Annotated in this window: 46 protein-coding genes, 8 tRNA genes and 2 pseudogenes; 31 read left to right on the top strand and 25 right to left on the bottom strand. The window is 69.6% G+C overall.

Annotation, left to right across the window (positions count from 1 at the left end):
• Positions 1-594: 594 nt before the first annotated feature.
• Together J7E89_RS15130 and J7E89_RS15125 are read left to right on the top strand one after the other, a co-directional pair.
• A complete protein-coding gene (locus J7E89_RS15130) occupies positions 595-2,103 on the top strand; it encodes a N,N-dimethylformamidase beta subunit family domain-containing protein (protein ID WP_214973767.1) in 1,509 nt (502 codons plus the stop codon).
• A gap of 85 nt (positions 2,104-2,188) precedes the next feature.
• On the top strand, positions 2,189-3,088 hold the full coding sequence (locus J7E89_RS15125) for a phosphoribosylaminoimidazolesuccinocarboxamide synthase (RefSeq protein ID WP_214973765.1): 900 nt from the start codon (positions 2,189-2,191) through the stop codon (positions 3,086-3,088).
• A gap of 147 nt (positions 3,089-3,235) precedes the next feature.
• On the opposite strand, the gene J7E89_RS15120 is transcribed toward J7E89_RS15125, so the two are convergent.
• The 8 genes from J7E89_RS15120 to J7E89_RS15085 all read right to left on the bottom strand — a co-directional run bounded on the left by J7E89_RS15120 (position 3,236) and on the right by J7E89_RS15085 (position 7,740).
• Positions 3,236-3,308 (bottom strand) — tRNA-Gly (locus tag J7E89_RS15120).
• 22 nt (positions 3,309-3,330) lie between these two features.
• On the bottom strand, positions 3,331-3,960 hold the full coding sequence (locus J7E89_RS15115) for a response regulator transcription factor (protein ID WP_308315484.1): 630 nt from the start codon (positions 3,958-3,960) through the stop codon (positions 3,331-3,333).
• Entirely contained in the window at positions 3,957-5,222 is a 1,266-nt protein-coding gene (locus J7E89_RS15110; protein ID WP_214973763.1) for a sensor histidine kinase, read from the bottom strand. Before J7E89_RS15110 ends, J7E89_RS15115 begins: the two co-directional genes overlap by 4 nt.
• 33 nt (positions 5,223-5,255) lie before the next feature.
• Complete coding sequence (locus J7E89_RS15105; RefSeq protein ID WP_214973761.1) at positions 5,256-6,023, bottom strand: ABC transporter permease; 768 nt, start codon at positions 6,021-6,023, stop codon at positions 5,256-5,258.
• Positions 6,020-6,976, bottom strand: coding sequence for an ABC transporter ATP-binding protein (locus J7E89_RS15100; protein ID WP_214973759.1), 957 nt, complete (start codon positions 6,974-6,976; stop codon positions 6,020-6,022). Before J7E89_RS15100 ends, J7E89_RS15105 begins: the two co-directional genes overlap by 4 nt.
• 134 nt (positions 6,977-7,110) lie before the next feature.
• Positions 7,111-7,186: transfer RNA gene (locus J7E89_RS15095), tRNA-Gly, on the bottom strand.
• A 53-nt stretch (positions 7,187-7,239) separates the two neighbouring features.
• Positions 7,240-7,311: transfer RNA gene (locus J7E89_RS15090), tRNA-Gly, on the bottom strand.
• 111 nt (positions 7,312-7,422) lie between these two features.
• The gene (locus tag J7E89_RS15085) at positions 7,423-7,740 is read right to left on the bottom strand and encodes an Lsr2 family protein (protein WP_214973757.1); all 318 of its coding nucleotides are present in this window, start codon (positions 7,738-7,740) and stop codon (positions 7,423-7,425) included.
• 336 nt (positions 7,741-8,076) lie between these two features.
• On the opposite strand from J7E89_RS15085, the gene purS reads away from it, so the two are divergent.
• The 6 genes from purS (at position 8,077) to J7E89_RS15055 (ending at position 14,187) form a co-directional block, all read left to right on the top strand.
• Positions 8,077-8,328, top strand: coding sequence for a phosphoribosylformylglycinamidine synthase subunit PurS (purS, locus tag J7E89_RS15080; protein ID WP_214973755.1), 252 nt, complete (start codon positions 8,077-8,079; stop codon positions 8,326-8,328).
• Positions 8,325-9,005 carry a phosphoribosylformylglycinamidine synthase subunit PurQ gene (gene purQ, locus J7E89_RS15075; protein WP_214973753.1) on the top strand — a complete coding sequence of 227 codons (681 nt, stop codon included), beginning with the start codon at positions 8,325-8,327 and terminating at the stop codon, positions 9,003-9,005. Before purS ends, purQ begins: the two co-directional genes overlap by 4 nt.
• On the top strand, positions 9,002-11,251 hold the full coding sequence (gene purL / locus J7E89_RS15070) for a phosphoribosylformylglycinamidine synthase subunit PurL (protein ID WP_214973751.1): 2,250 nt from the start codon (positions 9,002-9,004) through the stop codon (positions 11,249-11,251). The genes purQ and purL overlap by 4 nt, the downstream gene beginning before the upstream one ends.
• Positions 11,252-11,511: 260 nt before the next feature.
• Entirely contained in the window at positions 11,512-12,321 is an 810-nt protein-coding gene (locus tag J7E89_RS15065; protein WP_214973749.1) for a maleylpyruvate isomerase family mycothiol-dependent enzyme, read from the top strand.
• Positions 12,322-12,490: 169 nt separating this feature from the next.
• Complete coding sequence (locus J7E89_RS15060; protein ID WP_214973747.1) at positions 12,491-13,288, top strand: putative protein N(5)-glutamine methyltransferase; 798 nt, start codon at positions 12,491-12,493, stop codon at positions 13,286-13,288.
• A gap of 59 nt (positions 13,289-13,347) precedes the next feature.
• The gene (locus J7E89_RS15055) at positions 13,348-14,187 is read left to right on the top strand and encodes an META domain-containing protein (RefSeq protein ID WP_214973745.1); all 840 of its coding nucleotides are present in this window, start codon (positions 13,348-13,350) and stop codon (positions 14,185-14,187) included.
• Positions 14,188-14,221: 34 nt separating this feature from the next.
• Here the strand turns inward: J7E89_RS15055 and J7E89_RS41815 are convergent, their stop codons facing one another.
• Positions 14,222-15,562, bottom strand: coding sequence for an LPXTG cell wall anchor domain-containing protein (locus tag J7E89_RS41815; protein WP_285439240.1), 1,341 nt, complete (start codon positions 15,560-15,562; stop codon positions 14,222-14,224).
• Between the two features lie 284 nt (positions 15,563-15,846).
• On the opposite strand from J7E89_RS41815, the gene purF reads away from it, so the two are divergent.
• A complete protein-coding gene (gene purF / locus J7E89_RS15045; protein ID WP_214973743.1) occupies positions 15,847-17,370 on the top strand; it encodes an amidophosphoribosyltransferase in 1,524 nt (507 codons plus the stop codon).
• Positions 17,371-17,403: 33 nt separating this feature from the next.
• Positions 17,404-18,504 carry a phosphoribosylformylglycinamidine cyclo-ligase gene (gene purM / locus J7E89_RS15040; protein ID WP_214973741.1) on the top strand — a complete coding sequence of 367 codons (1,101 nt, stop codon included), beginning with the start codon at positions 17,404-17,406 and terminating at the stop codon, positions 18,502-18,504.
• Positions 18,505-18,589: 85 nt separating this feature from the next.
• Here purM and J7E89_RS15035 read toward each other — a convergent pair whose 3' ends face one another.
• Together J7E89_RS15035 and J7E89_RS15030 are read right to left on the bottom strand one after the other, a co-directional pair.
• Positions 18,590-18,850 carry a DUF3073 domain-containing protein gene (locus J7E89_RS15035; protein ID WP_069928096.1) on the bottom strand — a complete coding sequence of 87 codons (261 nt, stop codon included), beginning with the start codon at positions 18,848-18,850 and terminating at the stop codon, positions 18,590-18,592.
• Between the two features lie 299 nt (positions 18,851-19,149).
• On the bottom strand, positions 19,150-20,232 hold the full coding sequence (locus J7E89_RS15030) for a Glu/Leu/Phe/Val dehydrogenase dimerization domain-containing protein (protein WP_214973739.1): 1,083 nt from the start codon (positions 20,230-20,232) through the stop codon (positions 19,150-19,152).
• A gap of 199 nt (positions 20,233-20,431) precedes the next feature.
• On the opposite strand from J7E89_RS15030, the gene J7E89_RS15025 reads away from it, so the two are divergent.
• Both J7E89_RS15025 and bldC read left to right on the top strand, forming a co-directional pair.
• Entirely contained in the window at positions 20,432-21,283 is an 852-nt protein-coding gene (locus J7E89_RS15025) for a hypothetical protein (protein ID WP_214973737.1), read from the top strand.
• A gap of 480 nt (positions 21,284-21,763) precedes the next feature.
• On the top strand, positions 21,764-21,970 hold the full coding sequence (gene bldC, locus J7E89_RS15020; RefSeq protein WP_003949541.1) for a developmental transcriptional regulator BldC: 207 nt from the start codon (positions 21,764-21,766) through the stop codon (positions 21,968-21,970).
• A 379-nt stretch (positions 21,971-22,349) separates the two neighbouring features.
• Here bldC and J7E89_RS15015 read toward each other — a convergent pair whose 3' ends face one another.
• The 3 genes from J7E89_RS15015 to hrpA form a co-directional block, all read right to left on the bottom strand.
• Positions 22,350-22,574, bottom strand: a complete 225-nt coding sequence (locus J7E89_RS15015; RefSeq protein WP_214973735.1) for a DUF6274 family protein — start codon at positions 22,572-22,574, stop codon at positions 22,350-22,352.
• Between the two features lie 259 nt (positions 22,575-22,833).
• A tRNA-Asp gene (locus J7E89_RS15010) sits at positions 22,834-22,908 on the bottom strand.
• Between the two features lie 93 nt (positions 22,909-23,001).
• On the bottom strand, positions 23,002-26,922 hold the full coding sequence (hrpA, locus tag J7E89_RS15005; protein ID WP_214973733.1) for an ATP-dependent RNA helicase HrpA: 3,921 nt from the start codon (positions 26,920-26,922) through the stop codon (positions 23,002-23,004).
• A 189-nt stretch (positions 26,923-27,111) separates the two neighbouring features.
• Between hrpA and J7E89_RS15000 the strand changes: the two genes are divergently transcribed.
• The 3 genes from J7E89_RS15000 (at position 27,112) to J7E89_RS14990 (ending at position 29,257) form a co-directional block, all read left to right on the top strand.
• Entirely contained in the window at positions 27,112-27,480 is a 369-nt protein-coding gene (locus J7E89_RS15000; RefSeq protein ID WP_214973731.1) for a hypothetical protein, read from the top strand.
• A 200-nt stretch (positions 27,481-27,680) separates the two neighbouring features.
• Positions 27,681-28,421 (top strand): thioredoxin domain-containing protein, encoded by a 741-nt coding sequence (locus J7E89_RS14995; RefSeq protein WP_214973729.1) that lies wholly within the window; start codon positions 27,681-27,683, stop codon positions 28,419-28,421.
• Positions 28,418-29,257: a cytochrome c biogenesis CcdA family protein gene (locus J7E89_RS14990; protein WP_214973727.1), complete on the top strand. Its 840-nt coding sequence runs from the start codon at positions 28,418-28,420 to the stop codon at positions 29,255-29,257. Before J7E89_RS14995 ends, J7E89_RS14990 begins: the two co-directional genes overlap by 4 nt.
• A gap of 39 nt (positions 29,258-29,296) precedes the next feature.
• Here J7E89_RS14990 and J7E89_RS14985 read toward each other — a convergent pair.
• From J7E89_RS14985 to J7E89_RS14970, 4 genes are all read right to left on the bottom strand, one after another.
• Positions 29,297-29,373: transfer RNA gene (locus J7E89_RS14985), tRNA-Phe, on the bottom strand.
• 22 nt (positions 29,374-29,395) lie between these two features.
• Positions 29,396-29,470 (bottom strand) — tRNA-Asp (locus tag J7E89_RS14980).
• A gap of 38 nt (positions 29,471-29,508) precedes the next feature.
• A tRNA-Glu gene (locus J7E89_RS14975) sits at positions 29,509-29,581 on the bottom strand.
• A gap of 181 nt (positions 29,582-29,762) precedes the next feature.
• Positions 29,763-31,313 carry a metallophosphoesterase gene (locus J7E89_RS14970; RefSeq protein WP_214973725.1) on the bottom strand — a complete coding sequence of 517 codons (1,551 nt, stop codon included), beginning with the start codon at positions 31,311-31,313 and terminating at the stop codon, positions 29,763-29,765.
• Between the two features lie 86 nt (positions 31,314-31,399).
• On the opposite strand from J7E89_RS14970, the gene J7E89_RS14965 reads away from it, so the two are divergent.
• The 7 genes from J7E89_RS14965 to J7E89_RS14935 all read left to right on the top strand — a co-directional run bounded on the left by J7E89_RS14965 (position 31,400) and on the right by J7E89_RS14935 (position 39,334).
• Positions 31,400-31,762 (top strand): metallopeptidase family protein, encoded by a 363-nt coding sequence (locus tag J7E89_RS14965; protein ID WP_028815096.1) that lies wholly within the window; start codon positions 31,400-31,402, stop codon positions 31,760-31,762.
• A 38-nt stretch (positions 31,763-31,800) separates the two neighbouring features.
• Positions 31,801-32,247, top strand: a complete 447-nt coding sequence (locus J7E89_RS14960) for a CrcB family protein (protein WP_308315485.1) — start codon at positions 31,801-31,803, stop codon at positions 32,245-32,247.
• Complete coding sequence (locus J7E89_RS14955) at positions 32,244-32,606, top strand: CrcB family protein (RefSeq protein ID WP_214973721.1); 363 nt, start codon at positions 32,244-32,246, stop codon at positions 32,604-32,606. The genes J7E89_RS14960 and J7E89_RS14955 overlap by 4 nt, the downstream gene beginning before the upstream one ends.
• Before the next feature lie 175 nt (positions 32,607-32,781).
• On the top strand, positions 32,782-33,303 hold the full coding sequence (locus J7E89_RS14950) for a hypothetical protein (protein WP_251060566.1): 522 nt from the start codon (positions 32,782-32,784) through the stop codon (positions 33,301-33,303).
• 229 nt (positions 33,304-33,532) lie between these two features.
• Positions 33,533-35,842, top strand: coding sequence for a DEAD/DEAH box helicase (locus J7E89_RS14945; protein WP_214973718.1), 2,310 nt, complete (start codon positions 33,533-33,535; stop codon positions 35,840-35,842).
• Between the two features lie 231 nt (positions 35,843-36,073).
• Positions 36,074-39,163 (top strand): VCBS repeat-containing protein, encoded by a 3,090-nt coding sequence (locus J7E89_RS42055; RefSeq protein WP_308315482.1) that lies wholly within the window; start codon positions 36,074-36,076, stop codon positions 39,161-39,163.
• 98 nt (positions 39,164-39,261) lie between these two features.
• A tRNA-Lys gene (locus tag J7E89_RS14935) sits at positions 39,262-39,334 on the top strand.
• Positions 39,335-39,600: 266 nt separating this feature from the next.
• Here the strand turns inward: J7E89_RS14935 and J7E89_RS42385 are convergent.
• Together J7E89_RS42385 and J7E89_RS40875 are read right to left on the bottom strand one after the other, a co-directional pair.
• Positions 39,601-40,716: pseudogene (locus tag J7E89_RS42385) on the bottom strand (tyrosine-type recombinase/integrase); the annotation flags it as partial.
• Positions 40,713-41,321: a hypothetical protein gene (locus tag J7E89_RS40875; RefSeq protein ID WP_251060564.1), complete on the bottom strand. Its 609-nt coding sequence runs from the start codon at positions 41,319-41,321 to the stop codon at positions 40,713-40,715. The gene J7E89_RS40875 and the pseudogene J7E89_RS42385, both read right to left, overlap by 4 nt.
• On the opposite strand from J7E89_RS40875, the gene J7E89_RS42380 reads away from it, so the two are divergent.
• The 9 genes from J7E89_RS42380 to J7E89_RS14875 all read left to right on the top strand — a co-directional run bounded on the left by J7E89_RS42380 (position 41,245) and on the right by J7E89_RS14875 (position 46,471).
• Positions 41,245-41,667 (top strand): helix-turn-helix domain-containing protein, encoded by a 423-nt coding sequence (locus J7E89_RS42380; RefSeq protein ID WP_374196821.1) that lies wholly within the window; start codon positions 41,245-41,247, stop codon positions 41,665-41,667. The genes J7E89_RS40875 and J7E89_RS42380 overlap by 77 nt on opposite strands.
• Positions 41,664-41,897 (top strand): AlpA family transcriptional regulator, encoded by a 234-nt coding sequence (locus J7E89_RS14910; protein ID WP_214973715.1) that lies wholly within the window; start codon positions 41,664-41,666, stop codon positions 41,895-41,897. The genes J7E89_RS42380 and J7E89_RS14910 overlap by 4 nt, the downstream gene beginning before the upstream one ends.
• A 122-nt stretch (positions 41,898-42,019) precedes the next feature.
• Complete coding sequence (locus tag J7E89_RS14905) at positions 42,020-42,208, top strand: hypothetical protein (RefSeq protein ID WP_214973714.1); 189 nt, start codon at positions 42,020-42,022, stop codon at positions 42,206-42,208.
• A gap of 223 nt (positions 42,209-42,431) precedes the next feature.
• Entirely contained in the window at positions 42,432-43,307 is an 876-nt protein-coding gene (locus tag J7E89_RS14900; RefSeq protein ID WP_251060569.1) for a bifunctional DNA primase/polymerase, read from the top strand.
• Positions 43,304-44,437, top strand: coding sequence for an AAA family ATPase (locus tag J7E89_RS14895; RefSeq protein ID WP_214973710.1), 1,134 nt, complete (start codon positions 43,304-43,306; stop codon positions 44,435-44,437). Before J7E89_RS14900 ends, J7E89_RS14895 begins: the two co-directional genes overlap by 4 nt.
• Before the next feature lie 339 nt (positions 44,438-44,776).
• On the top strand, positions 44,777-45,118 hold the full coding sequence (locus J7E89_RS14890; protein ID WP_214973708.1) for a hypothetical protein: 342 nt from the start codon (positions 44,777-44,779) through the stop codon (positions 45,116-45,118).
• A gap of 119 nt (positions 45,119-45,237) precedes the next feature.
• Positions 45,238-45,657 (top strand): helix-turn-helix domain-containing protein, encoded by a 420-nt coding sequence (locus J7E89_RS42375; RefSeq protein ID WP_214973706.1) that lies wholly within the window; start codon positions 45,238-45,240, stop codon positions 45,655-45,657.
• Positions 45,654-45,800, top strand: a complete 147-nt coding sequence (locus J7E89_RS14880; RefSeq protein WP_214973704.1) for a hypothetical protein — start codon at positions 45,654-45,656, stop codon at positions 45,798-45,800. Before J7E89_RS42375 ends, J7E89_RS14880 begins: the two co-directional genes overlap by 4 nt.
• Positions 45,797-46,471, top strand: coding sequence for a hypothetical protein (locus tag J7E89_RS14875; protein ID WP_214973701.1), 675 nt, complete (start codon positions 45,797-45,799; stop codon positions 46,469-46,471). The genes J7E89_RS14880 and J7E89_RS14875 overlap by 4 nt, the downstream gene beginning before the upstream one ends.
• Positions 46,472-46,609: 138 nt before the next feature.
• On the opposite strand, the gene J7E89_RS14870 is transcribed toward J7E89_RS14875, so the two are convergent.
• The 5 genes and pseudogenes from J7E89_RS14870 to J7E89_RS14850 all read right to left on the bottom strand — a co-directional run bounded on the left by J7E89_RS14870 (position 46,610) and on the right by J7E89_RS14850 (position 50,624).
• Positions 46,610-47,155, bottom strand: a complete 546-nt coding sequence (locus J7E89_RS14870; RefSeq protein WP_214973700.1) for an NUDIX hydrolase — start codon at positions 47,153-47,155, stop codon at positions 46,610-46,612.
• 13 nt (positions 47,156-47,168) lie between these two features.
• Positions 47,169-48,289, bottom strand: a pseudogene (locus J7E89_RS14865) (adenosylhomocysteinase).
• 97 nt (positions 48,290-48,386) lie between these two features.
• Positions 48,387-48,902, bottom strand: coding sequence for a hypothetical protein (locus tag J7E89_RS14860; RefSeq protein ID WP_214973697.1), 516 nt, complete (start codon positions 48,900-48,902; stop codon positions 48,387-48,389).
• Positions 48,899-49,339: a hypothetical protein gene (locus tag J7E89_RS14855; protein ID WP_214973696.1), complete on the bottom strand. Its 441-nt coding sequence runs from the start codon at positions 49,337-49,339 to the stop codon at positions 48,899-48,901. The genes J7E89_RS14860 and J7E89_RS14855 overlap by 4 nt, the downstream gene beginning before the upstream one ends.
• 55 nt (positions 49,340-49,394) lie before the next feature.
• Positions 49,395-50,624: a helix-turn-helix domain-containing protein gene (locus J7E89_RS14850; RefSeq protein ID WP_214973693.1), complete on the bottom strand. Its 1,230-nt coding sequence runs from the start codon at positions 50,622-50,624 to the stop codon at positions 49,395-49,397.
• Positions 50,625-50,773: the final 149 nt, after the last annotated feature.

Here is a 50,773-nt window from a genome sequence, read left to right as displayed (position 1 = left end):
ACCCACCGCACCGGCACAACCGAACGCGGTTCCTTCTGCTTCGCCCACTGCTCCTGCGGCTGGCGCGGCCCGGCCCGCCGCTCCCGAGAACGAGCCCGCACGGACGCCGACCTGCACGCACGCACCACCTGACCCCACGCGCACTGCCCGCCAGGGCCCCGCTCGCCGGGAGCCCCAGCGCCGGGGCGCGCAGTCCCCCTCCCCCCGACACGGCAGTGTCCGCCCCGCCCGTGGGCCCCCTCGCGAACCACGGTGCCAGGAGGGGACGTGCCGGGGCGCTCCCCGCAGGGCGTCGAACGCAACCACCGCGAAGAAATCTCCGTACCCGAACGTTCGACGTCCGAGGAGACGCCACGGCGCGGCACCGACCCCGGAGCACCCGCGAAAAAGACCCCGCGAATAGGCCCCGCCGCACCGCCCGGAGCCGCGCCCGCGCCCCATATCACGCCCCCCGCGATACGGAGGCTCACGTTCCGTTCTCGTCAATTCGCGACGAACGGTGACGGAGTGCGTGCGTTATGTGATGTGCTGGGGACCAGTAGCTGACAAGTGGCGCATCACAGTTGTCTCGGGGGCTCGAGGGAGGGAAGCGGCATGGGGGACGAATTCATCCGGCGCTGGGAATCGGGCGCCCTCGCGCATGCCGTGTCGGACCCGTTCGGCCAGGGCCCACTGCCCTGGCTCCGCGGCAGCGAGACCTACTTCGGCGACAGCGGCCAGGTCATCCCCTGGTACGCCGAGCCCACGGAGGGCGCGGACCACCGCGACCCCGTCACCGGAGCCAGGCTCCCGCACCCCCGCTCCGCCTCCACCGGCAGCCCCCGCACCGCCGACGACGTACGCCAGCAGATCAAAGGCTTCGCGTCCCCCGGCGCCGCCGCACCCGGCGAGGCGATCGACTTCCACATCACGGTGGACCCGCCCCAGCAGTTCTCCGTGGACATCTACCGGATCGGCCACTACGGAGGCGACGGCGCGGCGAAGATCACCACCAGCCCCCGCCTCTCCGGCATCGTCCAGCCGGCCCCGCTCACCGCCGACCGCACGGTCTCCTGCCACCACTGGTGGCTGTCCTGGCGCCTGCAGATCCCGGACTTCTGGAGCATCGGGGCGTACGTCGCCGTGCTCACCACCGTCGACGGCTACCGCTCCCACATCCCCTTCACGGTCCGCGACAGCCACCCGGCCGACCTTCTCCTGCTCCTGCCGGACATCACCTGGCAGGCGTACAACCTCTACCCGGAGGACGGCCGCACCGGCGCGAGCCTGTACCACGCGTGGGACAGCATGGGGCGCCTCCTGGGCGAAGAGGACGCGGCAACAACCGTCTCCTTCGACCGCCCCTACGCCGGCGCCGGCCTCCCCCTCCACGTGGGCCACGCGTACGACTTCATCCGCTGGGCCGAGCGCTACGGCTACGACCTCGCCTACGCCGACGCCCGCGACCTGCACGCGGGCCGCATCGACCCCACCCGCTACCGAGGCCTGGTCTTCCCGGGCCACGACGAGTACTGGTCGGCCCCCATGCGCCGCGCCACAGAGCTCGCACGCGAGGCAGGCACGTCCCTCGTCTTCCTCTCCGCCAACACGATGTACTGGCAGGTAGAACTCGCAACGTCCCCCTCCGGCACGGCCGACCGCCTCCTCACCTGCCGAAAACGCCGAGCCCCCGGCAAGTCCGCCCTCTGGCGCGAGATCGACCGCCCCGAGCAGCAGCTCCTGGGCATCCAGTACGCCGGAAGGGTCCCGGAGCCGCGGCCCCTGGTCGTACGGAACGCGGACCACTGGCTCTGGGATTCGACCGGCGCGCACGAGAACGACGAGATCGAAGGCCTGGTCGCGGGTGAGGCCGACCGCTACTTCCCCCGCACCCAGCTCCCCGAGCACCAGGACCGCATCCTGCTCGCCCACTCCCCGTACGAGGACGGCGAGGGCCACCGCCGCCACCAGGAGACATCCCTCTACCGGGCCCCCAGCGGCGCACTGGTCTTCGCCTCCGGCACCTTCGCCTGGTCGCCGGCCCTGGACCGCCCGGGCCACGTGGACCCCCGCATCCAGCGAGCCACAGCCAACCTGCTGGACCGCATCTGCAAGCGAGACTGAGCTCACAGACCGCCCCGCCCGGACACTCACGCCCCGCATACGGGAGAATCGGAAGCGCTCCTGGATCAACCTACGCGGAGGAACCGTGTCCGGATTCGTAGAAAAGCCCGAGCCGCTCCAGCTGCCGGGCCTGACCCACCTCCACACGGGCAAGGTGCGTGACCTCTACCAGAACGAGGCCGGCGACCTCGTCATGGTCGCCAGCGACCGCATCTCCGCGTACGACTGGGTGCTGCCCACGGAGATCCCCGACAAGGGCCGGGTCCTCACCCAGCTCTCGCTCTGGTGGTTCGACCAGCTCGCGGACCTCGTCCCGAACCACGTGATCTCAACCGACCTCCCCGCCGGCGCCCCGGCCGACTGGGAAGGCCGCACGCTCGTCTGCAAGTCGCTGCGGATGGTCCCGGTCGAGTGCGTGGCCCGCGGCTACCTCACGGGCTCGGGCCTCACCGAGTACAACGAATCCCGTACGGTCTGCGGCCTTGCGCTCCCCGAGGGCCTGACCGACGGCTCGGAACTTCCCGCGCCGATCTTCACGCCCGCCACGAAGGCAGCGGTCGGCGATCACGACGAGAACGTCAGCTACGAGGAAGTCGCCCGCCAGGTCGGCGCCGAGACAGCCGCCCAGCTGCGCCAGCTGACCCTCGCCGTGTACAACCGGGCCCGCGAGATCTCCCGCGACCGCGGCATCGTGCTCGCCGACACGAAGTTCGAGTTCGGCTTCGACGGCGACGAGCTGATCATCGCCGACGAGGTGCTGACCCCGGACTCCTCCCGCTTCTGGCCGGCCGCCACCTGGGAGCCCGGCCGCGCCCAGCCGTCGTACGACAAGCAGTACGTCCGCGACTGGCTGACCTCGCCCGCCTCCGGCTGGGACCGCAAGGCGGAGCTGCCGCCGCCCCCGCTCCCGCAGGAGATCGTCGACGCCACCCGGGCGAAGTACCTGGAGGCGTACGAGCTCCTCACCGGCCTCAGCTGGTCCTAGCGGGACCCACCTGGGCCCCACGGCAAGGCCCTGGGGCCCAGCTCCAGGGCTCCAGCCCAGGTCCCCAGGTCCCCAGTCCCCCAGGGCCACATGGCCCCAGGCAACGCAGAAGGCCCCGGTCGCGATGACCGGGGCCTTCTGACTCTGAGCGGACGACCAGGTTCGAACTGGCGACCTCAACCTTGGCAAGGTTGCGCTCTACCAACTGAGCTACGTCCGCCTGCGCTGTGTTGCGATGCCCACTATACCCAACCTCGCTGGCGTGCGAGCCGCACCGCCGTATGACGATTTTCCGCACCGAGTTTCGAGGCGGCCGAAGACAGATAGTTGCGCACCGTCCCCGGCGACAGCGCCGCACGCTCCGCGATCTCCGCGACCGGCGCCCCGTCCGCCGCCAGCTCCAGCACTTCCGCCTCTCGTACGGTCAGCGGAGAATCCCCGGCGGAGATCGCGTCGGCCGCCAACTCCGGGTCCACGTACCGGTTTCCGTCCCGTACGCTCCGGATCAGCTCGGCCAGCCGCTGCGCGCTGACGGTCTTCGGTACGAACGCCCGCACCCCGGCCGCAAGCGCCCGTTTCAGGTGCCCGGGACGCCCGTGGCTGGTCACGATCATGCAGCGGCAGTCGGGCAGCTCGCCCCGCAGCGTTGTGGCCACACTCACACCGTCGGCGCCAGGCATCTGCAGATCCAGTACGGCGATGTCCGGCCGGTGCGCCCGGGCCATCGCGATCGCCTCGGGCCCGGTGGCCGCCTCGGCGACGACGACGAGGTCGTCCTCCAGCCCGAGCAGCGCGGCGAGCGCACCCCGGATCAGATGCTCGTCGTCGGCGAGCAACACCCGCACCGGCCGCCCCACCACGGAACCACTCACCGCAGCCCCTCCTGAATCAGCGGCACAACCGACACCACCGGAACCGCAGGACCCGTCGGCACCACCGGCACCTCAGCAGTCAGCCGAAACGTGCCGTCCCCGCCCGGCCCCGCCCGCAGCGTCCCGCCCACCGCGCTCAGCCGCTCCCGGAGCCCGGCAAGCCCCGATCCCGGAGTGCCGTCGGCGGACACGTCCCCGGCCCCGTCGTTCTCCACGACCAGCACCGCCCTCCCGCCCTCCGCCGTCAGCCGGACCGTGCAGCTGCGCGGGTCCCCGTGCCGCAGCACATTGGTCGTCGCCTCCCGTACGACCCACCCGAGCGCCGACTGCACGCCCGCTGGAAGATCGTCGCCCAGCCGTCCCCGCTCCATCCGGCAGTCGATGCCCGCCGCACTCAAAACTCCCCGCGCACCTTCGAGTTCGGCTGTCAGATCCGCCTCGCGATAGCCGCGTACGACCTCACGCACCTCGCGCTGCGACTCCCGGGCGATCCGCTGCACCTCGGCCATCTGATCGGCGGCCTCCGGCCTGCCGCGCCGCGCCAGCTGCACCGCCAGCTCGCTCTTCAGCGCGATGACGGCGAGATTGCGCCCCATGACGTCGTGCATGTCCCGCCCGAAACGCAGCCGCTCCTCGGCGACCGCGAGTCGCGCGGTGGCGTCGCGGTTGCGGTCCAGTTCCCGGATCACCGCCATGAACCAGGCCGAGGACCGCGTGGTGAGCAGCGCGAACAGCCCCACGAAGAGCGCGACCACCGCCCCGGCCACTGCCAACCCCGCTTCCGCCCCGGTGGCGGCCAGCGCCCCGGCGACCAGCGCCGCTGCCACCACGGTCCCGAGCACCAGCCGCCGGAGAGTCGACAGCATGAACGTCGACATGGCCGTGGTGAGCAGGGCGTACGGCAGTATCTCCATCATCGCCGTCCCGTCACCGATCCCGCCGGTGGCCTGAAGGGCCGCGATCGAGCCCACGGAAATCCCGCCCAGCCCCATCGCGACGGCCGCCGAGCGCCACGGCGCCGGGGCCCCGTCGACGTAATGCGCGAGCCCGTGGTGGATGGTGTGCATCGCGACCGCGCACTGAGCCACGGACAGGGCCAGCAGCCCGCGCGCGAGCGCGACGGCGCCGGGTTCGCGGCTCACGTCCTGGGTGAGGGGCGCGAGAGCCCCGGTCGAGATCAGCCACGGCAGCAGATACAGCGTCACCCGCATGTACAGGTCAAGCTTCGCGGCCTGGCTCCGCTTCCGCCAGAAGCCCTTCATCCCCGTCGTCCCCCCATTCCCCTACCGCTTCCCCTACCGCCGCGGCTCCCACCGGAACCACCGCTGCACAGCGAATACAGACAGTACGGTCCAGGCCACCGCCGTAGCGACGGCGCCCAGCGCCTCGTACGCCCCCAACTGCCCAGTCCAGCCGCCCCGCACGAGCTCCACGACCGGCGACAACGGCAGCAGCTCACACACCGAGGCGACCTTGTCCGGCAGCAGCTCCAGCGGAACGACGACCCCCGACGCGACCATCGACACGAGCATGACCGGCATGATCGTGATCTGCGCGCCCTCGGCGGACCGGGTGAAGGCGGTAGTAGCCGCCGCCATCGTCCCCGCGACCGCAAGCCCCAGCGCCACACCGACCACCACCCACAACGGGTCGGCCGGCACCTCCGCCCCGAGGACCACCACCCCTGCGACCACCAGCAGCACGCACTGCGCCAGCCCGGCCACGAGCGTGGCGGCGGCCGTCCCCATCAGGATCTCCGCGTCGCCCGGCTCCCCGGTCCGCAGCCGCTTCAGTACGAGCTCCTCGCGCCGTACGACATAGACCGTGACCAGCGCCGAGTACACCCCGAAGAGCAGCACGAACGCCAAGGACATCGGCATCATCGCCGCCCCCAGCGAAATCCCCGCCTTGCCGAGCTCCAGATCCTCGACGAACGGCCGCATCGAGTACGTCATGGCCACCGGCAGCACCAGCGCCGTGAGGAGCACCGCCTTGTGCCGTACGAGCAGGGTCAGTTCGGCCCGCGTCAGCGCCGCCATGCGTCCCGCGACAGCAGTACTCATCGCGCCCCCACCTCTTGCGCACTCTCGTTCTTCTTCGCCTCGCGCGCGATGTTCAAAAAGGCCTCCTCCAGCGAGGCCGACCGCACATCGAGCCCGCGCAGCTCCACCCCGGCCGCCTGCGCCCACGTCAGCAGCCCGGTCGCGGTCCGCTGGAGCGCGTCGGTGAACAACCGCGCCGTCCGGCCCGCGAGTTCGTGCCCGGTTACGCCCAGCTGCCCCAGCGGCGGCAGATCCCCCAGGTGGTAGCCGTCCGGCAGCTCGAAGGAGATCTGCGAGGGGTACGCCGCCACCACCTCGTCCACCCGCCCCTCGGCGGCGATCCGCCCCTCGTGCATGATCGCCAGCCGGTCGGCGAGCTCTTGCGCCTCCTCCAGGTAGTGCGTGGTCAGCAGCACGGTCGTCCCCCCGTCGCGCAGCTCTCGCACCAGCTCCCAGGTCTCGCGCCGCCCTTCGGCGTCGAGCCCCGTCGTCGGCTCGTCGAGGAAGAGGATCTCCGGCCGCCCGAGCAGCGCGGTCGCCAGATCCAGCCGCCGCCGCTCCCCGCCGGACAGCTGCTTGACCCGTACGCTCGCCCGCTTCCCGAGCCCCACCAGGTCCAGCGCCTCGCCCACCGGCCGCGCCCCGCTGGTGCACCCCGCCCACATCCGGACGGTCTCGCGCACGGTCAGCTCAGACGGGAAGCCGCCCTCCTGGAGCATGACGCCGACCCGGGGCCGCACCTTGGCGCGCTCGGTGTGCGGGTCGTGGCCGAACACCCGGACGCTGCCGCCGCTGGGCCGGGCCAGGCCTTCGAGGAGCTCCAGGGTCGAAGTCTTGCCCGCTCCGTTCGTGCCGAGGAGCGCGAAGAGCTCGCCGCGCGCCACGGAGAAGGAAACGGAACGGACGGCCTCGAAGCCGCCGGTGTAGGTACGCCGGAGCCCCTCGGCGTCGATCACGTACTCACGGGTGGTCATGCCACAAGACTTCCGCCGGACGGCGGCCGCCGGCAGTGCGGGCTGTCATCACCGCAGATGACAAATGTCAGTAGCTGATTACGCGGGCACAACGACGAAGGCCCCGGTCGTAATGACCGGGGCCTTCGTACTCATGGAGCGGACGACGAGATTCGAACTCGCGACCCTCACCTTGGCAAGGTGATGCTCTACCAACTGAGCCACGTCCGCATTTGGTGCCACCACTGTACCTGATCCACCGAAGTGGTTGGTAAGTGATGTAGAGCGGGTGACAGGAATTGCACACTGCGCCTTCCCCCTGGAAGGGGGATGTTCTACTACTGAACTACACCCGCACGCTGCTTGAGGTCCGGCCCTGCGGCCTTGCCCCTCGGCGTGTTCCAGACTCTAGCCGATCACCAGGGGTGCATTGCAAGTCGGCGGCGCCCGGGACTCTCAGCGGCTGTCTACGAGGCCTCCGCGAAGGCCTCGTAGACCTTCTTCGGGATGCGGCCCCGGGCCGGCACGTCCATCTGGCGCGAGCGCGCCCACGCGCGCACAGCCGCCGGATCGGGTGCCACGGAGGTGTGACGGTAGACCTTGCCCGACTTCGAGTGCTTTCGGCCCGCCTCGATGTACGGCTCCAGTGCCGTGCGCAGTTTCTTTGCATTGGCGGGATTCAGGTCGATCTCGTACGACTTCCCGTCAAGGCCGAAGCTGACCGTTTCCGCTGCTTCCCCTCCGTCGATGTCGTCGGAGAGCGTGACCACTACGCGCTGAGCCACGGATATCGGTCCTTTCCTGCGGCACTACCGCGTCCGGCATGACGCCTGACATGCGGTGATGCCGGCCTTCCGGCTGATTTGGAGCAATGCTGTTTTTCTCGCTATTCCTTTGTACAGCGACAGCCATTGCATTGTGAAGCCCATTTAATTCCGTCCGCGTGTCCTTCCGCAATCGGAGGGCGGCACTCGACCCCCATTTTCCCCCGGATTTTCCCCCTGGTTGTCGCCTCCGATGCCGGAACGTGATCCGCGTAGACCCATATCTACCCGCGTAGAATTTCAAGCCGGGTACGCTGATGGAACCGCCTTCGCACCACACCACCACCGGGAGTGCCAGTGGCACGCGTCGTAGTCGACGTCATGCTCAAGCCCGAGATCCTCGACCCGCAGGGACAGGCGGTGCAGCGTGCACTGCCCCGTCTCGGCTTCGAGGGAATCGCGGACGTCCGTCAGGGAAAGCGTTTCGAGCTCGAGGTCGATGGGCCGGTCGATGACGCCGCCCTCGCCCGCATCCATGAGATGGCCGAATCGTTCCTCGCCAACACCGTCATCGAGGACTTCACCGTGAAGGTGGAGGAGTCGAAGTGACCGCTCGTATCGGAGTCGTCACCTTTCCGGGAACGCTCGACGACCAGGACAGCCTCCGGGCCGTCCGGACCGCGGGCGCCGAGCCGGTCTCGCTGTGGCACCGCGACAAGGACCTCAAGCAGGTCGACGCGGTCGTGCTCGCGGGCGGCTTCTCCTACGGCGACTACCTGCGGGCAGGCGCCATCGCCCGCTTCTCGCCGGTGATGGAGACGATCATCGAGCAGGCCAAGGCCGGCCTGCCGGTCCTCGGTATCTGCAACGGTTTCCAGATCCTCACCGAGGCCCACCTCCTGCCCGGCGGGATGCTGCAGAACAACCACCTGCACTTCATCTGCCGCGAGCAGAAGCTGCGCGTGGAGACGAGCGAGACCGCCTGGACCGCGGACTACACCGCCGGTCAGGAGATCCAGATCCCGCTCAAGAACATGGACGGCCGTTACGTCGCCGAGGAGCGCGTGCTCGACGAGCTGGAGGCGGAGGGCCGCGTCGCCTTCCGCTACCTGGACGTCAACCCGAACGGCTCGCTCCGGGACATCGCCGGCATCACCAACGCCGCCGGCAACGTCGTCGGCCTGATGCCGCACCCGGAGCACGCCGTGGAGCCGCTGGTCGGCACGGGACGTACCGACGGCCTCGGATTCTTCACCTCGATCCTGAAGAAGCTGGTCAACGCATGACTCTCGACACCGTCAAGCACGCCGCGGAAACCCCCGAGGTCGGGCAGCCCTGGAAGGAGCTCGGCCTCAAGGAGGACGAGTACGCGCGTATCCGCGAAATCCTGGGGCGGCGGCCCACCGGCGCAGAGCTCGCCATGTACAGCGTCATGTGGTCCGAGCACTGCTCCTACAAGAGCAGCAAGGTCCACCTGAAGCAGTTCGGCGAGAAGGTCCCGGTCAACGACGCGATGCTCGTCGGCATCGGCGAGAACGCGGGCGTCGTCGACGTCGGCCAGGGTTACGCCGTGACCTTCAAGGTCGAGTCGCACAACCACCCCTCGTACATCGAGCCCTACCAGGGCGCGGCCACGGGTGTCGGCGGCATCGTCCGCGACATCCTCGCCATGGGCGCCCGCCCGGTCGCGGTCGTCGACCCGCTGCGCTTCGGCGCGGCCGACCACCCCGACACGCGGCGCGTCCTTCCGGGCGTCGTCGCGGGCATCGGCGGCTACGGCAACTGCCTCGGCCTGCCGAACATCGGCGGCGAGGTCGTCTTCGACGAGTGCTACCAGGGCAACCCGCTGGTCAACGCCGGCTGCATCGGCGTCATGAAGCACGAGGACATCCACCTCGCGAAGGCGAGCGGTCCCGGAAACAAGGTCATCCTGTACGGCGCCCGCACGGGCGGCGACGGCATCGGCGGCGTATCGGTGCTGGCCTCCGAGACCTTCGAGTCGACGGGCCCCGCGAAGCGCCCGGCCGTCCAGGTCGGCGACCCCTTCCAGGAGAAGCTCCTCATCGAGTGCACTCTGGAGATCTTCCGCGAGGAGCTCGTCGCGGGCATCCAGGACCTGGGTGGCGCGGGTCTGTCCTGCGCGACGTCAGAGCTGGCGTCGGCCGGCTCCGGGGGCATGCGCGTCGAACTGGACACCGTTCCCCTGCGTGACTCCTCCCTCTCGCCCGAGGAAATCCTCATGAGCGAGTCGCAGGAGCGCATGTGCGCGATCGTGGAGCCGGGGAAGGTCGACCGGTTCATGGAGATCTGCGAGAAGTGGGACGTCATCGCCACCGTCATCGGTGAGGTGACCGACGGCTCGCAGCTGGAGATCTTCTGGCACGGTGAGCAGATCGTCGACGTACCGCCGCGGACCGTGGCCCACGAGGGCCCCGTCTACAACCGGCCGTACGCCCGTCCCAAGTGGCAGGACGCGCTCCAGGCCGACGACGCGAACAAGCTGGCGCGGCCGGCGAACGCGGCGGAGCTGCGCGAGCAGGTCCTGAAGCTCGTCTCGTCTCCGAACCAGGCGTCGAAGTCGTGGATCACCGACCAGTACGACCGGTTCGTGCAGGGCAACACGGTGCTCGCCATGCCCGAGGACGCGGGCATGGTGCGGATCGACGAGAAGACGAACCTCGGCGTCGCGATGGCGACGGACGGCAACGGCCGGTACGCGAAGCTCGACCCGTACACGGGCGCGCAGCTCGCGCTGGCCGAGTCGTACCGCAACGTCGCCGCCTCCGGCGCCAAGCCGCTCGCGATCTCGGACTGCCTGAACTTCGGTTCCCCCGAGGACCCGGACGTCATGTGGCAGTTCGCCGAGGCCACGCGCGGGCTGGCGGACGGCTGCCTGCAGCTGGGAACCCCGGTGACCGGCGGCAACGTCTCCCTCTACAACCAGACCGGCGAGACCGCCATTCACCCGACGCCGGTCGTCGCGGTGCTCGGCGTGATCGACGACGTGACCCGGCGTACGCCGGTCGCCTTCGCGGAAGAGGGCCAGCTCCTCTACCTGCTCGGTGACACGCACGAGGAACTGGGCGGTTCGGCCTGGTCCCAGGTCATCCACGACCACCTGGGCGGCATGCCGCCGAAGGTGGACCTGGACCGCGAGAAGCTGCTGGGCGAGATCCTGATCTCGGCCTCGCGCGACGGCATGATCGACGCGGCGCACGACCTGAGCGACGGCGGCCTGATCCAGGCGGTCACCGAGTCCTGCCTCCGGGGTGGGAAGGGTGCGCGGCTGGTCGTGCCGGACGGTCTCGATTCCTTCGTGTTCCTCTTCTCCGAGTCGGCGGGCCGGGCGGTTGTTTCCGTGCCGCGCAGCGAGGAGCTTCGCTTCAACGACATGTGTGGGGCGCGGGGCCTGCCGGTGTCCCGGATCGGTGTCGTGGATGGTGACGAGATCGAGGTGCAGGGGCAGTTCAGCATCCCGCTGAGCGAGCTGCGTGCGGCGCACGAGGCGACGCTGCCGGGGCTTTTCGCCTGAGCGGCTCCCGTGAGCGATCATCTCGGCCCCGGTCAGTTGGTTGGCCGGGGCCGAGGTTTTTGTTCCCCTGCCCCGCCCTCTGCGGCTCCGCCGCAGAGGGCGGGCCGAATAGGCTCCCGCACCCCTCCAGCCCCTCCAGCCCCTCCGGCGCTTGAGGGGCGGAGTCAGGGGCAGCGCCCCTCACGGGGGAGCCGCACAGTGTCACAGCGGGCGGGGTGGGGAAAGGGCCCGCAGCGGTGCGCCCGCGCTAATCTCGGGCCATGTCATCCGCTGCTCAGAAGCGACCGCGCCCCCGCCCGCGCCGTTACGACGCCGGCAAGATCCGTGCCGCGGTCCTGGCCCAGTTCGGCAACGTACAAGACGCCGTGCGCGACCTCACGCCCGCGCAGCTCGCGCTCCCCACCCACCTCGGGGACTGGACGGTCCGCGACTTGGCCGCGCACGTCACCATGGCCGTCGGCGCCGTCAGCCGCCATCTCGAACAGCCGGCTCCGCCCAAGCAGGAAGTCCCGCTGCTCGACTGGACGTTCACCACCGCAGCCCGCGCCGCGCAGATCTCCGACGACACGAAGTCGATCGCGGAATCCGCGCCGGATCTCGACGCGCTGTACGAGCAGACCCGCGCCCGACTCGCCGAGCTCCTGCCCACCGCCCCCGACGACCGGCTTCTCGCCACCCGCGTCGGCGCCATGCGCCTCGACGACTACCTCGTCACCCGCACCGTGGAACTCATCGTCCACACCGACGACTTGAACCACGCCGCCGGACTCGCCGTCCCGTACGACCGCCAGGCCCTAGCCGCCTGTACCCGCCTCCTCGCCGACGCCCTCGCCGTCAAGGCGCCCGGCGGTTCCGTCGAGGTCCGCGTCCCGCCGTACGCCGTCGTCCAGTGCGTGGAAGGCCCCCGTCACACCCGCGGCACGCCGCCGAACGTCGTCGAGACCGACCCGCTCACCTGGATCCGCCTCGCCACGGGGCGTACGGACTGGGACACGGCCGTCGACGACGCGAAGGTCAGCGCCAGCGGCGAACGGGCCCATCTGGCGGGGTTGTTGCCGATCCTCGGCTAGCGGTAGTTGATCATGTAGTGTTGCCGTCGCCAGCGCAGGACGTACTTCGCACCAAGGAGGTGAGACCCATTACCGCTGTATCAGGTCGGGTGCTCTCATCTCGCGACCGCGCGGTTCACCCGGCATAGGTGACCGAGGGAGCGCCCATCGGCGTCCCGAAAGGTTTCCCATGTCCCTCTCCCCTTCGCTCTCCCTCGCCCCCTCCGCCATCGTCACCAGGCTTCGGGCCGCCGGCTGCGTATTCGCCGAGGACGAGGCCGACTTGCTCCTCTCCACCGCGCGGGATTCCGCCCACCTCTCCGCCATGGTGGACCGCCGGATCGCCGGCCTGCCCCTCGAACACGTCCTCGGCTGGGCCGAGTTCTGCGGCCGCTGCATCACCGTGGACCCCGGGGTCTTCGTCCCCCGCCGTCGCACCGAGTTCCTGGTCCAGCAGGCCGTGGCCCTCGCGCCGCAGCAGGCCGTAGTGGTCGACCTGTGCTGCGGCTCGGGAGCGCTCGGCGCGGCGCTGGCCGCGTCCCTGGAGCGGGTCGAGCTGTACGCCGCCGACGTGGACCCCGCCGCCGTGCGATGTGCCCGGCGCAACGTGAGCGCCCTCGGCGGACAGGTCTACGAGGGCGACCTCTACGCGCCGCTGCCCGCTGCCACCCTGCGAGGACGGGTCGACGTACTGCTGGCCAATGTGCCGTACGTACCGACCGAGGAGATAGAGCTGCTGCCCCCGGAGGCCCGCATCCACGAGGCGCGGGTCGCGCTCGACGGCGGGGCCGACGGGCTCGACGTACTGCGGCGGGTGACGGCGGAAGCGGCGCGGTGGCTGGCGCCGGGCGGGCACCTGCTGTTCGAGACGAGCGAGCGCCAGGCGCCGCAGGCCGTCGAGACCGTGGCCCGCGACGGGCTGGTCCCGCGGGTCGTCACGTCCGACGAGCTGTACGCCACCGTCGTCATCGGGACCAGGGGCAGGTGAGTGCGTACGTGGAACCGGGCCGGTGGAACCAGAAACCCCACTCGTCCCGTCACATCGCCATGGATACGTCGCGCACCCGCATCTCCGGCCGCCGCCCCCTCACCGGCGCCGTCAGCGTCCTCGCCCTCCTCACCCTGGCCGCCTGCGGCACGGAGTCGGGCCCGGGCGCCGGCGGCGACGGCACCGTAAAGCCGGACCTCCAGGTCAGCGGCATCGACTGGACCGTCGACAGCGTGACTGTCGACGGAAAGAAGATGCCGGCACCCGAGAAGGCCACGGTCCGGATCGACGACAAGGGCCGGGCCGAGGGCCACACCGGCTGCAATCGCTTCGGCGCCGATGTGAAGGTCAAGGGCGACACGATCACTGTGGGACCCGGCCAGACCACCGAGATCGGCTGTCCGAAGAACATAGCGAAGTTCGAGCAGCACCTTCAGCGCACCTTCACCGGCGAGCTGAAGGCCAAGGTCACGGACGACAAGCTGACGCTGACCACGGCCGAGGGCGACACCATCGCCCTGTCCGAGACCAAGCCGGAGCCCGACGCGCAGCTCCTCGGTACCGAGTGGAAGGTGGAGTCGCTGCGGGACGGCGACACCGCGACCTCACTCCCCGGGGACGCGGCGGGCAAGGCGAAGCTGTTCTTCGGCGAGGACGGGACCGTAGGCGGACATCTCGGCTGCAACAACGTCTCGGGCAAGGCGAAGGTCTCCGGATCCACCATCACCTTTTCCAAGATCGCCACGACTCGGAAGATGTGCGCGCCGCCGGTGATGGACGCCGAGAAGGCCCTGCTCAAGGTCCTCGACGGCAAGGCGGCCTACGAGGTGCGCGAGCGCGCCCTGTCCCTCACCGCGGCGGGCGGCAAGGGGCTGGAAGCGGTCGCGATCGCCAGGTAGACCGGACGCGGGCCGCTGAGCAGACCCCTGAGCGCTACGCGCGACGGCGGCGCAGCGTCGCCAACACGGCCGCGCCGCCCAGCAGCGCCGCCGCGCCCACGACGGCCAGTGGCCAGGTGGACGCGTCGCCGCCGGTCTCGGCCAGGCGCTGCTCGCCTCCCCCGGGGCGTACGCCGGACTCCGGAGCCGGGGGTGCCTCGGGCGCCTTGAACGCGACGGTCTTGGCCGGTGCGGCGGCGGCCGGGCCCCCGGGTGTCTTCGGCACCTCGGGGGCGGAAGCGGGAGCGGGAGCGTTAGCAGGATCGGGAACGGCAGCCGGCCCCGCCGCCCCGCCGCCCAGGCCGACGGCGACCGTCGCCTCCGTCCTGCCCGAGGCCACTACCTTCACCCGCACCTTGCGCGCGGTGTCGGTCAGTTCCGTCCCGGCCTTGACCGCGTCCGCGTCCGGCGCCTTGCCGTCACCCGGGGTCGGGTCGATGAGCGCCGACCGCGTGTAGTCGTCCGCGGAGACGCGGTGGGCGTGGACGCCCTGGATCGCGCCGTCGAGCGAACCCGCCTTCGCCCGCATCTCGACGACGATCTTGTCCTTGCCGCCGAGTGGGATGCGCAGCGCGCGGACGCCACTGCCCTCGCCGTACAGCGGACGCAGCTTGTACGTACCGGACTCGGTCACGTCGGCGACCTCGTCGCCCGCCAGCCACTTGTTGTGGATCAGCTCGGGCGCCGTCAGCCCGGCTGCCGAACCGCCGCCGCTCATGACGGACTTGTGACTGACCCCGTCCTCCTTGCAGCCGGCGCCCAGGTCCCCGTCCGGGCAGCGCAGCCGCTTGTGATGGTGGTAACCGAGATTGTGGCCGAACTCATGGACCAGCGCGTCGATCGAGAAGTGCTCGTCCGGCATCCAGGTCTTCCCGCCGCCGACCGTGCCGAGTCCGGCGTACTCACACTTGGCTTTCTTGTTCGGGAAGACGATTGAGATGTGGTCGTACGCGCTCGCCCCCACGCCCTTCGCGGCCAGCGCCTTCTGCGTCTCGTCCGCGATCCGGCCGCTGTCGCAGGCGGCGGCCATGGGGAGCGTGAGCGGCCCGCTCACCACCTCCGTACCGGCCGGCCCGAGCGTGGTCCTGCCCCGGGTGATCTCGTTGTAGTACGAGGTCAGGGAACCGCTCTTGCCGTAGTAGGCGGACTCCAGGGTCGACTCCAGCTTCGCGGCGTCGCCGTGCGCGCTGTCGTTGAAGTTCACCATCACGATCTGCACACCGCGCCGGCCGTCGGGCGCTGCCTCGGCGGCGTATGCGGCGGGGGCCGCCGCCGAGGCGAGTACGACTCCGCAGGCGAGGGCCGGCAGACGTCGTACTCGGGAGGTCGGCTGCATGTGGTGGTTCCTTCCGCCGTAAAAACGAAAAAGTGGGGGAAGGACATCGTGATCAAGCGCGGCACCCGTTAAACGCGAATACAGTGTGCTAAGTGCGCCTACGCGCAGCGACGTACAGTGCGCATGCCAAGTGGCCCACCAAGATCCCGTCCCACTCCCCGGATGCCCGTATGGACGGCGGAAGGTACGTGATTACGGGCCCCATGCGCCCATAGCGCCCCGATCCGGAGCCGGCCACCATCCCCAATTCGGACCAGTGGTCGATCTCGCCTACACTCGGTGGTGTGCCTCGTGGTGATGGACGACTCAACCACGACCTGCTCCCCGGTGAGAAAGGCCCCCAGGACGCTTGCGGCGTCTTCGGTGTCTGGGCTCCCGGCGAAGAGGTCGCCAAGCTCACCTATTTCGGACTGTATGCCCTGCAGCACCGTGGACAGGAGTCCGCGGGCATCGCAGTGAGCAACGGGTCCCAGATCCTCGTCTTCAAGGACATGGGACTGGTCTCGCAAGTCTTCGACGAAACTTCTCTCGGCTCCCTCCAGGGCCACATCGCGGTCGGTCATGCCCGCTACTCCACCACCGGAGCCTCGGTGTGGGAGAACGCGCAGCCGACCTTCCGTGCCACCGCGCACGGATCGATCGCCCTGGGTCACAACGGCAACCTGGTCAACACGGCGCAGCTCGCCGAGATGGTCGCCGCCCTGCCCAAGGAGAACGGCCGCGCGACCCAGGTCGCCGCGACCAACGACACCGACCTGGTCACAGCTCTGCTGGCCGGCCAGACCGACGACGACGGCAAGCCCCTCACGATCGAGGAAGCCGCCGCAAAGGTTCTCCCCGACGTCATGGGCGCCTTCTCTCTCGTCTTCATGGACGAGGGCACGCTCTACGCCGCCCGCGACCCGCAGGGCATCCGCCCGCTGGTCCTCGGCCGGCTGGAGCGCGGCTGGGTGGTGGCCTCCGAGTCCGCCGCCCTCGACATCTGCGGCGCCGCGTACGTCCGCGAGGTCGAGCCGGGCGAGATGCTCGCCATCGACGAGAACGGCCTGCGCACCTCCCGATTCGCGGAAGCGAAGCCCAAGGGCTGTGTCTTCGAGTACGTCTACCTGGCGCGCCCGGACACCGACATCGCCGGCCGCAACGTCTATCTCTCGCGTGTGGAGATGGGCCGAAAACTGGCCAAGGAAGCCCCGGCCGACGCCGACCTGGTGATAGCGACGCCCGAGTCCGGCACTCCCGCGGCCATCGGCTACGCGGAAGCCAGCGGAATTCCGTACGGCTCGGGCCTCGTCAAGAACGCGTACGTCGGCCGGACCTTCATCCAGCCGTCCCAGACGATCCGCCAGCTCGGCATCCGCCTGAAGCTCAACCCGCTCAAGGAAGTCATCCGCGGCAAGCGCCTGGTGGTCGTCGACGACTCGATCGTCCGCGGCAACACCCAGCGTGCCCTGGTCAAGATGCTCCGCGAGGCCGGCGCCGCCGAGATTCACATCCGGATCTCCTCCCCGCCGGTGAAGTGGCCCTGCTTCTTCGGTATCGACTTCGCCACCCGTGCGGAGCTCATCGCCAACGGCATGACGATCGACGAGATCGGCACCTCGCTGGGCGCCGACTCCCTCTCGTACATCTCCATCGACGGGATGATCGAGTCGACCACCATTCCCAAGGCGAACCTGTGCCGCGCCTGCTTCGACGGCGAGTACCCGATGGAGCTCCCGGACCCCGAGCTGCTCGGTAAGCAGCTTCTGGAGACCGAGCTCGCGGCCGGCCCGGCGAACGCCGCGGCCGAGGCGCTCCGTCGCCCGTAACGCCCCCGTTCCACGAAACGAAAGTTCCCAGCAATGTCTGCTGAATCTTCTGGGCGTGCTCCGCACGCGGGCACTGGTGCCAGCTACGCAGCCGCGGGCGTCGACATCGAAGCAGGCGACCGCGCCGTAGAGCTCATGAAGGAGTGGGTGAAGAAGACGCAGCGCCCCGAGGTCACGGGTCTCGGCGGTCTCGGCGGCTTCGCTGGTCTCTTCGACGCCTCCGCCCTCAAGCGCTACGAGCGTCCGGTCCTCGCCTCCGCCACCGACGGTGTCGGTACGAAGGTCGACCTCGCCCGCAAGATGGGCGTGTACGACACGATCGGCCACGACCTCGTCGGCATGGTCGTCGACGACCTGGTCGTCTGCGGCGCCGAGCCGCTGTTCATGACCGACTACATCTGTGTCGGCAAGGTGCACCCCGAGCGTGTCGCGGCCATCGTCAAGGGCATCGCCGAGGGCTGTGTCCTCGCGGGCTGCGCCCTGGTCGGCGGCGAGACGGCCGAGCACCCCGGTCTGCTGGGCGAGGACGACTTCGATGTCGCGGGCGCCGGTACGGGCGTGGTGGAGTACGACCGGCTGCTGGGCGCGGACCGTATCCGTAAGGGTGACGCGGTGATCGCCATGGCGTCCTCCGGTCTTCACTCGAACGGGTACTCACTCGTGCGCCACGTGGTCTTCGACCGCGCCGGCTGGTCGCTGGACCGCGAGGTCGAGGAGTTCGGCCGTACGCTCGGCGAGGAGCTCCTGGAGCCCACCAAGATCTACTCGCTCGACTGCCTGGCCCTCACCCGCACCGCCGAGGTGCACGCTTTCAGCCACATCACGGGTGGCGGCCTTGCGAACAACCTGGCCCGTGTGATCCCGGACGCCCTGCACGCCACGGTCGACCGCTCCACCTGGACCCCCGGCGCGGTCTTCGACCTGGTCGGCAAGGCGGGGCAGGTCGAGCGCCTCGAACTCGAAAAGACCCTCAACATGGGTGTCGGCATGATGGCCGTCGTCCCCGAGGAGTCGGTGAACGTGACCCTGGAGACTCTCGCCGACCGCGGCGTGGACGCCTGGGTCGCCGGAGAGATCACTGAGCGCGGCGGCCACACCACGGGCGCGACGCTTACGGGTGACTACGCCAAGTAGTCGCCGGTGGCAGCACAGAACCCGGTCCGGTGCCGAAGCCCCAGACCGGGTTACGTGTGTGATGCCTGTTCGAGGTGTACGGACGTCAAGCGCCGCGACGATGGGCCGAAGGACCGGACTCTTCGGTCGAGTCTTCGTCCTCGTCATCGTTGTACTGAGCCGCGTACTGTGCGTACGGGTCGTCTTCCTCGTCGTCGTCCTCGAACGGCTCGCCATTAGGCGGCTGTTGCGAAGTCGTCGAAGCGCCCAGCTCGTTGGCCAGACGCGACAGGTCAGTCCCGCCGCTGCTGTACTTCAGCTGGCGGGCGACCTTAGTCTGCTTGGCCTTTGCCCGGCCGCGCCCCATGGCTCGACCCCCTCGGTGACGGGGCTCGACGGCCCCAGAGTCTTGACACGCGTTCATGGTTCGGAACGGGCTCCCCTTGGAGAGACCGGTCCGTAGGGCATCAACGGTACCTGCTTCCGCGGCCATACGGTACGCCGCCCGCACGCAACGCCTCGGCACAGAACCTTCGAGGAGCCCCGTCCTCGCTGGTCAACTGCGATTTTAACCTCTTCTTGAGGGTCGACCCGCCGACGGGGGTGAGTCATGTCTCGTCATGTCCCACCAATGTCACACCGACGGCGGGCCGGCCCTCCCGCGGGTCAGCTCCGGCGTGCCTCGGCCATCCTCTGCTCGGCGATCCTGTCGGCCGCCGCGGCTGGCGGAATGCCGTCCGTCTTCGCACGTGCGAATATCGCCAGCGTGGTGTCGAAGATCTTCGCGGCCTTCACCTTGCACCGGTCGAAGTCGAAGCCGCGCAGCTCGTCGGCGACCTGGATCACGCCGCCGGCGTTCACCACGTAGTCGGGCGCGTAGAGGATCCCGCGGTCCGCGAGGTCCTTCTCGACGCCCGGGTGGGCGAGCTGGTTGTTGGCCGCGCCGCACACCACCTTCGCCGTGAGCACCGGGACGCTGGTGTCGTTGAGCGCGCCGCCGAGCGCGCACGGGGCGTAGATGTCGAGACCCTCGACGCGGATCAGCGCCTCGGTGTCCCGGGCGACGGTGACGTTCTGGTGACGGTCGGTGATGCGGCGTACCGACTCCTCCCGTACGTCCGTGATCACGACCTCGGCGCCGTCCTCCAGGAGGTGCTCGACGAGGTGGTGGCCGACCTTGCCGACGCCCGCGATGCCGACCTTGCGGCCGCGCAGGGTCGGGTCGCCCCACAGGTGCTGGGCCGAGGCCCGCATGCCCTGGAAGACGCCGAAGGCGGTCAGCACGGAGGAGTCGCCGGCGCCGCCGTTCTCGGGGGAGCGGCCGGTCGCCCAGCGGGTCTCGCGGGCGACGACGTCCATGTCGGCGACGTACGTGCCGACGTCGCAGGCGGTCACGTAACGTCCGCCGAGGGAGTCCACGAACCGGCCGTACGCGAGGAGCAGTTCCTCGCTCTTGAGCGTCTCGGGATCACCGATGATCACGGCCTTGCCGCCGCCGTGGTCGAGCCCGGCCATGGCGTTCTTGTACGACATGCCGCGCGCGAGGTTCAGCGCGTCGGCGACTGCCTCTTCCTCGCTCGCGTACGGGTAGAAGCGCGTGCCGCCGAGGGCCGGGCCCAGGGCGGTCGAGTGGATGGCGATGACGGCCTTGAGGCCGGAGGCACGGTCCTGGCACAGCACGACTTGCTCGTGGCCGCCCTGTTCCGATCGGAACAGGGTGTGCAGGACGCCGTCGGTTGCGTCGGTCACGGTGGTGACTCCCAAGTACGAGGCGGCTTTGCCCTCCTGCGGGTGGGGAGGGCTGATGAGCAAGAGAGTAAGACCTGGCGGGCCGCGGGCGTGCGGCAGTGCTGAGGATCACCCCCTGGCGGAGTACGCGTGGGACGATTTCTCTCCGGTTTCCTATCCGGTTCTTTCAGGTTTTCTCCGGTCCGAGTGAGGAGCAGGCGTGGCCCAGGAGTCATCGGTGATCGTCCCGTACGTCTCCTGTCTGCGGGTGTACGAGCCGCTGGCCGCCTTCCCCGAGCCGGAACGCGGCCACTGGACGCAGTACGCGAAGCGCGAGCGGCTGCCCACCGCGCAGGACGAACTGAGGCGTTCCCTGGCGGACTTGCTGCCCACCCCGCCCGTCCCGGTTCCGGTCCACGAGAGCGGCGACGCGTTCGTGACCGAGGTGGACGGGGTGGTGTGCGTTTGTCCCTGGCGGACCAGGCTGCGCGGCTGGCTGGCGCTCGAGGAGCTGCCCGAGCTCTTCCCGGAGCCGCTGCTGGACGCGGCGCTGCCGCCACTCGTGCGCCGGCAGGCGGCCGCGGACTTCGAGCGGTGGCTGGAACGCAACCCGGACGCGCGCCCGTGGATCAGGAGCTCGGTGTGGCACGTGCCGGTGCGCTGGTTCGTGCTCTTCGGGGGCGAGGAGCGGGAGTACGCGAAGGCCGAGGGGGAGGCGGCGGCCGTACTGCGCTACCGGACGCCCATGGCCCAGGCGCGGCGGCGGGTGGCGCGGGCGCTGAAGGCGCTGCGGGAGAACCTCGACGAGGAGGCCGGGCAGCCGCTCGTCGACGGCCTGGTGGATGTGGGGCGCTGGCTGGAGGAATTCCACCCCCGTTCACTGGTTGAGCTCGATTACGGCGGCCTGGCGCTCGTACTTCCCGAGGAGCATCTGGCCGAGGACGTCTCGGCGGCGGACGTGGCCGGGGGGATCGCGGCGCTGAAGGCCGGGGACGCCGCGGCGGCTGGGGAGGCGTACGGACGGCTCACGGAGCGGTGGCGGGTAGTGCGCGAGCGCCAGTTCGCGAACTGAGGGCGGCCGGGTGATGATCGGCGGCTCCGGCGCGCCGGGACGTAGGTCCTGATCCGGGCCTTTGCCTCAAGCGTGACGGACAGCACTAAGCGGGCTCTTGCGCCCATCGCCCACCCTCATGCCAAAATAGGACAAGGAGTCCGGCGAGGGCTCCTTCTGTCCACCTACGGGCAGAATAGCTCTGTAATGCGCGCTATGAGGGGTCTGGTGGCTCCTGATCGCTCTGTGACTGATCGTCACTGTGACGTGACTGTCCGCTATGGCATGGTCCATCGGCTTCGTCGCTGATGAACACCTGGGAGGGCAATTCCATCGGTTTGGCCGACGTGGCTGGACGGATGGTGTAGTTGTAGTGCCGAGGACAAGCCGTTCGTCCTATAACCGACTCGGCCCGCGTCCGCCATTTCGGGCAACGCGGGTCAAGGTGCAGAATTTAGAGGAAAGAACCGTGATGGTTCGGTTCTCCCGAGGAGGCCGCTCATGACCGCTCGCACCCCTGACGCCGAGCCGCTGCTGACCCCGGCTGAGGTTGCCACGATGTTCCGCGTGGACCCGAAGACGGTCACGCGCTGGGCCAAGGCAGGCAAGCTCACGTCCATCCGCACTCTTGGTGGACACCGGCGTTACCGCGAGGCAGAGGTCCGCGCACTGCTTGCGGGTATTCCGCAGCAGCGCAGCGAGGCCTGAACAACCGCATAACCCCGCTTAATCGGGCATTCCTCCGGGTCCCCCAACTCGGACGCCCACCTGAGCACCACACGACAGGCGTCTGCCCCAACAGGCGCCACATCCATGCAAGACGGGTGCGTCGTTGATCGCGCTGGACTCCGCCGGGTCCAGCGCGATCTTTTTTGTGCCCGCGCCGGAGTGCCCGCCGACCGCTCTGACCTGCGGTCGGCCGGCCTTTCGGGGGGCTTTGGGCGACCCCTTCACAGACGTGCAATTGCACATATTAAATTGAGCGGTTGTAGGGAGGGTGTAAGTGCACCAGTTTCCAAAACTCGTGCGGTGACACCCGTCACAGGGCTCAACTCTTGTTTATTCGGGGCCTACCAGCGATAGGGGATCACGGAGCCGGGGAACCGTTGTCCTCGGCGTCCGCAGCGCCCTCGGCAGTCTGGTCGGTGGGCTCGACTTCCCCGACGGGCTCGCCCGGTTCCGGCTCCATGGCCAGCCGCAGGAGCCGGTGGCAGATGGGGCAGTGCCGAGTGAGGTGGCGATAGCCCGTCGAGGCCGCCAGATGGGCGCGTAGCAGTGCGCGCGTCTCGTGCCTGGCAGTGGATGCCGCCATTGCGTCACCTCCCCGGTGCGGGCCCCCGATGCCCTGATGCCTGGGTACCGGTGGCAGATGGCGCAGTCAAGACGCAAGAAGGCCCGGATCCTTACGGATCCGGGCCTTCTGTACTTCATTCGGTGCGGTCCTGACGGGATTTGCTGCATCTGATCGCGGCCTCTGGCCGCGGGCGCGGCCTCCGGTGGTGCCCCGGGGCGTGATCCGCAGCGGAAAGCACGAAGGCCCGCATCCAGGGATGCGGGCCTTCGTGTCCATGCGGTCCTGACGGGATTTGAACCCGCGGCCTCCACCTTGACAGGGTGGCGAGCACTCCAAACTGCTCCACAGGACCTTGCTTCGCTTTGCCGTACTGCGTGGCGCTGCGAAGACAGACTGTACAGCAGGTCAGGGGGTGCGGGCGAACTCACTCAAGGCGACGGAGGAGTTACGGCGCCGCCGCGTCGATCGCCTTCACGATCCGCTTGTCCGAGACCGGCTGGGGCGTCCCGAGGGCGTGCGCGAAGTAGCTCACCCTCAGCTCCTCGATCATCCAGCGGATGTCCAGGACTTCCTGCGGCACGGGCCTGCCCCGCGGCAGCTGCTCCAGCAGCCAGGCGTACTCGTCCTGCATCTCGTGGACCTTCTCCATGCGCGTGGTGTCGCGCTGGACGGCCGTGGGCATCTGCTGGAGTCTGCGGTCGACGGCGAGGAGATAGCGCATCAGGTCGGGCAGCCGGCGCAGCCCCGTCTTCGTGACGAACCCGGCAGGCACAAGGGCCGCCAGCTGGTCGCGTACGTCGGCGACGTTGTTGACCAGGGTCAGGCTGTTCGTGGCCTTCAGGCGGCGCTCGCACGCCTGCCAGGCGGCCAGGATCTGCTGGACCTGGTTCACCGTGCGTACGGTCGCGTCCACGAGGTCGGCGCGGACCTTGTCGTACAGCTTCCGGAACGATTCCTCGTCCCAGGCCGGGCCGCCGTGGTCCGCGATCAGCTTGTCGGCGGCAGCGGTCGCGCAGTCCTCGAAGAGGGCCTGGATCGAGCCGTGCGGATTGCGCGAAAGGGCCAGTTTGGCCTGATTGCTGAGCCTGTCGGAGGCGAACTTCGCCGGATTCACCGGGATGTTGAGCAGGATGAGCCGGCGCGTGCCCCGCCACATCGCCTGCTGCTGCTCGGCCTCCGTGTCGAAGAGCCGCACCGCGACACTCTCGCCCTGGTCGACGAGGGCCGGGTAGGCCCGGACCGGCTGCCCGGCTCTCCTCGTCTCGAAGACGCGGCTGAGCGTGCCGATGGTCCAGTCCGTGAGGCCCGTACGTTCGATGGACTCGCCCGATGGTCCCGCGGTCGCCGCGGCGGCCTTGGAGAGCGCCTGACGGGCCTTGGGGCGCAGCTTCAGCCGCAGCGCCTCCAGGTCCTTGTCCTCGGCGAGGTTCCTGCGGCGCTCGTCGACGATCCGGAACGTAATCTTCAGGTGGTCCGGAATGCGCGAGAGATCGAAGTCGTCGGCATCAACCGGGACGCCGACCATGCGCTTCAGCTCGCGCGCGAGCGTGAGCGGCAGCGGCTCCTGCAGGGGCACCGCCCGGTCGAGGAACTTGCGGGCGTAGTCCGGCGCCGGGACGTAATGCCGGCGGATCGGCTTCGGCAGGGAGCGGATCAGCTCGGTGACTACTTCCTGGCGCAGGCCGGGGATCTGCCAGTCGAAGCCCTCGGAGGTGACCTGATTGAGCACCTGGAGCGGGATGTGGACGGTCACGCCGTCCGCGTCCGCGCCCGGCTCGAACTGGTACGTCACCCGGAACTTGAGCTTCCCCTGCCGCCAGCTGTCCGGATAGTCGTCCTTCGTGACGGCCCCGGCCTTCTCGTTGATGAGCATCTCGCGCTCGAAGTCGAGAAGTTCGGGCTCTTCGTGCTTCTTGTGCTTCCACCACGAGTCGAAGTGCGCGCCGGAGACGACGTGTTCGGGGATGCGGCGGTCGTAGAAGTCGAAGAGCGTCTCGTCGTCCACGAGGATGTCGCGGCGGCGGGCGCGGTGCTCCAGCTCCTCGACCTCGGTGAGGAGCTTGCGGTTGTCCGCGTAGAACTTGTGGTGCGTACGCCAGTCACCTTCGACCAGTGCGTTGCGAATGAAAAGGTCGCGGCTCGTCTCCGGGTCGATCCGGCCGTAGTTCACCTTGCGCTGGGCGACGATCGGGACGCCGTACAGCGTGACCCGCTCGTACGCCATGACGGCCGCCTGGTCCTTCTCCCAGTGCGGCTCGCTGTACGTGCGCTTGAGGAGATGCTGGGCGAGCGGCTCGATCCACTCCGGCTCGATCTTCGCGTTGACCCGCGCCCACAGCCGTGACGTTTCGACCAGCTCGGCGGACATGATGAAGCGGGGCTGCTTCTTGAACAGCGCCGAGCCGGGGAAGATCGCGAACTTGGCGCTGCGGGCACCGAGGTACTCGTTCTTCTCGGTGTCCTTCAGCCCGATGTGGGACAGCAGGCCGGCGAGGAGGGACTGATGCACGGACAGCTCCGGTGCGTCGTCCTCGTTGACGTGTATGCCCATCTGCTTCGCGACGGAGCGCAGCTGGGTGTAGATGTCCTGCCACTCGCGAATGCGCAGAAAGTTCAGATACTCCGACTTGCACATCCGGCGGAAGCTGGAGGAGCCGCGCTCCTTCTGCTGCTCGCGGACGTACCGCCAGAGGTTGAGGAAGGCGAGGAAGTCGGAGGTCTCGTCCTTGAAGCGGGCGTGCTGCTGGTCGGCCTGCTGCTGCCTCTCGGAGGGCCGCTCGCGCGGGTCCTGGATGGAGAGCGCGGAGGCGATCACCATTACTTCGCGTACGCAGCCGTTCTTGTCGGCCTCCAGGACCATGCGGGCCAGCCGGGGGTCGACGGGCAGCTGGGCGAGCTTGCGCCCCTGCTCGGTGAGCCGCTTCTTGGGATCCTTCTCGGTCGGATCCAGCGCGCCGAGCTCCTGGAGGAGCTGGACGCCGTCGCGGATGTTGCGGTGGTCCGGCGGGTCGATGAACGGGAACTTCTCGATCTCGCCGAGACCGGCGGCGGTCATCTGGAGGATGACGGAGGCCAGATTCGTACGCAGAATCTCGGCGTCCGTGAACTCGGGACGGGTGAGGAAGTCGTCCTCGTCGTACAGCCGGATGCAGATGCCGTCGGACGTACGGCCGCAACGGCCCTTGCGCTGGTTGGCGCTGGCCTGGCTGATCCGTTCGATCGGCAGGCGCTGGACCTTGGTGCGGTGGCTGTACCGGGAGATGCGGGCGGTGCCCGGGTCGATCACGTACTTGATGCCGGGGACCGTGAGCGACGTCTCGGCGACGTTGGTGGCCAGGACGATGCGGCGGCCGGTGTGGCGCTGGAAGACGCGGTGCTGCTCGGCGTGCGACAGGCGGGCGTAGAGGGGGAGGACCTCGGTGTGGCGGAGGTTCTTCTTGTTGAGCGCGTCGGCTGTGTCGCGGATCTCACGCTCGCCGGAGAGGAAGACGAGGACGTCGCCCGGCCCTTCGGCCTGGAGCTCGTCGACGGCGTCGGCGATCGCGGTGATCTGATCGCGGTCGGAGTCGTCGCTGTCGTCTTCGAGGAGGGGGCGGTACCGGACCTCGACGGGGTACGTACGGCCGCTGACCTCGACGATCGGCGCGTCACCGAAGTGGCGGGAGAAGCGCTCGGGGTCGATGGTCGCCGAGGTGATGACGACCTTGAGGTCCGGGCGCTTGGGGAGCAGCTGGGCGAGGTAGCCGAGGAGGAAGTCGATGTTGAGCGACCGCTCGTGGGCCTCGTCGATGATGATCGTGTCGTACGCGCGCAGGTCGCGGTCCGTCTGAATCTCGGCGAGCAGGATGCCGTCCGTCATGAGCTTGACGAAGGTGGCGTCCGGGTTGACCTGGTCGGTGAACCGGACCTTCCAGCCGACCGCCTCACCGAGCGGGGTCTTCAGCTCGTCCGCGATGCGTTCCGCGACGGTGCGGGCGGCGATGCGGCGGGGCTGGGTGTGGCCGATCATGCCCTTTACGCCGCGGCCGAGCTCCATGCAGATCTTGGGGATCTGGGTGGTTTTGCCGGAGCCGGTCTCGCCTGCGACGATCACGACCTGGTGGTCGCGTATCGCCTCCGCGATGTCGTCCTTGCGCTGGCTGACCGGCAGTGACTCCGGATACGTGATCTCGGGCATCCGGGCAGCACGCTGCGCCAGGCGGGCGGCGGACTTCTCCGCCTCGGCGGCGATGTCGTCCAGTACGGCCTGGCGGGCGTCGGGCTTGCGGATGCGACGGGCGCCGTCGAGACGGCGGCCGAGCCGGTGGGCGTCGCGGAGCGGCAGCCCTCCGAGCACGGTCTGGAGGTCGGCGAAGGAAGTAGACATACCTGATTCAGGATCTCACCCGCCGCTTGCGACTGGCGAACCGATTTCCGCGGGGCGGGTGCGCGGGAGCCTTTACGCTCTACAAGACGCCCCCGGACAGGAGATCCACAGCCAATGCCCCAGGTCAGGCCGCAGGTCAGGCCCCAGGTCAGGCTTCAGGCCGGCCGAAGGTGCCGCGGTGCGGCGACCGTGAGTGCGCTGCTGGGGATGCTGCTCGCGGTGGCTGTGCTGCTGATGTGTACGGACACGGGGGCCGGTGGCGCGCCTGCCGCGGGGGCTCCGGTGGAGGCTGGGGCGGTTGTGGCGCCGGGTGCTTTTCCCTCCCCCGAAGAGCGGGAGCCCGGTTGCAGTGAGCGGCACGGGGACGGCGTGGGGAGCGTTCCCGCGGCGCCGGGACGGGGTGGGGCGGCGTACGAGCTGCTGCCCGCTCTGTACGACGCCAGGGCCGGGGCCGGCTCCTGGGGCGCCGACGCCGTGGTCCCGGATCTCGCCCCTGACCACTGGCCACCGCCGGTGGCCCCACCGACGCCGATGGATCTCTCGATCCTGCGGGTGTAGGCCGCCGCTTGCGGCGGGCTTGGTTCCCCACCCCCCTTCCCGAACTGGGGCAAGCCCCAGCCCCCGGACCACAAAGACGCCCTCCGGGCGTGTCCGGGGCGGAGCGCCGGTTCGCGAAGGGGCGGGTGGGGGACAAATGCCCCGCCCCACCGCCGGCCCACTTCCACCTCCCGCATTCCATCCAGGAGTACCGAACACCCATGACCTCCTCCCGTTCCCGCTCCAAGCCCGTCGCCATAGGCGCGGCCGTCGCCGCCGCAGCCGTCCTGCTCGGCGTCGTCTCGTACACCGCCACCAAGCCGCCCGGCGAGAGCCGCACCGCCGTCTCCACCGACGAGGTCTCCGCCGATCCGCAGGCCGGCGTCTACCCCGAGCTGGCGAAGCTCGCCCGGCGCGACGCCAAGGACGCGCTCGCGCAGGGCAGGGCGGACGCGCCCGTCGTCCTCATCGAGTACGCCGATTTCAAGTGCGGCTACTGCGGAAAGTTCGCCCGCGACACCGAGCCCGGCCTCGTGAAGAAGTACGTCGACAACGGCACCCTGCGCATCGAATGGCGCAACTTCCCGATCTTCGGCGAGGAGTCGGACGCGGCGGCCCGCGGAGCATGGGCGGCCGGGCAGCAGGGCCGCTTCTGGCAGTTCCACGCGGCCGCGTACGCCGACGGCGCCAAGGAGAAGGGCTTCGGCGACGCCCGGCTGAAGGCGCTGGCCGAGGAGGCCGGGGTCAAGGACCTCGCCCGCTTCACCCGGGACACCGGCAGCGAAGCCGCCGTGAAGGCCGTGAAGAAGGACCAGGAGGAGGCGTACCAACTGGGCGCGACCTCCACGCCGTCCTTCCTCGTCAACGGCCGGCCGATCGCCGGCGCGCAGCCCGCGGAGACCTTCACCACGGCCATCGAGGCGGCGGCAAAGGCAGAGAAGGCAGCGAAGGCCGCCGAGTGAGCGCGGACATCGGGTATCTCGCCGCCTTCCTCGGTGGGCTGCTGGCCCTGCTCAGCCCGTGCAGCGCACTCCTCCTCCCGGCCTTCTTCGCGTACTCCATCGACTCGGCGTCACGCCTGATGGCCAGGACCGGCATCTTCTACGCCGGACTGGCCACCACCCTCGTGCCGCTGGGCGCGGCCGGCTCGTACGCCGGGCGGCTCTTCTACGGGCACCGCGACCAGCTCGTCCTGGCCGGCGGCTGGCTGATCATCGCGCTCGGCGTCGCGCAGATCCTCGGCAGAGGCTTCGCCTCACGCCGTATCGCCGCCCTCTCCGGGCGGATCCGGCCGACGACGGCGGCCTCGGTGTACGCCCTGGGGGCCGTCTACGGCCTGGCGGGGTTCTGCGCGGGTCCCATCCTCGGCAGCGTCCTCACGGTCGCGGCCGTGAGCGGCAGCCCGGCGTACGGCGGACTGCTGCTGGCCGTCTACGCGTTGGGCATGGCCGTGCCGCTGTTCCTGCTCGCGCTGCTCTGGGAACGGTTCGAGCTGGGGAAGCGGCAGTGGCTGCGGGGGCGGGCGTTCAAGGCCGGGCGCTTCGAGCTGCACACCACGTCGCTGCTGTCCGGGCTCTTCTTCATCACGCTGGGCGCGCTCTTCCTCGTATTCGACGGGACGACCGCTCTGCCCGGCCTGCTGGACGTGGACGACTCGTTCGCCGTCGAGGAGTGGGTGAGCGGGCTCGGGGAGTCGGTGCCGGACGCGGTGCTGCTGACCGGCGTGGTGGCCGTGGCGGGAGCGACGCTCGCCGTGCGGGCCTGGCGCCGCCGCCAGGCACCGACCGAGGAGGGATAACGCGAAAGGCCCCCGTCCAGTGGGCGGGGGCCTTCGAAGTGGTGGCTGGGGCCGGGATCGAACCGGCGACCTATCGCTTTTCAGGCGATCGCTCGTACCAACTGAGCTACCCAGCCACTCGGATCTCGCGATCCGCAGCGGTCCTGACGGGATTTGAACCCGCGGCCTCCACCTTGACAGGGTGGCGAGCACTCCAAACTGCTCCACAGGACCAAGCGTGGTGCGAGACAAGTCTCGCACACAGTTGTGCGTGCCCCCAACGGGATTCGAACCCGTGCTACCGCCTTGAAAGGGCGGCGTCCTGGGCCACTAGACGATGAGGGCAAAACAGCTAGTGTTGCTGCTTCTGCGTCTGTCGCCCCCCAGAGGAGGAGACGTGAGAAGCATGTGACTCCGCTTCCCCTCAAGAGGTTCCGCTTCTTCTTCAACCTCTGGGGTCTCAGAACGGTCAAGCCCTGACCGGCGCCCTTAGGCACGTCGGAGACTCTACTACGGCGTTTCGGTGTCAGCCAAACCGAATAGGCGAAGGGGTCGCTCCGGGCCTGTTCTCCTCCGGGAGGTGGCGGCTGACCTCGGCCGTTGTGAGGCCCAGGCCGCCCAGGGTGACCTCGTCCCACGCCTGCAGCCGCTTGGTCGTACGGTCCAGATAGAGGACCGACGTACGGACCTTCTCGGGCTCGTCGTTCTGCAGCGCCCGCAGCCCGCCGCCGCCCGTCGAGCCCTCGATCTTGAGGCGGGTGCCGTGGTCGAGGACCTCGTTCTTGCGGTTGTGGACGTGTCCGGCCAGGACGAGCGGAACCGTGCCGTCCGTTTCGCGGGCCGCGACCGGGTTGTGCGCCACCGCGATGTCGACGGGCGTGCCGGCGCGCCGCTGGTCGCGCAGGGCCGAGGCGAGGCGGATGCCCGCCATTCGTTCCGCCGGGTCGCCCTGCGCCTCGACCGAGCGGTCCGGCGTGAACTGCGGATCACCCGTGCCCGCCACCCTGAGCCCCGCGACCGTGACCGCCTTGCCCTCGTCCAGGACGTGTACGTCGTCCCCCATGCCTTCGAGGTAGCGCTGGGTGGCGAGCGAATCGTGGTTGCCGCGGACCCAGACGTACGGAGCGCCGAGGTCGGGGATCGGGTCCAGGAATCCGTTCTCGGCGGCGGTCCCGTGGTCCATGGTGTCGCCGGAGTCGATGATCACGTCGATGTCGTACTGCTCGACGAGCGAGCCGATGATGTGCCACGAGGCCGGGTTCAGGTGGATGTCCGAGACGTGCAGCACGCGCATCGTGGCCGGGTCGGGCCGGTAGGTCGGGAGGGTCGAAGTGGCGTCGTACAGCTTCGTCACATTGGTGACCAGGCGCGCCAGCTCCTTCTGGTAGACGTCGAACTCGCTGACGATGCTGCGCGCGTTGCCAACCAGGGAGGGCGCGGAGGACAGGAGCCCGGAGAACTTGGGCTCCAGGACCGACTTCGGGTTCCAGGTTGCGTACGCGCTGATGCCCGACGCCGTCAGCAGGGCGAGCGCGAGGCCGCCCGCCGCCAGGGCGCGGCGCGGGCGCCGGTAGACGGCGAGCCCCAGGGCGGTGGCGCCCGACACGACGGCGACGCAGGAACGTACGGCCAGGTCGGTCGTGCCGTCGGCCACGTCCTGGGTGATCTCTTCCTGGAGGCCGGAGAGGCGTTCGGGGTGCTCGACCAGGGCCTGGGAGCGGACCGGGTCCAGCTGGTCGACGTCCACGTCCAGGCGTAGGGGGGCGATGTGGGTGTTGAGTTCGAGGGCGCCCAGCGGGGAGACGTTGATCTTCGTGCCGCCGGCGGTGGACGCGCGCAGCGTCATGGTGGTGTCCATCGGGCCGACCGGCGTACGGACGCTGCCGACGATCAGCAGGCCGAGCCAGGCGCCGACGAGGACCACCGCGGCGAGGCCGAGCACCCGTGCGTAGGGGTGCGGGGTGTGCACGAGGGTGCTGGTGGGGTCGGGGTGACGCGAGCGGTAGTGGCGTTGCAGCCCGGTCAGCGGCCAGGGCAACGGCCAGGTCGGCTTGGCTCGGAACGGGGCGCGGACCATTGGTCCCGTATGCCCATCCCGGCGGGGCCCCATGCCCACCGGTGCTCAGCCCACCCCGTCGCACGGATTTACGTGACAATGGCCGGGTGCTGGAGATGACGCGTGAGGAGTTCGAGGAACTGGTCGCCGAGGCGCTGGACAGGATCCCGCCGGAGCTGACGCGACTGATGGACAACGTCGCGGTGTTCGTGGAGGACGAGCCGGCTACGGACGATCCCGACCACGGTCCCGATCTGCTGGGCCTGTACGAGGGGACCCCGCTGACGGACCGTGGCGAGTGGTACGCGGGCGTGCTGCCGGACCGGATCACGATCTACCGGGGGCCGACGCTGCGGATGTGCGAGTCCCGGGAGGACGTCGTCGCGGAGACGGAGATCACGGTGGTCCACGAGGTGGCGCACCACTTCGGGATCGACGACGAGAGGCTGCACGCGCTGGGGTACGGGTGAGTGACGCGGCGGGTTCTGGTGGTGGTTCCGGTGGTGTGATCGATCCGGATGTCGATCTCCATGTGGCCGCCCAGCGTGCCGAGACCGCCGGGCGCGGCAAGTGGCGGGTGCTCGCGGCGATCTCGGCGGGCGGTGTGCTGGGGGCGCTGGCCAGGTACGGGGCGACGGTTCTGTGGCCCGGGAGCGTCTGGACGATCTTCGGCGTCAATGTGGTGGGGTGCGCCCTGATCGGCGTCCTGATGGTGCTGGTGAGCGAGCGGGGGCTCGGTCATGCGCTGGTGCGGCCGTTCCTCGGGGTCGGCGTGCTGGGCGGCTTCACGACCTTCTCGACGTACGCCGTGGATGTGGCGCGGCTGCTGGAGCGGGGGGACGGGCTCGCCGCGATGGCGTACGCCGCCGGGACGTTCGCGGGGGCGATGGGCGCGGTGTGGCTGGGCGTGGCGCTGACGCGGGCCGCCGTGGCGCGGGCGGGGGCCCCGGAATGACCTGGCTGCTGGTGGCGGTGGGGGCGGCGGTCGGGGCGCCGCTGCGGTATCTGACAGACCGTGCGGTGCAGGCGCGGCACGATTCGGTGTTCCCGTGGGGGACGTTCGTCGTGAACGCGGGGGCGAGCCTGGTGCTGGGGGTGCTGACGGGGGCGCTGGTGTCCTCGGGGACGTACGCGCTGCTCGGGACCGGGCTGTGCGGGGCCCTTTCGACGTACTCGACCTTCAGCTACGAGACGCTGCGGCTGGCGGAGCGGGGCTGGAAGTTTCTTGCTGTGGCCAATGTGGGGGCTTCGTTTCTGGTGGGGCTCGGCGCGGTCTTTCTGGGGTTCGAACTCGCGCGGGGGGCGGCGGGGTAGCGGCGCCGGCCGGCGTTGTGGCGTGTCCCTTGTGGGCCAAAGGGAGTTGGGCAGTGAAATCCCCGCCCGCCGTGCCCCGGAGGTGCGCCCCGTGCGCCAGTTGCCCCGTCATGTCCGATTGGCCCCTGCCAGATTGGCCGTTGCCGTACTCGCGGTCGCGGCGTCCGCGGGCTGCATGAGCGTGAGCGACGACGAGGAGGGCAAGCCGGCCCCGTCCCGTTCGGCGGCCGCCCGGCAGGGGGCAGCGGCGGCGGAGCCCGACGGCGGGACGGCGCAGCGCGGGGGAGGAATCGGACGTACGGGCGGACGCGGGGCATCGGGCGGCCACGACGGCGGTGACAAGGCTGACAAAGGCAAGGCCGGGGGCGACCCGTCGGCGAGCCCCGGCGCGTCGCCGGGTGCCTCGGCCGCGCCCTCGAAGAGCGCCGAGGTCCCGCCCCGGCACGGCGGTACCCCGCCGAAGCCGCGCCCCGGGGTGTCGGCGCCGACGCAAGAGCCGCCGGAGCCGACCCGGCCGCCGGAGCCGCCCGAGCCGCCGCCGGCCACGGAGCCGCCGCCTCCGGAGCCGTCCGAGCCGGGGCCGAGCACTCCGCCGCCCTCGGCGTCACCGGCGGCGGACACGCAGACGGCGGCGATGGGTACGCGGCGCGAAATGCGGCGGGAGCCGGCGGCATCACCGCAGGTGGGACCCGCTTAGGTGGGCTCGGTTTGCCATAAGGGGGGGAGGGTGCGTATGGTTATAGATCGTTTGATCCCATTGCCCGGCGCCGTTGAGTTCTCGTAAAGAACGAGGACCTGGAGCGCCCCGTGGCGCGTACTCTCCCTTACCGTGACCTGACCGCACTGAGGCGGTCGAATTTGCGATTGATTTGCGATTTCACGGAGTTTGGGCGCGTGCCGAGACTCCGAGAGGTTTCGCATTTCGTATGTCCATTTCCAGCACTGACCGCACCGCCATGCCCGAGAACGAGACGGTCGTAGAGACCGCCGTCGAGGTCATCGAGGCCGCGGAGAGCACCACCGAGATCGCCGCCGAGATCACCGAGATCGCTGAGATCGCCGAAGCCGGCGACATCGCTGAGCTCGATGACACGGTCGAGGCCGATGCCGACGACGCCAACGCCGACGTCGACACCGAGCCCACTGTGACCTTCGCCTCCCTGGGCCTCCCGGACGGCATCGTCCGCAAGCTCGCGCAGAACGGCGTCACCGCCCCCTTCCCGATCCAGGCCGCGACCATCCCGGACGCCCTGGCCGGCAAGGACATCCTCGGCCGTGGCCGCACCGGCTCCGGCAAGACGCTCTCCTTCGGTCTGCCGACCCTGGCCACGCTGGCCGGCGGTCACACCGAGAAGAAGAAGCCCCGCGCGATCATCCTGACCCCGACGCGTGAGCTCGCGATGCAGGTCGCGGACGCGCTTCAGCCGTACGGCGACGTACTCGGCCTGAAGATGAAGGTCGTCTGCGGCGGTACGTCCATGAGCAACCAGATCTACGCCCTGGAGCGCGGCGTCGACGTCCTCGTCGCCACCCCGGGCCGTCTGCGCGACATCATCAACCGCGGCGCCTGCTCACTGGCGAACGTCCAGGTCGCCGTCCTTGACGAGGCCGACCAGATGTCCGACCTGGGCTTCCTGCCCGAGGTCACCGAGCTGCTCGACCAGATCCCCGGCGGCGGCCAGCGCATGCTCTTCTCCGCGACCATGGAGAACGAGATCAGCACGCTGGTCAAGCGCTACCTGACGAACCCCGTCACACACGAGGTCGACAGCGCGCAGGGCAACGTCTCGACCATGACCCACCACGTCCTCGTCGTGAAGCCGAAGGACAAGGCGCCGGTCACGGCCGCGATCGCCGCCCGCAAGGGCCGCACGATCATCTTCGTACGCACCCAGCTGGGCGCGGACCGTATCGCCGAGCAGCTCCAGGACTCGGGCGTCAAGGCCGACGCACTGCACGGCGGCATGACGCAGGGCGCTCGTACGCGCGTCCTCGAAGACTTCAAGAAGGGCTACGTCAACGCCCTCGTCGCCACCGACGTCGCCGCTCGCGGTATCCACGTCGACGGCATCGACCTGGTGCTCAACGTGGACCCGGCCGGTGACCACAAGGACTACCTGCACCGCTCGGGCCGTACCGCCCGTGCCGGCAAGTCCGGTGTCGTCGTCTCCCTGTCGCTGCCGCACCAGCGCCGCCAGATCTTCCGCCTGATGGAGGACGCGGGCGTCGACGCCTCGCGCCACATCGTCGGTGGAGCGGGCGCGTTCGAGCCGGAGGTCGCCGAGATCACCGGCGCCCGTTCGCTGACCGAGGTCCAGGCCGATTCCGCGAACAACGCCGCCAAGCAGGCGGAGCGCGAGGCCAAGGAGCTCACCCGCGAGCTGGAGCGCATCCAGCGCCGTGCGACCGAGCTCCGCGAGGAGGCGACCCGTCTGGTCGCCCGCGCGGCGCGCGAGCGCGGCGAGGACCCGGACGAGGCTGTGGCGGAGGTGGCGAAGGCCGCCGAGGCCGAGCTTGCTGCCGCTGAGGCTGCTGCCGCTGTTCCGGCCCCGGCGCCGGAGCGTCGCGACGACCGCGGCAACTTCCAGCGCCGTGACGACCGCGGTGGCGACCGTGGCGGCGACCGTGGCGGTGACCGTGGCGGCTTCCGCGGCGGCGACCGCGGTGGTGACCGTGGCGGCTTCCGCCGCGACGACAACCGTGGTGGCGGCGAGCGTGGCGGGTTCCAGCGCCGCGACGATCGTCCGGCCGGTGGTGGCGACCGTGGTGGCCGTCCGTTCGAGCGTCGTGACGACAACCGTGGTGGCGGCTTCCGCCGCGACGACAACCGTGGTGGCGGCGAGCGCGGTGGCTTCCAGCGCCGCGACGACCGTCCGGCCGGTGGTGGCGACCGTGGTGGCCGTCCCTTCGAGCGCCGTGACGACAACCGTGGCGGTGGCTTCCGCCGCGACAACGACCGTCGTGACGACAACCGCGGTGGCGGCGAGCGTGGCGGCTTCCAGCGCCGTGACGACCGTCCGGCCACCGGTGGCGGCTTCCGTTCCGGCAGCGCCGACCGTCCGTTCAACCGCGACCGTCGTGACGACCGTCCGGCCGGCGGCGGCTTCCGCACCGGCGGCCACGACCGCCCGCAGGGCCGTCGTGACGACCACCGCGGCGCCGGCAGCACCGGCACCGGCACGGCGACCGGCTCCTTCGGCCGCCGCGACGACAAGCCGCGCTGGAAGCGCAGCTGATAGCTGATCAGCTCGGCGGAGTAATCCGCTGACCTGCGAAAGCGGGCCCGTTCTTCACGAACGGGCCCGCTTTTCTTTTCCCTTCCCTCGCATACGTAACTGCTGTTACGCTCCGCCCACTTGCATGGGGAGCACTGCCGGGGGGCGTGGCTCGATTCGATTCGCCGACGGCGCGCGCACAGCCGCCGTCGCTTCCTCATGCCTTCTTCAGGCTCCCGGGGAGGGAACCGAGTGACACGTCATTCCGTATGCGGCACGATCGCGGCCGCTGTAGGAATCGGGCTCACCGCAGGTCTCGTACCGCTGCAAGCAGCCGTGGCGGACGGCGGGGCCCAAGGGGTTCAAGAGGTCGTGATTCCAGCGGCGTTTCGCGACACAGTGCGGGACGCGACTCTGCAGGGGCCCGTGATCGGTGGCGCTGACGGCGCCGGCCGGCAAGGTGTGTTCCACACCGAGGAGGGCCAGAGCGGCAGGCTGTGGACACGTTTCGCGGACGGCGAGACGTTCCCGGTCGGCACCTACGAGAACGGCGTTCCTGGCTCTGCCACTGGAAGTGACGTACTGGCCTTCAGTAAGGAGAACGGCGACGTCGAGCTTCGGGACGCGGCAGACGGTTCGGTCCGTACGATCACTGTCCCCGAGGGCCAGAGGCACCGCGCAACGTATGGCTCGACCGCCCTGACCGCCGAGACAGTCGTGAACAGCGACGGTACGAGCACGACCTCGCTGCATCTGCTTTCGCTGAGCACCGAGGGTGCGACCCGTGATGTGCGCGTCACTGGACTGCCCGAGGGCACAGTGCTTCGGTCGCACGCCACAGGTGACGACACCTCCATCGTCTTGAGGGCGGAGGTCGGCGGCACGCAGCGGCTGATCCTCGTCGACAAGTCGACGGGTGTCGTGAGCGGGGTCACCCCGCCGCTGGGAGCAGGGTTTTGGAACCCCAAACTGACGCCCGGCCGCCTCACTCTCTACAACGCGACCGAGCTCACCGTGTTGTCCGTTCCCCGTGACGACCTCTCGGCCACCCCGACGGTGCTGAAGCTGGGGACAGCGCCGTCCAGCCCTACGACCGGCTGGGCGGTTGTCGGGGAGTGGCTCGTCTACGCGTCCACCACGTCCCTGGCGCTGGAGGCGGTGCCGCTCGACGGCGGCCCGTCGATCACGCTCCTGCGGAGGACCAACAGGCGCGTGCTGACGGGACCGGACGGGACGGCGGTGACCGTCGGCGGGTACAAGGCCGACGACTGGGGTATCCGTCGCGTAACCGCCGGTCCGGACGGCAGGCCGCAGGTGGCGCTGGTCAAGAAGCTGCCGGCCGTGCCCGCCACCGTGGAAGGGCTGTCGCTCGCCCAGGGACGCCTTGGCCTCATCGACAACAGCACAGGTGTGAAAGGGGACTACGGCCGCACGCTCAGCGCCACCGGCACACCCACCTACGGAGAGCGCGCCCGGCTCACCGACTACGGCTATGACGTGCCCCCGTGCGCGGACGGCGACGCGGCGTGCGGCGTGCTGCACGGCATGGGCGACGGGCGGTTCGCACGGCTGGAGCGGGACAACGCCGAACGCGACCTCGTACGTGTCGACGGGCCGAGAGACGACGACCACATCACGCTCGCCGTTCCGGAGGGCGGGGAGATCACCTCCGTCACCCGCGACCACTTGATCCACACGTCCTCGGCCGCCAAGAAGCAGACCGTCTACCGCCTGTCCGACGGCAAGGCCGTCGTCCAGCGTGCCCCAGGGGCCGCTTCCGTCTGGGCGGGGCGACTGTGGACCTCCGGTGCGGAGAAGGGCACCGTCACCGCCCTGGACATCGCGACTCAGAAGACCAGCGAAGCGGCCGCCACGGGCGCCGGATGCGTTCCGGACGAGCTTCAGGCGGTCGGGCGCTGGGTGTACTGGAGCTGTCCCTCGGGCGGCCCCGCCGGGGTGTACGACCGTACGGCGAAGAAGTCTGTGCCCGTGCCTTCGGGCGAGGCGCTGCTCGGCGACGGTTGGGTGGTCACGCACGACAAGGCCGCCGGGAAGCTCGTGCTGACGGCCGTGGACACCGGGGAGGCCCGGAGCCGTACCGTCGGCGAGCTGCCCGGCACGACGGTCTCGCAGCGGCACGTGCGGTGGACGGTGGACCGCTTCGGCGGGAACGCCGCGTACGTGGACGGCGAGCAGCGGGTGCACCTGGTCCCCTCCGGCGTCCTCGGGCAGCGCATGACCACGGCCGGGGCCCCGGCCAACAGCACTCAGGTCACCGCGCGCACTTTCGACGCCGTGCCCGGCGACGTCACCACCACACCGCTGTCCAAGCCGGCCGCGTCATGGACACTGACGCTGCGCGACAAGGGCACGGGCAAGGTCGTCGACACGGTCCGCGGCGGCGCCGCGCGTGAGCAGCTCACCGCACACTGGCACGGCATGGTGCCCGGCGCGCAGGGCGATGCCGCCTTCCCGAACGGTACGTACGGCTGGACGCTGTCCGTCCTGCCCGCGGACGGAAACGGCGCCGCGTTGCAGCGGACCGGGACCGTCAAGCTGCGGGGAGCGGCACCTGTGCGCCACGACTTCGTCGCGGGCGACGCCGTCGGGGATCTGCTGACGCTGAATTCGTCGGGCAGTTTCACCTTCCAGCATGGGACCGGAGCCGGGACGTTCTCCGGCAAGACGTCGGGCAGTGGCTGGTCGACGTCGGCGTACGCCGTGCCGTTCGGCGACGTGAACGGCGACCGGTGCAACGACGTCCTGGTGCGGCAGCCCTCCGGTGAACTGCGCGCGTACAAGCCCGGATGCGGGAAGCCGCTGACGCCGTCGACGGCGTACACCTCGGTCGGGACCGGCTGGGGGCAGTACGACGTGCTGACGGCCCCCGGCGACATGAACGGTGACGGCCGTACGGACCTGGTGGCACGTCAGGCGTCCACCGGCGACATGTACTTCTTCGCCGGCGCGACGGGCGGGAAGCTCGCGGCCAAGGTGAGGATCGGCACGAACTGGAAGACGTACGGGCGGATCACCGGCGTCGGCGACATCACGGGCGACGGCAAGGCGGATCTGCTCGGGCACGACAGGTCGGGCGGCCTGTGGCGCTACGACGGTACGGGCAACGGCACGTTCAAGGCCCGGGCGCAGGTCTTCAAGGACTGGGGCCGCTCGTACAACGCCGTCGTCGGCATCGGTGACATCACCGGTGACGGCAAGGCGGACATCGTCGTGCGCGACTCCGCCGGAAACCTGTTCCGCAATGACGGCAACGGCCGCGGCTCCTTCGGCGGGCGCACGCAGATCGCCACCGGCTGGCAGGGCTACAAGGGCTTGTTCTAGGCTCTTGGCCGGCTCCTGGCCGGCTTCGACGGGCCCGGTAACCGATACCCGATCGGCTGCCGGGCTCGCTGCGGCTATGCTCGGGGGTGATCTGTCGAGGGCCGTTAGCTCAATTGGCAGAGCAGCGGACTTTTAATCCGTTGGTTGTGGGTTCGAGTCCCACACGGCCTACCGAACCCTTCGGGGTCGGAACCCTCGTTGACCTGCGTCAACGGGGGTTCCGTCGTTTCCGGGACCTGCTCGGCGGGCGAATCCGTAGCCGAGGTGGTCACCAAGTGGTCACGATCGCCGTCGGTCGGTGCTTTCGGCGCGGTGCGGCGCGCGCGAGGGACCAGGGCCGAGGCGCGGTCCGCGGCATCCCGTCCGACGCCGCCGAGCAGATGCGAGTACGTGTCCGACGTAATCGTGATGGTCGAGTGGCCGAGCCTCTTCGACACGATCGCCATGTCGATGCCGGCGGCGAGCATGAGAGACGCCTGTCCGTGGCGCAGGTCGTGCAGCCGGATGCGGCGCAAGCCGGCCTCGTCGACCAGGGCGCCGAACAGTTTCGTGACGTCGTCGGGCCGCAGCGGCTTGCCGTCCTCGCGGGCGAAGGCGAGTCCGTGGTCGGCGTACGCCTCGCCCCACGTCTTACGCTCCTCGTCCTGCCGCAGCTTGTGAGCGATAAGCGCGCCCACCGTGACCTCGTCGAGGTCTATGACGCGGTCCTCACCGGACGCTGTCTTGGGCTTGCCGAACGAGACGCCGAGGTGTCCGGCATCGCAGTACGGGCACGGGGCAGGCTCCTGCTTGTTCTTCTTCCGTCCGGATTCCTGGACGATCTGCTGCCGCACCACGATGACGCGGCTGGCGAGGTCGATGTCGTCCCAGCGCAGGCCCACGGCCTCACCGCGGCGGAGGCCGGTACCGGCGACGACTTCGAACATGGCGCCGAGGCGATGGATACCGATCGCATCGAGGAACTGGCCCAGCTCGGCAGGCTCCCACGGCTTCACGTTGGGGCGCTGCGAGGCCGGAAGGTCAACATCCTTAGCTGCGTTGAACGTGATCATGCGGCGGCGTACGGCCGTTGAAAGGGCGCTGCGCAGCGTCGCGTGAATCCGGCGAACCGTGGCGGCCTTCCGCTTCCCGTTGCCGAGAGAGGCGAGCAGCTGGTCGACGTGTGACGGCCGCACGTCCCGCAGACGTAGGCGGCCGAGGTGCGGGACGAGGTACTCGTCGATGTGGCTTCGGTAGGCACGGACAGTCGAGGGCCGCAGGCCGGCCCGCTGCTTCAACTCCAGCCACGTACCGAGCCATGCGGCGACAGTCTGCCCCTCGTCGTGGGTGTAGCTGCCTGCGTTGACGCGGCCGAGCAGCTCGGCGAGGGCTTTCTCGGCGTCGTCCGAGGTGCGGAAGCCGCCCTTGCGGGCCTGCTTGCGCTTCCCGTCCGGGCCGAATCCGACGTCGGCGACGTAGTACCAGGTGCCGTGATCCTTGCGGCAATTCCGGCGGTTGCCCTTGGCGTCGTAGGTGGCGGGGCACTTGCACCGCTTGTATGTCGAGCCTTTCACTCTGCGTCCCCCTGGTTGCTCGGCAGGATCCCCGACTTGCGGGCCCTGTGTAGCCACGATCGAACCGTCGCTGGCTGTACGTCGTGATTGCGCGCCATTCGGGCGGCGGGGTCTTTGACCCCCTCCATGCGCAGCTTCGTGTACTCGATGGCCACGCTGCACTGGTGCAAGAGGCTGTAGTACCGCCGCACATCCGCCTTCCTGGTCGACTCCCGTAGGCCCGGTTCGATGACCTCGACCAGTTGCTCAGGCTTCAAGTCCCGCAGTGCCCTCAGCGTGAGGCGGCCGAGGCCGTCGACCAAGCCGTTCTGTTCCCATGCCTGTAGCGATGCCTGAGTGTGGCTACGGGCGGCGCTCTCCCAGCGTGCCAACGGCAGGTCGCGGAGCATGCCGGCGGTGACAGGGATGGTCCGCCCGAGGGGCAGTTCGGGCGCTGGCCCGACACGTACCGCGCGCGGGAACAGTTGCCCCTCGGCGGAGATGCACAGGTACTCAAATTCAGCGGCGAGCTCGGGGTGTTCCGAGTCGATGAGCTGGGCGCTCACAAGGACCGCCCGGGGGTCACCAGATTCCCAGGGCTCGCTTACGTTCACGTCGACGGGCATGGCCCCATGCTGCCCGAACCGAGACGATTACGCAACGGCAACGCAACTCGTTGCGCAACGGGTCACGAATCGGTTGCGCAACAGTCAAGGTGAGTGTTCTACTTTCGGCATGTCGCCCGATGACCTTCACCGAGTCAGTACGGTGCGTCGCCTTGCCGCAGTCGGCGAAGCACGCGCCGTCCGCATCGCCCACCGAATCAGCTTGCGAGAAATGGCCGCCACGCTGGGCGTCCGTCCCTCGACCGTTTCCCGCTGGGAGACCGGCCGAGCGGTACCGCGCTCCGATGTGGCACTCCGGTGGGCGGATCTGCTCAGCCTTGACGCGCAAAGGGAGCGCGCCGCATGAGCCGCACTCGCGCACTCACGACTGAGGAAGTTCTCGCGTTGCCCGCCGCCGTGGACCTGGTCACCGCCGGCCGCGCTTGCGGAATCTCGCGGACAACCGCCTACGACCTCGCCCGCCGCGGTGAGTTCCCCGTGCCACTGCTGCGCCTCGGCGCGCAGTACCGTGCCCGCCGCGCCGACCTGCTCGCGTTGCTCGGCGTAGAGCAGCTAGCCACCACGCCGACCACATGAAAGCGGCGGCCAGCAGGGTTCCCGCCCCGCCGACCGCCTGTACCACTCCCAGACACAGCGAAGCCCGGGCCGCCTCCACAGCGAAATCCCGGGCAAACGCCTCACAGGAAGGGCGTAAGCCCATGATTGCACGCACTGCTATCGACCGTGCCGCCCAGGCGCTTGATGCCATCGACACGGCCACCCAGCAGGGCGACCGCGCTGCTGCGGATCGTGCCGCCGCCGATGCCGCCGTCTGGTGGACCGTTGCCCAGGCTCAGGGCGCCACACCGGCCGACGTTCGGGCCCACCGCGCTGGCGGTGCCCGATGACACTCGGCACCATGCCCAGGTGGCGCGCCGCCCTCCGTACCCCGTCCCTGCCGTGCGGGCACCGTGACCCGATCTTTTGCATCACTGCCCCGAGCGGGCCGTCGACATACAGCCTCGACGTGACCCAGCTCGCCGCCGAGCGCGCCCGCCTGCTCGCAGCAGGCTGGACCCCCGCCGAGGTCACCGAGCGACTGGCCACCCGGCAGGCGATGCCCGCGTGACCATGCCCAGCACCAAGCCCGCCCGGCGAGCCGTCGAGGAAGTCCTCGACCTTGCCGGGCGCGGCCTGTATGTCTTTCCCCTCCGTCCCAACGACAAGCGCCCGGTCGTCTCGGCGTGGGAGCAGCGCGCCACCATCGACGCCGCCCGTATCCGCCGATGCTGGGAAGCCGGACCCTTCGGTGTCGGCATTGCCACCGGGCCGTCCGGCCTGGTCGTCGTCGACCTCGACACCGCGAAGGGAGACCCCACGCCCGTACCGGGCATCCTCGGCGGCGAGGACGTGCTCGCCGTCCTCTACGAAGCGCATGGCGACCGCTTCCCGTTCGGAACCACCCCCATCGCCCGCACTGGATCCGGCGGGCTGCACATCTACCACCGCGCCCCCGAGCGGGAGGTACGCAACTCCGCCTCAAAGGTTGGATGGAAGGTCGACGTGCGGGCCGCGGGTGGCTACGTAGTCGCTCCGCCGTCGACTGCCGCGGGCAAGCCGTACACGTGGCTCACCTCACCGGCAGACGCCGAACCGGTCCCCCTTCCCCGATGGCTGCTCGACCTCGCTGCACCCCGGCCCGTGGCACTGCCCCGACCGGTCATGCCCCGAGCCGTACGCGATGCCACCGGCTACGGAGCAGCAGCGCTCCGCGCCGAGCTACAGAACGTCCTCGACGCTCAACCGGGCACCCGCAACGACACCCTGCACCGCGCCGCATTCTCACTCGGCACCCTCGCCGGGGCGGGACGCCTCGACCCGCGGCACGCCGTCGAGGCCCTGCTCGCCGCCGGGCAGGGCCTCGGCCTCACCGCCGCCGAAGTACAGGCCACCGTCACATCCGGCCTGCGCGCCGGCACCAGCAACCCCCGGAGCGTGACCGCGTGACCGCCCCCGTCGACATCGACGGCATCCTCGCCCAGCTCTCGCCTGCCTACGCAGCCAAGGCCAAGCAGCAGCCCGAGGACGACCAGACCGGGCAGACGTCCGAAGAGCACTTCGAGCAGCGCGTCGCGACCATGTGCGCCGAGCTGCTCGATACCGACGCCCTCGACAACATCCAGGCACTCGAACCCGTCATCGCCGACGTCCTGTTCCGCGACACCCTCGCCCGGATCTACGGCCCGTCCGGGACCTTCAAGTCATTCATGACGCTCGACTTTGCGGCGTGCGTCGCCACTGGCATCCCATGGCACGGGCAGAAGACCACCCAAGGCCCCGTCCTGTACCTCGTGGCCGAGGGCATCCGAGGAATCCGTAAGCGCGTCCGGGCATGGGAGCAGCACCACGGCCGGCGCATGGCAGGCGTCAAATTCCTCCCCCGTCCCGTGCAGGCAGCCGACCCCGAATGGCTCGTACTCGTCGAGGTATGCCGCCGCCTCGAACCCGCTCTCGTCATCGTCGATACCCAAGCCCGCGTAACCGTTGGCGTCGAAGAGAACTCCAACACCGAGATGGGCAAGTTCGTTCACCAGATGGAACGCCTACGCGCAGCCTGCGGCGCCTGCCTGCTGCTCGTGCACCACACCGGCCACGACGGAGAACGCAGCCGCGGCGCCACCGCCGTAAAGGGCGCCCTACAGACCGAGCTCGGCATCACCCGTACCGGAACCGACCTCGCCGACACCGTCGTGACGCTCAAGACCGGCAAGCAGAAGGATGACGAAGAGCTCGCCGACATCGCGTTCGGGCTGCACCAAATCGTCATCGACGGTGAGGCGAAGGAAGACGGGAGCCCTGTCACTTCCGTCGTGCTGGTCAAGCTCGACCAGGTCGCCCAGGCGCAGGGGCGTACCAGTCATCAGAGCCGCGTCGAAGAGATCGCCGCCGCACTCGACGCCGCCGGAGTGCCCGCCGCGGTCGGACGGGAGCGCCTGCGGACCGAGTGCGCCCGCCTCGGAATCCCCGCGAGAAATGAACTTCTTTCCGACGTGGCGAAGCACCGGAAGAACCGGATAAACGCCCCGGATTACCTGTCCCCGAGCACCCTCGAAAGCTCGCAGGGACGGGACAGGTGATTACGGGCAAACCACCTGTCCCGCAGTTTGGGGACAGGGCAGGGAAAACCCCTGGTCAGACCTGTCCCGGACAGTTTCGGGACAGGTCGGGACAGGGGTACCCCGAGACGAACTGTCCCCACTGTCCCCACACCTTTAGGTGGGGACAGTGGGGACAGGTCGGAACCCTCACCCCCGGATATCCGCACCGAACCGGAGCGGCGCCATGGAAATTCGTGCGCCGGCGCACCCGGCGATGGGCCGAGTCGGCCTCGCACGGGGAACGAACCACCCCGTCCGCGACCGGTCGCGGGCCGTCCCGCGCGCAGGCGCGCGCACATGTACGAGAGGAACACCCCCTTGCCTGACACTCCTGCCGAGCCATTCATCCGACGCCACCGCGGCTATCCGGGCCGCGAGCAGCTCGACGCAGTGAACATGCGGTTCCGCCGGGCCGTGGCCCGCCTCGCGCGCGAGGGCGCGAAGGACCCCGCCACCGCTGCCAAGCTCGCGCCGATCATCGCGGAAGCCGTCGAGGCGCTCGAACGGCTCACCGCTCAGGCGAGCCAAGCCGAGGGCAGCTCTGCCGGCCACCGCGGAGCAATGGAGCGCGAGCAGGCGAAGTTGGACCGCCTCGCCCGCCGCGCGGGAATCACCCTCCGCCCCGCACCCACCACCCGCGCCGGGCGTGCCGATGACTAGCCGGACCCGTGACAGCGACGTGATCACCCCCCCTTGTGACCAGCAGCGATGCAACCACCACCGGATATCAAATCCGTAGGATTCCCACCCCGGCGGCGACCGCGCCGCCTCACTCGCTCATGCGCGAAGACGGAGCCGTCGTCATTCCGGCCGCCGTCGCGAGCGAGGTACTCCGGGCCCTGGTGCGCGATCTCGACGCGCAGGTAAGGGCGAACGGCGGGCACCCGTCGCCGACTGTCCGCCGCATCCTGTTCGCCCTGCACGACGCCGCGCAGCAGGCCGAGGCCAGCCGTGCTGCCCCCTCGTTCGATTCCGCTACCGCGCCGTTCGATTCTTCCGCTACCGGAAGTGAGCCCACCGACGGTGCCACCGTGTCAGTAACTGAGGCAGCACAGGTCATGGGCTGTTCGCCTCGGCACATCCGGGGGTTGATCCGGTCCGGCCGATTGCCCGCTACGCGCATTGGTGCACGTACGTGGGCAGTCGGCCGCGCCGCCCTCGACGAATTCCGCCACGGCAGAGGAGCCACCGCACCATGACAGAGCTACACGCGGCCATCAGCCGCCGCTACGAGCAGGGCCAGCAGCCTGCACAGGACCCCGCGCTACGGGCTGCCGTCGCGCACGACATGAGCATTCAGCGGCGCGACCAGCTCGCCGACGAGGACGAGGAGACCCAGTGAAGACCCAGACTCCCGAGCAGGCACGCGAGCAGCTCGCCGCCGCCGAGGCTGAGAAGAGTGAGGCCGAGCAGCTCGCCGCCGCCCTCGCTGAGAAGGTGCGCTCCGGCGACGAGAGCGTGCAGCCGAAGGACCTCACTGCCGCGCGCGAGCTCGCCGAGTTCGCCGACCTGCGGATCTCCGCAGCGCGCCGCAAGCTGGACGCCGCCGCGGAGCAGGACCGGCACCAGCGGGCCGAACTGGTCACTGCCGACGCCCGCGCCCTGGTCGAGACCGACGACCCGGCCGAACTCGTCGCCGCGGTGCGGGCCGTGGCCGATGCCGCCGGCATCCTCGCCCGCCTCGCCCACACCCGCCGCGACCGCATCGCCGCCATGGGGGACAGCCTGGTGCAGGTCGAGACGGAGCTCGCCGCGGCCGGCATCGACCCGGGCGAAATCCGCCACCGGTACGGCGTGCGAGGGGGCCGCGAGGCGGTCATCTTGTATGACCCGTTGCTGCGGGTCCGGTCGGTGCGCCCCGGCTACGTGCTCGCCGCCGCCCTCGCCTTGGGGCTCTCCTCCGAGCAGCTCAGCGAGTTGCGAGACGCGATGCCGTCCGCCCTGGTGGTTGGCGAGCAGGTGACCGAGGCTGTGCCCGCCCTTGCCGACACGCTGCGCCACCACGCTGCCTAGCCTGCCCCCGACCGGGCGTCCTCGCCGTACTCCCGACCGGCGGGGGCGTCCCATGCATGGAGAGGCCCCGGCATCCGCCACGGGGAAGCGGACAACCGGAGCCCCGGCCCGTATAGGTAGCTCGACCTTGGGCAATAATTACCGCCCTGCGGCCATCACCCGTGACCGCAGAGGCTCGGCGGTCAGCATGTCGGCGAACTGCCACGAGTAGGCCGTGACCTCTTCCTCTTGCAGCTCGACCAGGTCGACCGTCGTGCGGAACAGGTACCGAAAGTCAAAGTGCTGGTGTGCCTGCTCCCCCTTGGCATCGTTCGCCGGGATTGGGTGAGCGTCGATGTGGAGCGGTACGCCGCTGTCGGGCTCGACCTGGTCCGGGCTGATTCCGGTCTCCTCGGCAAGTTCCCGCATGGCGGCGTCGAGCAGGGTCGTGTCGCTCTCCTCGACGTGTCCGCCGGGCAGCAGCCACTTACGCAGGGCGCGGTGTTCGATGGTGAGCACGCGGCCGTCGGGACGAAGTAGGGCGGCCCCGGCCGTGACGTGTCCGCGGAACTCCTTACGCGAGGCGATCGAGTCGCCGGCCTCGTCGAGTACCTCGGAGAGGACGGACAGGCTGGTCTTTTCATCCGGGTGATTGGCGAGGTAGGCGTCGAGGGTCTCGCGCACATGCTGTGCCGTGATCGGCATGGGGTCCTGTCTCCTAGCGGTTGAAGTAGTTGAGCCACGTTGCGGCGATGGTCGCCCGGTCGGCGGCGTCTACGTCGTGCATACCGTGTCCGAGGTCGCCGCGGGTGAGCATTCGGACGCCGGCGAGTATCTCGGCCTGCACGAGGAAGATGAACGGGCCGACTGACGCGCCGTGCAGGAAGTTGACGGCGTTGCCGCCGTTGAGCAGATAGAAGTAGTGCCCGGTCGTGGCGTACCTGGTGACGTGCTCCCCTTGGGGCGTCCGCTGGTAGACCCCCGGTAGGGCGTCGAGGTCGAGTTCGTCCTCGCTGCTCGTGACGGTGGCGACGTAGGCGCCGTTCCGCAGGCTGGAAAAGTCCTCGCCTCGGAGGGACACGGCGCCGGTGGCGCACAGAACCAGGCCGGCGCCGTGCAGGGCGGCGTCGCGGTCGCGGGCCACTGTGAAGCCCTGTGAGAGGGCTTGTGTCTGCCGAACGGGGTCAACGTCGTGCACGGTGATCTGTACGCCCTTCGCGTGCAGTAGGCGGGCGATGCTGGATCCCAGCTTGCCGAAACCGATCACCAGCGCGGGCCGCCCGTGCAGGATGTCGCCTCGACTCCGCATGAGTGCCTCGGTGGAGAACACGACCGACTGACCAACGAGGAAGTCCTCGGGATCTTTCAGCGGCGATCGGGCGACGGAGACGACGGGGCAGGGGAGTTTGTCCCGCTCGGCATACCGCTTGTGCCCGTTCTCCGTGTCCTCGACGACGCCCAGGATTCGGCCGGAAAGCGGTCGCACAGAGCATCGAGCGTGGGGGCGAAGTACCCGCCCACGTCGCACAGTACGACGGCCTCGGCGGCGGCGCGGGACTCGATGTAGTCGACGGCGGACTCGGCGTCCTCGAACAGTTCGCGCGACAGGGTGTCGCACTGTGTCGTCTTCTCGATCTCCCGGCGGGCGGCGACGTCGATGGACTTCGGTTTGGGCAGGACGGCGCGGAGCCTGGTTGCCGTGCCGATCGCCCGAACGAACGAGGGGCGTTCGGGCAGTAGGTGTGTGACCAGGAAGGACGACGGCGGTTCGGTCGGGGCGAACGTGTGGGCGATGCGCGCGAAGTAGGAATCGAGACGTGCGCGCTCGAACTGTTCCATGGACTCACTTCCCTTGTTGGGCGGTGCGACTCCGGACAGGTGGTGCACCGCCCCCGCGCTGGGGGGAAGGGGAACGCGTGCAGCGCAGGGGCGGCAGTCATCGGGCAGCGTGCTGCGCGGCACGTCTGCGGTGGCGCCCCACTTCCGCCGGGGAAGGGGAGGAACACCCGGCGGAAGCGGGGAACTGAAGGCCCCTGCGGACATACAGGGGGTACGCGCAGATCGCGTATCGGGCGTCGTAGTCGCTGACTGCGAGGGTGTACGGGGCGCCGGCGGCGAGGATGCGCAACGCTTGCTCGAATCCCTTGTCGTTCTCTGCCCACGCAAACAGGTCAAGATCGGGGCGCGGGCAGTCGGGACCGACGGTGAACAAGGGCGCGTCGCGGAAAGAGGGGGCCGCGGGGCGAGGGGAGAGCAGCTGAGCGAGGTGTCCGGCCTGGCTCCGCAGCCACCGGGCGGCGAGGCGCGGGGATGTCGCGCGGTATGTGCTGAGGATGACCTCACAGGCGCCGGTGAGGTCATGGGCGGTCGTTTCGCAGCGGTACGCGATGACGGACCGGACGGGCGGGCGCGTCGGGCCGGGCGGGGCGTACAGCAGCGCGGGCGCGCTCACCGCTCGACCTTCCGGGCGTTTTCGCGGCGCTCGATGAGCTGCTCGAACTGGAATAGGTAGAGCTGGACTTGCGCGGGCGTGAGGATGAGCAGCGACTCGGAGGTGCCTCCGTCCTCGTGGTGGACGGTGACCGGTAGGGCGGCCTGCTGCGCCCGGTGGTCGTAGATCACATCCCGCTTCGAAGGGCTGACGTGCGTGATTGGTACGGGTACGGGGCGCAGGGTGGTTCCGTCGGACCTGGCCGACCATTCGGGCCCACCTCCCGGCGGGCGCAGGTGGTAGGACGTCGAGGTTTCACTCGGCAGGGCGACTACGACGCCGATTCGCCCTGCCTTTGCGAGGTCAGAGGCGAGGTCGCCGAGTCGCGGGTGAAACGGGGATCCTGCGCCTAACTCGACGGCGGGCGAGGGAAGTTGCTTCGCGGTCTGATCGGCCATGCCCCGAAGCTAGGAGGGAGGGAGCAGCCGAATATGAACGGGAGGAATATCACCCTTATCCGTCGAGGTGAAAGCGGTCTGACATGCGGCGTAGCTTCTCTCGGGTGGCTGCTCGTTCGGCGTAGACGATGCTGCGCAGGGTTGACCGCGCAATGGGGTGGTTGCGGATGAGCTGGGGCGCGATGCGCTCGGCTGACTCCAACTCCTTCAACGCCTTGTCACGGTTCCCGTCCCACAGCCACGCGCGGGCAAGGTCCATGTGGTGATGCCCTTGCCGCGAGTTGGGTAGGGCCGCGATCAACCCCGGGGACGTACGCCGGTTTATCGAGAGGGCCTCGACCTGCTCGCCCATCTCCAGTGCGACGCTGATTGCGTGAATCTGGACGTTGCCGGGCGAGAACGTGAGCGAGTGCCGGTCGTACACGGGAGGGCCGGTGTACTCGCCCAGGCGGCCGGCGGCGGCCTTGGCGTGCTTGATGCGGTCCTTGGCTTCCGCCTTACGTTTGCCTCGCGCCGCGGATACGGCCGCGCGCAGTTGCAGTGATCCCCATGCGCGGACCGCGAGCGGCTCGCCCTGCTCGTAACCCTGCTGCACGCTGTGAATGGCCTTGTCCGAGAGGGCGATAGCGTCCTCCCAATCCGCGGTGGCCCACATGTCCCATACGCGCATCCAGTCGGCCACGGCCGGCATGACGGAGTCGCCGGACAGGCGAGCTGACCACGCGGCCCGTTCGCAGGACATGGCGACCAACTCGGGGTGACCGAGGGCGTGTGCTGAGGTATGTGCGAACTTGCAGCACACGGCGTAGATGGCGAACGCTTCCTCGCGTTCGTGGCCGGTCGATACCTCGGCGAGGGCGCGGGCTTCGCGGAACAGGTCGGGAAGCACCTTCATGATCGCTACGTTCGCCGCGGCGTCGCGCAGTCGGTGTAGGCGGGTGGTCTCTCCCCAGAGTTGGCTAGCCGGCCGCGGAGTGCCGTTGAAGACAGGGGCGAGGTCGTACCGGCGCAACTCGCGCAGGATGGAGGATGCGGCCACCTGCCATTGGTTCTCGATCGGTGAGCTGTTGTACGGGCGGCCGATCAGGTCATTGGGGTGCACGTGCAGCTCGGCGGCCACCAAGTTGAGCAGGCCGACGCGGTCGAGCTCGATCTGCCCGTTCTCCATCTTGGACACCCACCCCTGAGACTTCCCCAGGGCGGCGGCGAGGTCGGCCTGCGGCATGCCGAGACGGAGCCGTGCGCGGCGTGCGCGGCGGCCGATTTCCTCCGCTTCTTCCAACATCAGTGCGCCCCCCTTTCGGCGAGGTGCCAGCGGCGGTCAAGTGGTCGGCGAGGCATCCGTGCTCCATCCGTCGGGCTCATACTCCAGACGGTACCCAGGGCGCGCGGCGGCGGACAGAATCACACGATGTCTGACGCCCCGCCGCCCAT

This window comes from Streptomyces sp. ISL-100 (assembly GCF_018614615.1).
In the GTDB taxonomy this organism is placed as follows: domain Bacteria; phylum Actinomycetota; class Actinomycetes; order Streptomycetales; family Streptomycetaceae; genus Streptomyces.
This window is presented reverse-complemented; position numbering and strand designations above follow the sequence as displayed.

Coding starts and splice junctions, on each gene's coding strand:
- J7E89_RS14850 (WP_214973693.1), bottom strand. CDS start 50,624: ATGTTGGAAGAAGCGGAGGAAATCGGCCGCCGCGCACGCCGCGCACGG.
- J7E89_RS15055 (WP_214973745.1), top strand. CDS start 13,348: ATGGATACGTCGCGCACCCGCATCTCCGGCCGCCGCCCCCTCACCGGC.
- J7E89_RS14900 (WP_251060569.1), top strand. CDS start 42,432: ATGCCCAGCACCAAGCCCGCCCGGCGAGCCGTCGAGGAAGTCCTCGAC.
- J7E89_RS15130 (WP_214973767.1), top strand. CDS start 595: ATGGGGGACGAATTCATCCGGCGCTGGGAATCGGGCGCCCTCGCGCAT.
- J7E89_RS14950 (WP_251060566.1), top strand. CDS start 32,782: ATGAGCGTGAGCGACGACGAGGAGGGCAAGCCGGCCCCGTCCCGTTCG.
- bldC (WP_003949541.1), top strand. CDS start 21,764: ATGACCGCTCGCACCCCTGACGCCGAGCCGCTGCTGACCCCGGCTGAG.
- J7E89_RS42380 (WP_374196821.1), top strand. CDS start 41,245: ATGAGCTGGGCGCTCACAAGGACCGCCCGGGGGTCACCAGATTCCCAG.
- J7E89_RS41815 (WP_285439240.1), bottom strand. CDS start 15,562: ATGCAGCCGACCTCCCGAGTACGACGTCTGCCGGCCCTCGCCTGCGGA.
- J7E89_RS15105 (WP_214973761.1), bottom strand. CDS start 6,023: ATGAGTACTGCTGTCGCGGGACGCATGGCGGCGCTGACGCGGGCCGAA.
- J7E89_RS14905 (WP_214973714.1), top strand. CDS start 42,020: ATGATTGCACGCACTGCTATCGACCGTGCCGCCCAGGCGCTTGATGCC.
- purM (WP_214973741.1), top strand. CDS start 17,404: ATGTCTGCTGAATCTTCTGGGCGTGCTCCGCACGCGGGCACTGGTGCC.
- J7E89_RS15060 (WP_214973747.1), top strand. CDS start 12,491: ATGTCCCTCTCCCCTTCGCTCTCCCTCGCCCCCTCCGCCATCGTCACC.
- J7E89_RS14870 (WP_214973700.1), bottom strand. CDS start 47,155: ATGCCGATCACGGCACAGCATGTGCGCGAGACCCTCGACGCCTACCTC.
- J7E89_RS14945 (WP_214973718.1), top strand. CDS start 33,533: ATGTCCATTTCCAGCACTGACCGCACCGCCATGCCCGAGAACGAGACG.
- J7E89_RS15110 (WP_214973763.1), bottom strand. CDS start 5,222: ATGAAGGGCTTCTGGCGGAAGCGGAGCCAGGCCGCGAAGCTTGACCTG.
- J7E89_RS14880 (WP_214973704.1), top strand. CDS start 45,654: ATGACAGAGCTACACGCGGCCATCAGCCGCCGCTACGAGCAGGGCCAG.
- J7E89_RS15035 (WP_069928096.1), bottom strand. CDS start 18,850: ATGGGGCGCGGCCGGGCAAAGGCCAAGCAGACTAAGGTCGCCCGCCAG.
- J7E89_RS40875 (WP_251060564.1), bottom strand. CDS start 41,321: ATGCCCGTCGACGTGAACGTAAGCGAGCCCTGGGAATCTGGTGACCCC.
- J7E89_RS14995 (WP_214973729.1), top strand. CDS start 27,681: ATGACCTCCTCCCGTTCCCGCTCCAAGCCCGTCGCCATAGGCGCGGCC.
- purL (WP_214973751.1), top strand. CDS start 9,002: ATGACTCTCGACACCGTCAAGCACGCCGCGGAAACCCCCGAGGTCGGG.
- J7E89_RS14955 (WP_214973721.1), top strand. CDS start 32,244: ATGACCTGGCTGCTGGTGGCGGTGGGGGCGGCGGTCGGGGCGCCGCTG.
- J7E89_RS14855 (WP_214973696.1), bottom strand. CDS start 49,339: ATGGCCGATCAGACCGCGAAGCAACTTCCCTCGCCCGCCGTCGAGTTA.
- J7E89_RS15100 (WP_214973759.1), bottom strand. CDS start 6,976: ATGACCACCCGTGAGTACGTGATCGACGCCGAGGGGCTCCGGCGTACC.
- J7E89_RS14970 (WP_214973725.1), bottom strand. CDS start 31,313: ATGGTCCGCGCCCCGTTCCGAGCCAAGCCGACCTGGCCGTTGCCCTGG.
- J7E89_RS14910 (WP_214973715.1), top strand. CDS start 41,664: ATGAGCCGCACTCGCGCACTCACGACTGAGGAAGTTCTCGCGTTGCCC.
- hrpA (WP_214973733.1), bottom strand. CDS start 26,922: ATGTCTACTTCCTTCGCCGACCTCCAGACCGTGCTCGGAGGGCTGCCG.
- J7E89_RS42375 (WP_214973706.1), top strand. CDS start 45,238: ATGCGCGAAGACGGAGCCGTCGTCATTCCGGCCGCCGTCGCGAGCGAG.
- J7E89_RS15065 (WP_214973749.1), top strand. CDS start 11,512: ATGTCATCCGCTGCTCAGAAGCGACCGCGCCCCCGCCCGCGCCGTTAC.
- J7E89_RS15015 (WP_214973735.1), bottom strand. CDS start 22,574: ATGGCGGCATCCACTGCCAGGCACGAGACGCGCGCACTGCTACGCGCC.